At 39.6% G+C, this 57,671-nt stretch carries 43 protein-coding genes and 1 tRNA gene (2 of these 44 only partly in view); 8 read left to right on the top strand and 36 right to left on the bottom strand.

Translation table 11 applies throughout. From position 1 onward, the window contains the following. The 4 genes from BLS35_RS11315 to BLS35_RS11300 form a co-directional block, all read right to left on the bottom strand. On the bottom strand, positions 1-1,279 hold the 5' portion of the coding sequence (locus BLS35_RS11315) for a sialate O-acetylesterase (RefSeq protein WP_090780931.1). 131 nt of this gene lie to the left of the window's left edge; only the first 1,279 of its 1,410 coding nucleotides appear in the window; it begins with the start codon at positions 1,277-1,279; its stop codon lies beyond the left edge, outside the window. A gap of 147 nt (positions 1,280-1,426) precedes the next feature. Then, positions 1,427-1,966, bottom strand: a complete 540-nt coding sequence (locus tag BLS35_RS11310; RefSeq protein WP_165973240.1) for a YfiT family bacillithiol transferase — start codon at positions 1,964-1,966, stop codon at positions 1,427-1,429. Positions 1,967-2,030: 64 nt separating this feature from the next. After that, positions 2,031-2,654, bottom strand: a complete 624-nt coding sequence (locus tag BLS35_RS11305) for a GyrI-like domain-containing protein (RefSeq protein WP_090780929.1) — start codon at positions 2,652-2,654, stop codon at positions 2,031-2,033. Positions 2,655-2,811: 157 nt separating this feature from the next. After that, positions 2,812-3,600, bottom strand: coding sequence for a CHAD domain-containing protein (locus tag BLS35_RS11300; protein WP_165973241.1), 789 nt, complete (start codon positions 3,598-3,600; stop codon positions 2,812-2,814). Positions 3,601-3,739: 139 nt separating this feature from the next. Here BLS35_RS11300 and BLS35_RS11295 point away from each other — a divergent pair, with 139 nt between their 5' ends. Beyond that, the gene (locus BLS35_RS11295) at positions 3,740-4,870 is read left to right on the top strand and encodes a DEAD/DEAH box helicase (protein ID WP_090780925.1); all 1,131 of its coding nucleotides are present in this window, start codon (positions 3,740-3,742) and stop codon (positions 4,868-4,870) included. Between the two features lie 8 nt (positions 4,871-4,878). Here BLS35_RS11295 and BLS35_RS11290 read toward each other — a convergent pair whose 3' ends face one another. Beyond that, complete coding sequence (locus tag BLS35_RS11290) at positions 4,879-5,400, bottom strand: GNAT family N-acetyltransferase (protein WP_090780923.1); 522 nt, start codon at positions 5,398-5,400, stop codon at positions 4,879-4,881. A 255-nt stretch (positions 5,401-5,655) separates the two neighbouring features. On the opposite strand from BLS35_RS11290, the gene BLS35_RS11285 reads away from it, so the two are divergent. The 3 genes from BLS35_RS11285 (at position 5,656) to BLS35_RS11275 (ending at position 8,376) form a co-directional block, all read left to right on the top strand. After that, a complete protein-coding gene (locus tag BLS35_RS11285) occupies positions 5,656-6,738 on the top strand; it encodes a fatty acid desaturase (protein ID WP_090780921.1) in 1,083 nt (360 codons plus the stop codon). Positions 6,739-6,841: 103 nt separating this feature from the next. Then, a tRNA-Ser gene (locus tag BLS35_RS11280) sits at positions 6,842-6,928 on the top strand. A 131-nt stretch (positions 6,929-7,059) separates the two neighbouring features. After that, positions 7,060-8,376 (top strand): sensor histidine kinase, encoded by a 1,317-nt coding sequence (locus tag BLS35_RS11275; protein WP_090780919.1) that lies wholly within the window; start codon positions 7,060-7,062, stop codon positions 8,374-8,376. A gap of 42 nt (positions 8,377-8,418) precedes the next feature. On the opposite strand, the gene BLS35_RS11270 is transcribed toward BLS35_RS11275, so the two are convergent. From BLS35_RS11270 to BLS35_RS11165, 22 genes are all read right to left on the bottom strand, one after another. Continuing rightward, positions 8,419-8,982: a sigma-70 family RNA polymerase sigma factor gene (locus tag BLS35_RS11270; protein ID WP_090780917.1), complete on the bottom strand. Its 564-nt coding sequence runs from the start codon at positions 8,980-8,982 to the stop codon at positions 8,419-8,421. A gap of 303 nt (positions 8,983-9,285) precedes the next feature. Next, positions 9,286-11,307: a RagB/SusD family nutrient uptake outer membrane protein gene (locus BLS35_RS11265; RefSeq protein WP_090780916.1), complete on the bottom strand. Its 2,022-nt coding sequence runs from the start codon at positions 11,305-11,307 to the stop codon at positions 9,286-9,288. Positions 11,308-11,323: 16 nt separating this feature from the next. Then, positions 11,324-14,608, bottom strand: a complete 3,285-nt coding sequence (locus tag BLS35_RS11260; protein ID WP_090780914.1) for a SusC/RagA family TonB-linked outer membrane protein — start codon at positions 14,606-14,608, stop codon at positions 11,324-11,326. A gap of 85 nt (positions 14,609-14,693) precedes the next feature. Further along, the gene (locus tag BLS35_RS11255) at positions 14,694-15,464 is read right to left on the bottom strand and encodes a GntR family transcriptional regulator (protein ID WP_090780911.1); all 771 of its coding nucleotides are present in this window, start codon (positions 15,462-15,464) and stop codon (positions 14,694-14,696) included. A gap of 43 nt (positions 15,465-15,507) precedes the next feature. Continuing rightward, the gene (locus tag BLS35_RS11250) at positions 15,508-16,215 is read right to left on the bottom strand and encodes an SGNH/GDSL hydrolase family protein (RefSeq protein WP_090780909.1); all 708 of its coding nucleotides are present in this window, start codon (positions 16,213-16,215) and stop codon (positions 15,508-15,510) included. Between the two features lie 16 nt (positions 16,216-16,231). Beyond that, entirely contained in the window at positions 16,232-18,775 is a 2,544-nt protein-coding gene (locus tag BLS35_RS11245) for a hypothetical protein (RefSeq protein ID WP_090780907.1), read from the bottom strand. Further along, complete coding sequence (locus tag BLS35_RS11240) at positions 18,775-20,277, bottom strand: L-fucose/L-arabinose isomerase family protein (protein ID WP_090780905.1); 1,503 nt, start codon at positions 20,275-20,277, stop codon at positions 18,775-18,777. Before BLS35_RS11240 ends, BLS35_RS11245 begins: the two co-directional genes overlap by 1 nt. Before the next feature lie 31 nt (positions 20,278-20,308). Next, on the bottom strand, positions 20,309-21,535 hold the full coding sequence (locus BLS35_RS11235) for an MFS transporter (RefSeq protein ID WP_090780903.1): 1,227 nt from the start codon (positions 21,533-21,535) through the stop codon (positions 20,309-20,311). Beyond that, complete coding sequence (locus BLS35_RS11230; protein WP_090780900.1) at positions 21,525-23,780, bottom strand: GH92 family glycosyl hydrolase; 2,256 nt, start codon at positions 23,778-23,780, stop codon at positions 21,525-21,527. Before BLS35_RS11230 ends, BLS35_RS11235 begins: the two co-directional genes overlap by 11 nt. A gap of 58 nt (positions 23,781-23,838) precedes the next feature. Next, positions 23,839-26,442, bottom strand: a complete 2,604-nt coding sequence (locus BLS35_RS11225) for a T9SS type A sorting domain-containing protein (protein WP_090780898.1) — start codon at positions 26,440-26,442, stop codon at positions 23,839-23,841. A 4-nt stretch (positions 26,443-26,446) separates the two neighbouring features. Continuing rightward, positions 26,447-27,190, bottom strand: coding sequence for a hypothetical protein (locus BLS35_RS11220; protein WP_132225948.1), 744 nt, complete (start codon positions 27,188-27,190; stop codon positions 26,447-26,449). Between the two features lie 10 nt (positions 27,191-27,200). After that, positions 27,201-29,186, bottom strand: coding sequence for a sialate O-acetylesterase (locus BLS35_RS11215; protein WP_165973242.1), 1,986 nt, complete (start codon positions 29,184-29,186; stop codon positions 27,201-27,203). Positions 29,187-29,206: 20 nt separating this feature from the next. Further along, entirely contained in the window at positions 29,207-30,751 is a 1,545-nt protein-coding gene (locus BLS35_RS11210) for a glycosyl hydrolase family 28 protein (RefSeq protein WP_090780891.1), read from the bottom strand. 37 nt (positions 30,752-30,788) lie between these two features. Next, positions 30,789-32,642, bottom strand: coding sequence for a glycoside hydrolase family 127 protein (locus BLS35_RS11205; protein WP_165973243.1), 1,854 nt, complete (start codon positions 32,640-32,642; stop codon positions 30,789-30,791). A gap of 76 nt (positions 32,643-32,718) precedes the next feature. Further along, positions 32,719-35,424: an alpha-L-rhamnosidase gene (locus tag BLS35_RS11200; protein WP_090780885.1), complete on the bottom strand. Its 2,706-nt coding sequence runs from the start codon at positions 35,422-35,424 to the stop codon at positions 32,719-32,721. 30 nt (positions 35,425-35,454) lie between these two features. Then, positions 35,455-37,086 carry an FAD-dependent oxidoreductase gene (locus tag BLS35_RS11195; RefSeq protein ID WP_254778830.1) on the bottom strand — a complete coding sequence of 544 codons (1,632 nt, stop codon included), beginning with the start codon at positions 37,084-37,086 and terminating at the stop codon, positions 35,455-35,457. A gap of 48 nt (positions 37,087-37,134) precedes the next feature. Further along, a complete protein-coding gene (locus BLS35_RS11190) occupies positions 37,135-38,922 on the bottom strand; it encodes a RagB/SusD family nutrient uptake outer membrane protein (protein ID WP_090780883.1) in 1,788 nt (595 codons plus the stop codon). Positions 38,923-38,936: 14 nt separating this feature from the next. Next, a complete protein-coding gene (locus BLS35_RS11185) occupies positions 38,937-42,533 on the bottom strand; it encodes a SusC/RagA family TonB-linked outer membrane protein (protein WP_090780881.1) in 3,597 nt (1,198 codons plus the stop codon). Positions 42,534-42,655: 122 nt separating this feature from the next. Then, positions 42,656-43,786: a FecR family protein gene (locus tag BLS35_RS11180; RefSeq protein WP_165973244.1), complete on the bottom strand. Its 1,131-nt coding sequence runs from the start codon at positions 43,784-43,786 to the stop codon at positions 42,656-42,658. Positions 43,787-43,862: 76 nt separating this feature from the next. Continuing rightward, the gene (locus tag BLS35_RS11175) at positions 43,863-44,450 is read right to left on the bottom strand and encodes an RNA polymerase sigma factor (protein WP_090780877.1); all 588 of its coding nucleotides are present in this window, start codon (positions 44,448-44,450) and stop codon (positions 43,863-43,865) included. A gap of 144 nt (positions 44,451-44,594) precedes the next feature. Beyond that, positions 44,595-45,980 (bottom strand): right-handed parallel beta-helix repeat-containing protein, encoded by a 1,386-nt coding sequence (locus tag BLS35_RS11170; protein WP_090780875.1) that lies wholly within the window; start codon positions 45,978-45,980, stop codon positions 44,595-44,597. Between the two features lie 12 nt (positions 45,981-45,992). After that, positions 45,993-46,478 (bottom strand): hypothetical protein, encoded by a 486-nt coding sequence (locus BLS35_RS11165; protein WP_090780873.1) that lies wholly within the window; start codon positions 46,476-46,478, stop codon positions 45,993-45,995. Between the two features lie 571 nt (positions 46,479-47,049). On the opposite strand from BLS35_RS11165, the gene BLS35_RS11160 reads away from it, so the two are divergent. Then, a complete protein-coding gene (locus BLS35_RS11160) occupies positions 47,050-47,241 on the top strand; it encodes a cold-shock protein (protein ID WP_090780871.1) in 192 nt (63 codons plus the stop codon). Between the two features lie 83 nt (positions 47,242-47,324). Here BLS35_RS11160 and BLS35_RS11155 read toward each other — a convergent pair whose 3' ends face one another. Both BLS35_RS11155 and BLS35_RS11150 read right to left on the bottom strand, forming a co-directional pair. Beyond that, positions 47,325-48,740, bottom strand: coding sequence for an aminotransferase-like domain-containing protein (locus BLS35_RS11155; RefSeq protein WP_090780869.1), 1,416 nt, complete (start codon positions 48,738-48,740; stop codon positions 47,325-47,327). A gap of 1 nt (position 48,741) precedes the next feature. Beyond that, on the bottom strand, positions 48,742-49,116 hold the full coding sequence (locus tag BLS35_RS11150; RefSeq protein ID WP_090780867.1) for a hypothetical protein: 375 nt from the start codon (positions 49,114-49,116) through the stop codon (positions 48,742-48,744). Between the two features lie 273 nt (positions 49,117-49,389). Here BLS35_RS11150 and BLS35_RS28165 point away from each other — a divergent pair, with 273 nt between their 5' ends. Then, a complete protein-coding gene (locus tag BLS35_RS28165) occupies positions 49,390-49,569 on the top strand; it encodes a CatA-like O-acetyltransferase (RefSeq protein ID WP_090780865.1) in 180 nt (59 codons plus the stop codon). A 50-nt stretch (positions 49,570-49,619) separates the two neighbouring features. On the opposite strand, the gene BLS35_RS11140 is transcribed toward BLS35_RS28165, so the two are convergent. The 3 genes from BLS35_RS11140 to BLS35_RS27770 all read right to left on the bottom strand — a co-directional run bounded on the left by BLS35_RS11140 (position 49,620) and on the right by BLS35_RS27770 (position 50,813). Beyond that, positions 49,620-49,997: a GreA/GreB family elongation factor gene (locus BLS35_RS11140; RefSeq protein WP_090780864.1), complete on the bottom strand. Its 378-nt coding sequence runs from the start codon at positions 49,995-49,997 to the stop codon at positions 49,620-49,622. 73 nt (positions 49,998-50,070) lie between these two features. Beyond that, on the bottom strand, positions 50,071-50,556 hold the full coding sequence (locus BLS35_RS11135) for a hypothetical protein (RefSeq protein ID WP_090780862.1): 486 nt from the start codon (positions 50,554-50,556) through the stop codon (positions 50,071-50,073). A 107-nt stretch (positions 50,557-50,663) separates the two neighbouring features. Further along, entirely contained in the window at positions 50,664-50,813 is a 150-nt protein-coding gene (locus tag BLS35_RS27770) for a hypothetical protein (protein WP_165973245.1), read from the bottom strand. 258 nt (positions 50,814-51,071) lie between these two features. Between BLS35_RS27770 and BLS35_RS11130 the strand changes: the two genes are divergently transcribed. Next, complete coding sequence (locus BLS35_RS11130; protein WP_090780861.1) at positions 51,072-51,659, top strand: DUF4142 domain-containing protein; 588 nt, start codon at positions 51,072-51,074, stop codon at positions 51,657-51,659. Here the strand turns inward: BLS35_RS11130 and ligD are convergent. Next, positions 51,651-54,152: a DNA ligase D gene (gene ligD / locus BLS35_RS11125; protein ID WP_090780859.1), complete on the bottom strand. Its 2,502-nt coding sequence runs from the start codon at positions 54,150-54,152 to the stop codon at positions 51,651-51,653. The two genes, BLS35_RS11130 and ligD, sit on opposite strands and share 9 nt — an antisense overlap. Positions 54,153-54,171: 19 nt before the next feature. Continuing rightward, on the bottom strand, positions 54,172-54,936 hold the full coding sequence (locus tag BLS35_RS11120) for a non-homologous end joining protein Ku (protein WP_090780856.1): 765 nt from the start codon (positions 54,934-54,936) through the stop codon (positions 54,172-54,174). A 118-nt stretch (positions 54,937-55,054) separates the two neighbouring features. On the opposite strand from BLS35_RS11120, the gene BLS35_RS11115 reads away from it, so the two are divergent. Then, on the top strand, positions 55,055-55,750 hold the full coding sequence (locus BLS35_RS11115; protein ID WP_090780854.1) for a YdcF family protein: 696 nt from the start codon (positions 55,055-55,057) through the stop codon (positions 55,748-55,750). A gap of 31 nt (positions 55,751-55,781) precedes the next feature. On the opposite strand, the gene BLS35_RS11110 is transcribed toward BLS35_RS11115, so the two are convergent. Then, a complete protein-coding gene (locus BLS35_RS11110) occupies positions 55,782-57,320 on the bottom strand; it encodes a glycoside hydrolase family 28 protein (RefSeq protein WP_165973246.1) in 1,539 nt (512 codons plus the stop codon). Positions 57,321-57,379: 59 nt separating this feature from the next. Further along, positions 57,380-57,671: the end of a RagB/SusD family nutrient uptake outer membrane protein gene (locus BLS35_RS11105; protein WP_090780849.1), read on the bottom strand. The gene runs 1,412 nt beyond the window's last position; only the last 292 of its 1,704 coding nucleotides appear in the window; its start codon lies beyond the right edge, outside the window; its stop codon occupies positions 57,380-57,382.

Genomic DNA, 57,671 nt, shown 5'->3' with positions numbered 1-57,671 from the left:
CCTGCTTACTTGAAACCACAATTCCATTTCCTTTTATTTTGACTGATGCAGGGTAAAATACCTGATCGGCACCTGCAATAAAGATCTCTTTAGCGGCATTGCCTTTAATCTGTAAACCCGTTTCCGCGTTGTAAAAATCAATTGTAGCAGTGCTTCCATTTATTCTAATAGATTTAAATAGCGGATTTTTATAGGATGCATCCTTATTTAACCCATATGTTTCGGCTATTGCCAGATTTGCCAGGCGTATGCCTACATCACTTTTATTGACGGGATGAATATTTAAAGTATCATTTACTAAATCAGAAACCACAACCATTCCCGTATTTTTTGTAGCTAAATTTCTGATCTGAGCTTCCCTTAATAAAGCACCTATATTGCTACTACCATATTTATATGGAGCTATTTGCACATAATAGAATGGGAAGTCTTTATTCCATGCCTTGCGCCATGAATCGATCATGGTATTGATCAACTCAGTATAAGTTGATGCGGTTTCAGTGTTACTTTCTCCCTGATACCAGATTGTACCTGCGATCTGGTAATTTACCAGCGGCGCAATCATCGCATTGTAAGCATATCCCGGAGTAACAGGCCAGCTTGCTTTAGGTTTATTTTTTAGGGCTGCTTCTTTTAATACAGGCTCATCTTCTACCCTACTTTCAGGAGTCCAGGCTTCGGCAGGTGTACCACCCCAATTGCTACTAATTAATCCAACAGGTACATCCAGCGCCCGACTAAGGTTTTTACCGAAGTAATAGCCTACTGCACTAAATGCCTTTAGATTATTGCTATCACAAACGGCCCAACTGCCATCAACATTATCCTGAGGTGTTTTTGATGTGGTTTTAGGAACATGGAATAACCTGATTTTTAGGTTACTCAGGTCTTTAAATTCGTCTCTAATACTGGTAACACCATTGTTAAAACTCCATTCCATATTCGACTGTCCACTACATACCCACACTTCTCCGATTAAAATATTATCTAGTACAATTGTATTCTGCCCTTGTAAGGTTATGGTATAAGGACCGCCAGCCTGTGGTGTTTGAATATTGACTTGCCAGTTTGCATTGCCATCTGCTTTTGCATCCACCGTTTTATTATCCCAGGAAGTCTTAATCTTTATCTTTTCACCTGGTGATGCCCAGCCCCATACTCTAGTATTCGATTTCTGCTGCAATACCATATTGCTACCAACAATATTTGGAAGTCTAATTTTTGCCTGTAGAGCGGAACTTAGAATTGAAAGTATGAGGAAGAGAAGCTGTTTTTTCATCTGTACAAGATAATTCTTTTAGATAATTTTCTTCCCACCTTTTAAAATAAAAAGTTGCGAACCTATAATGACACTATTTCTTCCATGGTGAGCCCAGTAGTTGTAGAGATGAAATTAAAGGTAGCATATTTCAGGAATGTCCGCTAATCACCAACCCATTCTCTTACGCAATGAAATGATCTGTTCGGCATGATGCGCACCATGCCAGCTGTATTGATTGGTCATTTGCCAAATCGGCATGTATTCTTTATTTCCCGGATGATAATAGGTTCTTGTCCAATCCTCGTCTTTTAAATTATCCAGCAACGTAGCCCATCTGCTATGCAATGCGTGCAACAAAGTAATGGATACATTGACTGGGACAATTTTTACATCCGGCAGTTCGGCCCAAAGATTTTCATCGTACGGACTAACCATCGGCTTCTCTTCTGTCAGTGCTAGCTTTAATCGGATGTAAGCATTCATGTGACTATCTGCAACATGATGCACCACCTGTATAATGCTCCAACCACCCGGACGGTAGGATGTATTTAACTGTGCTTCATCTAGATTTTCAATGCAATAATCGAACAACATCGGTGCCGATCTAATGCCACCAATCCAGGAGCCAATATTATTCGGACTATACTGAACCGCAGGTACAAAACGGCCATTCGGATACATTAAGTCTTCCATTGAATTTTCCATGGGTTGAAAATAACAAAAAAACGCCGGCTTAATGGCAATGAGATCATTTCAGTTTATTTAGATTTCAGCAACAGGGTTCTCGAAGTATAGTTTTCAATTTCTCGGGTGCAGTCCTATTCAAGTCAGACAGATAAATTTCGTGGTGCAGACCATTTCGTTTAAGGTCTTTAGCCTCCATAAATTGCTTCATTTTCTCCAACGTAACAGGTTCCTGATCAAAGGGGCCAACATGCAACATTTGTACAACTGTTCCTTCATTCATTAAATAACCTTCAACATCCTCAACATATTGAAGCGCTTTTTTTTGAATCACAGTTTCAATAGCCTGGTTTATCTGGCTCTGATTTACATAGTCCGGCAAACGAATCATCATTCTATAGTTCCATTCACTTCTTGGCACCTTTAATGGAGCCTCAGACATTCCGTATTCTCCAAATTCTTTTTCATCAAAACTCCATAAACCTTCCAGTTTGGCAACAACAAAATCCTTCCCCATTGCCTTACATGCAAATTTTAGGGTGTAAGCAGTTGCATAAAGCGCTGAGATCTTTTCAGCGAACATTGTTCCTGAAGGATCTCCCTTTCCCGTAATTGATAAAAAAAATGCCTCTTCGATTGTTACCAACTCAGGTTTCTCCTTTGCGGAATAATAGGTCTTGTACTTTTTTGTTAAATCAAGCTTTTCCATTTTTTTTATTTTACTCAAAACAAACCATAGCCACTGACAACCCTATGTCAGTGACAAATCAATATTATTTTTTTTTGAGGGAACACAATATACTTTCCCAATTAACGTCTTTATATGTGAGAGCGTTAATTTAGATGAGCGGAAATAGTTGGATTGACTATTTCCGCTTTTTTTTGACCCCAGTGCCAATGTCCCTTAATGAGGTAGGAAGCAAATTGTCTTTAACTAGAACCAGCCCCTTAGCCTTTTTACTTCTCCAGCTTTTTTTAATTCCCTTCATAACGCCCCTATCACGCGCTGATAACTTACCTGCCAAGGCAGTGCTTAATAAGTTTATACCAACCACACAATCCAGATAATCATTCAAAATATCACTGAACTGATTTAATTCAGCAATATTCGCTTTACCAGCAATAGGAAAATAGTTTTGAAGGGGGATGTGAAATATTTTCAAGCTATACGATACATCTTTCAAGTGTTTTTTTAATGCATGCAGCTGAGTATCCTGAACCTTTGTTCCAATCAATCGGTCGATAGCCCCCGACTTTTGATGGATAAATCTATCTATTCTTTTTTTTGATAGCCGATCAGGGGCACGCTTTGTCATATGCTTAAGTATCCGATGAAATCGAAACTGCTTCAAAGCAATAAGTAGAATACTTTTTGCCTCGGCTATTTGCCGTAATACCTGGTATGTATAGCCATCTTTTTTCTTATAAAAAGGAATGATGTGATCGTAATATATTTGCAAATCACGAACGCTACCTGAATACTGATAAATCTTCTTTAATTTTGAAGGTACTTTCAACTTCTTTTTAGCTGAAGATCCCAATCTAACCAAACGTACAAAAGCTCTTAGTTTCTTGAATTGAATCCGTAACTGGTGTATAACCTCTTTATCCCCACTATACATAATGAGGATAGCATATTTTTCAATACACTTCATTCTTTTTTCAATGAACCTTTTTATCCGCTTTCTTTTCATCCCAATAACAGTATTCCTTAACAAGACAAACAAAGGGATAAATAGTTTCTTGACATAAGCGAACATTTTTTGCTTAATTTTACCGCAAATACTTAACAACATGCCTTTTTCGTCCTTAGGTTTATCACCTGCTTTATTAAAAGCACTGACAAATCAGAATTTCACCATACCTACCCCTATTCAAAAAGCAGCTATACCAGCTATACTAGATAAAAAAGACGTCTTAGGTATTGCTAAAACTGGGTCTGGGAAAACTGCTGGTTATGTTTTGCCGCTTTTAATGAATTTACAGCAAACTGCAGGTGTAAAAAATCGCCATGCCAATGCATTGGTTTTAGTACCTACACGAGAACTGGCGGAACAGGTAAAAAATGTATTCCAAACTTTTAGCAAAGCACTGCCTCAGCCCATCAAAACACTAGCAGTATACGGTGGTGTTTCCATTAACCCGCAAATGATGGCTATGCAAGGTGTAAATGTGCTTGTTGCTACACCAGGAAGGTTATTGGAATTAATAGAGTCTAACGCAGTACATTTATCTACCATCGAAACATTGGTTTTAGATGAAGCTGATAAAATGCTTAATCTAGGCTTTAAAGAAGAGCTGAACAAAATTCTTGCGTTGTTACCTAAAAAGCGTCAAAATCTACTATTCTCTGCCACTTTGAGTCCTGATATTGAAAACATTAACCAAATCTTGCTTCATGATCCGGTAGTGATTAAAATAGAAGCTGGGGAAGATACACTAGACACGATAAATCAGCTCGCCTATATTGTTTCGGATGAAAAGAAAGGCCCTTTCTTGCGCTATCTGATCAATCACCATGAGATGAAACAAGTACTGGTATTTACTTCTTCTACTCACCAGGCTGATGCTGTGGTGAACAAGCTTCGCAAAAATAACATTGATGCCAAAGCCATTCACAGTAAGAAAAGTCAGGGTTCCAGAACTGAATCTTTATATCTTTTTAAATCAGGCAAGCTTAGGGTATTGGTGGCCACAGATTTAATGGCAAGAGGAATTGACATTAACTTCCTTCCTTTTGTGATTAACTACGAATTACCACGATCACCTAAAGATTATGTACACCGGATTGGTAGAACTGGTCGTGCAGAAAACGCAGGCGACGCAATTTCATTAGTTAGCCAAAATGAATTACATCATTTCGAGGTTATTCAAAAAAAGATGGGCAAGCAGGTGAAAATGATTGACAGTGAAACCATGAAATAGCAGAGAGTTTACCGCGAAATCCAATCTGGTTTAGTAAGCTGATAGATATAATTTAATTTGACAGGTGAAACTTCTTGTTCAGCAATCTTTTTGGCGCCAAGTTTTGCTACAGCCTTTTGGGAACGTAAATTTTGACTTCCTACATGAAAAATAACGGCGTCTAGATATCCAAAGGCATGAGTGATCATTAGCTTTTTTAAGGCGGAGTTATACATTCCACCCCAAAATGCTCTGCCAATAAAGGTGAAACCAATAGCAACCTGCGCTTCCTCTAAATCATAATACCTCGAACTTCCAATAACCTCACCAGTCTCTTTGGACAATATCAGATAAGCACCTTGGGACGCTAATGCTCCCTCAAAGAAGCTTTCGAACACATCCCGACGATAGCGGTCACTGTTGGGATGTTGCTCCCAAATTAATGGATCTGAAGCAACTTGATATAAAGATTCAAAATGCTCCGCCTTTAACGGTATGATCTGGATAAGCTCATCTGCTAATTCCCGCTGTTTATCAAACCTGTTATTCATGCTTCTTTTATGTTAAGATAACTGATTAAATAGCTTTTTTTTTAATTAGATATTGCACAATTTCATGATTTTATCCCTGATAAAAAACAATTAATTTACGAAAAATATGGATTCAAGAATTTTCAGCAGTAAAGGCAATTGTATACTGAAGCAATTTCGGGCAAATAGGGTTTAAACGACGAATTACAAATTTTACTGGTAAATAATCATATTTATGTCAAATTTGGATTGTATCTTTCAGCAAAATTTTAATTCATGGCCTATTTGGATAGAGTACTTGATCCGCCATCTTATGGTTGGATCAATAGTGAGGGAACGCTGAGTAAGCCATCTCCAAAACAACTTTTTAAAGAATTCTTTAAGCGATTAAATGTATTCCGATGTAAGAAAAACTGGTTGCCGTTTTTTAGCTGGGTAAGGGTGTTAATTCTAATCCCCTTATTTTTATTATTCCTGTTTAAGTTTTTCAGTCTAACACTCCTGCTTGTCTTCTTTGTTTATAGCATGATTTTAATGGGAACACACGGAACGATATGGCACCACCGTTATTGTACGCATCAGGCCTACACTTTTAAGAATAAGTTCTGGAAATTTATTACCCAGAATCTAACCATCAGTATGATCCCTGAGGAAATCTACGTGGTTTCACACCATGTGCATCATGCCAAGTCAGATCAACCAGGCGACCCATACAATGCTTCTGGTGGCTTCTTGTATTGCTTCTTAGCAGATGCAAATCATCAACCTATAGCAAAAGATCTTTCTGAAAAAGATTATAACAGTACGGTTAAATTGATGCGTCATACTGGAGTACATGCAAATACTTTTACTGAATACCTTAAATGGGGCTCTGTAACCAACCCTATGGTAGCGATTGCTCTATGTTTACTGAACTGGGCTTTCTGGTACCTCATCTTCTTCCTAATTGGCGGACATGCCATGGCTTGTACCGTATTTGGTGCTGCAGCTTTTTGGGCCGTTGGTGTACGTACTTTCAATTATGAAGGTCATGGAAAAGGTGAAGACAAAAGAAGAGAAGGAACAGACTTCAATACAAATGATATGTCTATCAACCAGCTATGGCCTGGTATTGTTGCGGGCGAATGGCACAACAACCATCACTTGTATCCAAAAAGTGCCAGAACTGGATTTTTAACACATCAGGTTGACCTTGCATGGTATTACATTTGGTCGGGAAAAAAAATGGGAATGATTACCTCCTATCATGATTCAAAACAAGAGTTTCATCTCCGTTTTGCGGAACCGTATCAAGAAAACAAGCTAAAAGATGCCCGTCAACAGCCTATAAAGTCTGGGGTATTGGAAAGAAATCAATAGAAATCCGGCCTACAAAACAATTATTCTCTCTGAGAATCAGTACAGATATGGTTAATTTCAAATCAAAATTTGCAGAACCATTATAGATTTGTACTTTTGCGCCGGAGAGTTGGCAGAGTGGTCGATTGCGGCAGTCTTGAAAACTGTTGACTTGTCAAAGGGTCCGCGGGTTCGAATCCCCCACTCTCCGCTAAGGTATCAAAACCTACAAAAAAAGCCTGAGATCTTTCGATTTCAGGCTTTTTTGTTTTGCGAAGATTACCATACTTCTACATCCATTTTCCTGTACACAATTCCCGATCGCCAATTTATTTTCTATATTTGAACTTAGCGCCACTGAAATTGAAGTTCCCTAACCAGATAAAAAAACATTGGTCTGCATTAATTGGAGATGAATTGCGTTATTCCATAGAATCCCGCATTTTTAACTCCGTCAGTATTTTTGCAACTATTGTAGCATCCATAAATGCCATCATAAATTTTGCGCTTGGCTTAGATTTATACGGCTATCTAATGTTCCCTTTAATTGCCGTTTTGTTATTTGGCTATTATTTGTCGCGATATAAGGGTAAATTAAACATCGCTATTGGAATATTTGCCATCACGTTTAACCTACTTTGCGGAGGAACTTATTTTGCGGCAGATGGATCCAATGGGGTTAACCTCTTTACCTTTATCGTCATCATCTTCATCCTCAGTATAGTAACTCCAAAAAAACAATTCTGGATATGGATACCATTAAACATCATTTTCCTGGCCATCCTTTTAACCATAGAATATTTGCATCCTGAAATGGTAAAAACAATTTATGTTGATAAGCAACATAAGCTTATAGATACCGCACAAACATTTTTTGAAGTGGTCATTCTAATGTCCATCATTACCATTTATATTAAAAAAAACTACAATCGGGAGAAAGAACTGGCAAAAAAACGCCTCATTGCTTTAGAAAACAGCAACCAAACCAAAAACAAATTATTTTCAATTGTTGCCCATGACCTCAATTCGCCACTATCATCTATAGAGAGCCACCTTTCTCTGCTGAATGAAATCGATATCAGCGGTGAAGAAAAAATGGAAATCGAAAAGCAACTGCTATCCTCTACCAGGCAAACCTCCGAAATGCTTCAGAATATATTGTCATGGGCCAAAGATCAAATGGACGAAATTAAGGTAAATCTAAGTTCAATATCTATTTATGAGACCTTAAAACATACGGTCAGCTTGCAAAAAAGCATAGCACAGGAGAAGGATATCAACCTAATTTTTTTGGCAGATGAGAACCTTAAGGTAATTGCAGATCCTGATATGTTGCAGCTCATTGTCAGGAATTTATTAAATAATGCCATAAAATTTTCTTTACCAGGTGGAACAGTGATACTCAGCACATCTAGTCTGAATGGCCAATGCATCCTATCCATAAAGGATGATGGCATTGGCATTTCGGAGGATCAACTGCCATTCATATTTTCTCTAAAGAGTAATGCTACTTATGGAACCAATAAAGAAAAAGGTGTTGGCTTAGGATTAAAACTAACTAAAACCTATGTTGAACTACAGAATGGAAAAATCTGGCTTGAAAGCGAATTGAATAAAGGAACCAATTTCTTTATCAGTTTAGATTTAGCTACAAAGTAGATTGTTAGCATCTTAACGCACTAAGTAAAAAAAGACAAAAATTTAAGCATACAATACGTTCATCACATAGGATTTGGATCCTACAAGCTCCTCTCTTAAAGCTTTATTGGCCAATCTGAGATGTGTTTTAACGGAGTTTATGGTAATTCCCATTTCTACAGCAGCATCCTTATATTTCTTTTTCTCCAGATAAACCAACTTACATACATTTAATCTTTGGACAGAAAGGTTTCTGAGCAACTGATACACTGAGCGCTCCGATTCACGGTGCTCAAGCTGATCATTATAAACCAGATCATCACAGCCTAACTTATACTGTTCAATCTGGTACTGCCTTCTCTTTTTTTTATTTAATACCACAAGGCATTTATGATACAAGCAGGTTTTAAGGTAAGCACCTAAATTTGAATTGATTTTATCAGCCAGTTTTTTATCCATTATTTCTATAAACAGATCCTGAACCTGGTCTTCAGCTTCCATACTATCCTTAAGGAGCATACAGGCCTGAGATCTGAGTGTATGATAATACTTCTGAAACAAATGCTCGTATGCATTTTTATTACCGTCTTTTAACAGCAATAAGATTAAGTCGTCATTTATTCTCATATCATTTGGCTTATCAAGTAAACATTGCCGCCGGATTTTACAACTCAAAGATTCAATATGAACGCAACTTTAACGTTTTAAAACAATCTTAACGCACTAAGTTGATTTTAACATTAAAAAAGACCGTACATTTTGGTGTATGATCCTGCTACATACTGTATTAAGTTCTATAAAAACTAGACTAGCGACATCGTTTACGGGGTTTATATTCGGTTACAATTACAATACTATAATACAAATTTTATTTCTAAGTGCATAATTTTTCAATCAAATTATGCACTTAGAATTCTTTCTCAAAAAACACTAATAACCGTAATCCTGCTTTAACTTAGGATTGGCATCAATCACTGCTCTCGGCAAAGGCAAAAGCTCACCATGGTTAGGGCGATAAAGTTCCGCTACATTCGTAACATACAATGCGGAAAGGGCTGCGATCCAGCTTACAGAAGTATAACCAGTTAACGCAGCAGCCGGAGCAGGCTCGTACATAGAGTTTTGCCAGATTAGTGTTGGGGAAGTGTTTCTGTAAAACCTCACCTGAGGCAGATTTTGATATGGGGCTTGTTTATTCAGCATCTTGGTAAGATTCGCTCTCGTTTCTGTGATTTTCTGATCCAAAAGGTTCCATCTGATTAGATCATACTTGCGAATCCCTTCTCCCCCGAATTCAAACCACCTTTCATTTACGATCGCATTAAAGAAGGCATCCTTATCGGCGGTCTGTTGTGGCGTTAGATTCGCTTCAGCTTTATTTGTCAAAATTGTAGCGGTAGCCGTGGCTAAGGTTCCATTTCCTCCAGTAAAAGAAATAACCGGAGCTGCTGTATAATTGTCACCAGCGCTGATGACGGTGATTTTTACAACTTTCCCTCCAGAGACACTGGCCACAGCAGCAGCCCCAGTTCCTGTCCCGGTAATCGTTACCGCCGGGATAGCTGTGTAGCCGGTCCCGCCATTCACTACATTTATAGTTTTGATCCCCCTAGCCCAGGCTCTCTGACGAACGCTATTCACAGCGCTAATGGCATCGGTCCCTGGCCCTGAATTAATTTCATTATCTGCCTCAGCAAACATGAGTAATACATCCGTGTAACGGATTATCGGCCAGTTTACACCATAATAAGAAGCTGTAGACTTCAAATCCACTACAGGATTCGAAATCCAGTCTCTTCTGAATTTACCAGAAGCCGCAGCCGGCAATACCGCCCCAAGTTTATTGTTACTTGGGTTAATGGTATAATCGGCGATGGTTACGGGCATTCTTGAGTCCAGCACATCAAAGGAGTAATAGTAAGTTGGCAAAACCCTTACCCCGCCCCCGCCTGCATTGGCACCAACGTTAGGCCCGTCAGAATTACCTAACCTTCCATCTGTTGTGTTCAGGCCTCCCGCCAGTGCAACTTCAAAAATTACTTCTCCGTTAGTTTCTATTTTATGTGCATCTATATTATCCTTAAAAACAGCTTCAAAGCTTGGGTTAAGCGCATGTTGTTTCGAATCAATGATGTCCTTACATTCGTCCCTCGCTATTTTATAATATTCGAGGTAATCGGCCCTCCGTTCCATTATACCTGAATTCCTTCTTAGCGAATAGCCTCCACAAAATAGTGCAATCTTCGCACGGATAGCCTTTACTGCTCCTTTAGTGATCCGCTCATCTATAGCAATCCCCGATTCCTTCCTCCATGGGACCAGCTCTTCTGCAATTTTAAGATCGTCTAGTATCCGGTTATAGATACTGTCACGATCTGTCTTTGTTTTAAATAGGTCTGTCTGATCTGCCGAAGGTTCAAATTGTGCTGGAACATCTCCCCAAACTCTGATGAGTTCAAAATAAAACTGTGCTCTTAAAGTCAGGACTTCACCGTGTAATCGCTTTAATGATCTGATGTCAGCGGCCGTACCATTGGTATACAGGTCCATTTTCGGAATGTTCTTAATGCAGATATTAGCGCTTTCAATGCCGCTAAAAAGCTGGTTAAATGGTCTTTCCAACTGAATATTTTCTGGTGCTGCATTATACCTGGCAATTGCTTTAGCTCCGTTATCTCCACCACCTGATGAAGTATTCCCGAAGGCAAGGAAATCATCCGCATCAACTGGATAAATTAAGGATAATCGGGAGCCATAGGCAGATTCTCCTGTAAGTCTTCCATAAACGCCCATTACCGCACTGGTAGCCGTAGTTACCGTACTGAAGGTATAAGCTTCATCAAAAAATGATTGTGGTTCAATATCCAGGTAGCGTTTACATGATGGTAGAATCAATACAGATGCAACCATTAGCATAAGCACAATTGAACGGGTGTAGTATTGTAATTTCATAATGCTATGAATTTAATTAAAGTGTAAGGTTAAGTCCGAATATGTAAGCTTTGCTTCTAGGATAAGCTGAGTAATCTACCCCTCTTGTAACCGGCGAATTTCTTATCGCATTCACTTCAGGATCATATCCACTATAATTCGTAATGACTGCAATATTATTTACCGTACCGTATAGTCTTAAAGATTTTACTTTTATTTTAGCCAGTAAGCCCGGTGAAAAAGTATAACCTAAAGTAATGTTATTGATGCGTAAAAATGATCCATCTTCTACAGCCCAGGAATGTAAAGTATAAGCTCCCGTGCCCTTTAAAGGTTGCCAGATATTAGCCCCTTTATTAATATCATTCAATATTTCAGGAGCTTCACCTATAGCGACCTGCTTTCCACCAACAGTTGCTGTTGTTTGAACAAGGTTACCAAGATTATCAATGGTTTTCCAGCGGTTACTCATAATGGACAGCATATTGTTGTCGGTTACAAATCCATTGGTAAATTCAATCTTATTGGCATTCATAATGTCATTTCCGATCACAAAATTCGCGAATATGCTTAGATCAAATTGCTTATACCTGAACTGTTGGTTAATTCCCCCAGAAAGTTTAGGATTGGCATTGCCTATGATCTTCCTGTCATTCTGGTTTACAACCCCATCGCCATTGATGTCCTTAAATTTGATACTGCCGGGTTGAGAGACCCCCGCAGCATCCAAACCATCCGGGATACCACTTTTAAGTGAATAGATTTTAGTTGCCGGATCATAGTTAAAATCCTCCGTTTTGTAATAACCGTCGGTGACAAAGCCATACATGGCACCCACCGCCTGGCCAACGCTAACCGCGTAATCAGGCTGTCCGGAAATCCCCCAACCCGAACCTTGCAAATATTCTTTTTGATAGGTAGAAAGTGAAAGAATCTTGTTCTCGTTATAAGAGATGTTAAAATTGGTTTTCCAGGTAAAATCTTTCTTACTGAGAATAGCAGCATCCAGTTGAAATTCAATTCCCTTATTTCTCGTTGAACCTACATTTTGCAGTTGGGCGGCATAACCGGAAGTTGAAGGAATTGGAACCGGGATTAGCAGGTCTTTAACATCATTTTGGTAAGCATTAAAAGTAAACAACAGTTTATTCTTTAATATTCCCAGATCCAGACCTATGTTTCTTGAAATTGTTTTTTCCCATTTTAAATTAGGATTGGCCAGTTTAGTAACGGTATAACCTGGTTGCATCACCTCATTCAGGCCATATGGGAATAAATTGGTTTGAAATGCGGATAAATAAAGATAATCATCAATCCGATTATTCCCGGCCTGCCCCCAGCTCAGCCTGAGTTTCATATCTGATATAAAATTAATCGGCTTCATGAATTTTTCCTGCGAGATTCTCCAGGCCAGTGATGCTGCAGGAAAATAGCCCCAACGTTTATCAGGCGCAAATTTTGTAGAGCCATCTGTTCTAAGAGAAAACGCAGCTAGATATTTACCCTTGTGGGAATAAGTGGCTCTTGAAAAGAATGACAAAATTTTACTTTCTAAAATCAAAGAGGTTGGAAAACCGGTACGCATGGTACCTAAATTCAATTGACCAAGCGCCTTATCAGCCGTAATACCTGAGGGAAAGCCATTTAACTGTGAATTGTTCTGACGAATATCTGTCTCATAAATCTCCTGTCCCAGTAAAAAAGTGAAGACATTATTTCTGCTAAATAAAGTATTGAATGTCGAATTTGAGAAGTTCAGCACATTTGAAACATTCAATACGCTTTTCTGTGTATTGATTACTCCTGCTACTGGAAGTCCTAAGCCATAAAATATAGATCCCGGAGTATTAATATCGTCAAATGAATCCACCTGAGCACTACTGTAATCATAACCTGCAGTTGTTCGGAAAGATAAATACCTTGTAAAATTATAATTTACATAGCCAGCAAGATTTATTCCCTTACTTCCATTGCTTCTATACTCTGCCTTATTCAATGCAATAGGATTAATGATAAACACACCATTTCCTACTGCATTTGTTTCGTTGTAATAGGCCTGATCAAAGTCTTCAATTCCAAGATTCACATTGGTGATAAAAGGTTTGTATTTGATAGTCTGCCTTAGTCTTGAGGTTTGTGTTTGTCCGGCGGCACTGGTACCAGCTCCCATAACCTCTTGCGAAATAAACCTTACGGTAGCGCCAGTTTTGAATTTATTGCTTGCAACGTGGTCAAATTTCAAGTTGGCTATATTCCGGTCAAAATCAGAGTTTAACATAATACCGTCCTGTATATTTTTGGTAAGGCTTATGTTAAAAGTCGTTGACTTGCTGCCACCTGAGATGCCAAAATTATGAGTTTGCATTAAAGCATTTCTACCAAACATTTCCTGTTCCCAATCTATCGCCGGGGTATTTTTGTAAACCGCAAGTGTATCGAAATAAGATCCATATTTCCTGGCAAAGCTAGTTTCTGCATTCACATTTCCTCTGCTTCGCTCGTACTGGTATTCTACAAAATCATATGGGCTCATTACCCCTAATTTATTCGACAACTTATTTATGCCCATAAAGCTGTTCACACTAACCACGGTTTTCCCCTCCTTTCCACCTTTGGTGGTTACAACAATGACTCCGTTTGCTCCTCTTGCGCCATAAATGGCTGTCGCTGCAGCATCTTTCAAAACATCAACAGATGCAATATCCTGAGGAGAAATCCCTGTCAAACCACTTTCTACCTGCATGCCATCAATAACATATAAAGGCGCATTATCCTGTGTAATGGACCCTCCTCCACGGATAATAATATTGGTTTCCGATCCTGGGGCACCTTCTGATGAGGTAACCTGTACTCCGGCCAAGCGACCAGCAAGCGCATCTGCCGCTGAAGAAATAGGAATATCCTTTAAATCATTTGCACTGATAGAAGAAACAGCTCCGGTAAGATCCCTACGTGTGACGGTTCCATAACCTACCACTACTATTTCATCCAGGACACTGGTTGATGCTTTCATTTGTATCTTTAATTCTCTCTGGGTGGTCACAGATACTTCTTGAGTCTGAAAGCCAACATAGGAAAACACAAGAATGAGGGCGTTACGATCTGCAATTTGTAAAGAGAAATTTCCATTCCCATCAGTCTGGGTTCTTTTCTGGGTACCCTTTACAACAACACCTACGCCAGGCATCGGGCCCCCTTTATCATCTGTCACTTTCCCTTTGATTATTTCCTGTTGCATAAAACTTGCCCGAACAGGTAGGTTAGTCAGCAAAGCAAGAACAATAAGCGAAAGCGAATACCAGCTACATTTTTTTTGATTCATACGAAATTAGATATTTGGTTGTCTTCACATATATAGATGTCGTTTCGCAGAAAAAAGGGTGAAGCAAAAAAAAATAAGCTGGCGCTTATTTTTTTAAATTAAAAGTAGGACTTACATCGTACTCGGGGCTCGCTACAATGGCGAATTTGTATTTATCACCTCGATAAAAAGATCTTTCAATTTCAACGACTTTTTCAGCATCGCAAAGCACGGCACTATCCAGTATAAAAACTGGGATTTGCTTGTCTACCTCAAAATTATTCTGTGCAGATGAGGCTTCGAGAATATCTACACCCAGTGTTTGTTTAATATCAGATATCTTTAGGTTATACTCCTCTTCGTATGTTTTGAAATAAGAAATCTCTGTAGAAAGTCTATCTATTCTCGGACATAATTTCAATGAAACATACCTGGTTTCGTCTTTCATCAGAATATCGTCTGCATAGCGTAACTGACGAATCTTTAACACAGGTCCGTCAATAATGTAGTGCTTACCTGCAATTTCGGAAGAGATTCCTTCATTTAAGATCGTTTTTTCAATGATGATATTTTTGGGTGTGAATCCTTCCGCTTTTATGCCCTCATTAAAACCACGTCTTGTAGAATTGATAGAGCCTAATGTACGTACTAGCTGGTGTTCTACAGTTCGGTTTAGCACAAATGTACCCTTACCCTTTATCCGCCTGGCATATCCTTTAGACTCTATTTCCAGCAAACACTTTCTCGCTGTAGTATTACTTATTTTATAATCATTGATCAACTCATTTTCAGAAGGCACCTTATCTCCGGGTAGCAATTCTCCATCTTTAATTTTCTCAATAATCTCTTCACTAATGGTGATAAACTTAGGTTTCATAAGGTAAAATTTCTTAAAATTAGTGATTTTTCGTTAGTATGTGTTACCTGAACCATTTCACCAGTTCTCCGCTGATCAGTTGATGGCCTTTCAGATTGGGGTGGTTTACTTGCGACATATATTCGGCCAGGTTTCCTTTTTTTTGTATGGCTTGAAACAAGCTAAACGGATCTGCCAAACCTACATGGTATTTTTGGGCCAATGCCCTAATTTGATCGGCGTGTGCGGATAGGCTTTTGCTATCCTTCGCAAAAATATCAACTCTTGTATCGGGCGAGGGAGTTAACAGGACTACTTTAACATGTGCTTCCAGGGCTTTTTGAATCATTTTCTCCCAGGCTTCCTTTGTTTTTTCAAGTCCCGCAGCCCTGTCATTCAGTGCGTAATCAATAAACAGGACATCTGGCTTATGTGGCAGCACATCCTGAGTAAAGCGGCTCTCCCCCTTTATTGCATTTTCTCCACCAATTGAAGTGGTAATCACATTGATCACTGCATAAGGATACAATGCTTTCAATTGTTGCAATAGTAGGTAAGGATAAGATGATAATGTATGTACCTCATGATTAGACCAATAACCTGAAGGCACCGAATGTCCGTGAAAGACGAGGTTAATGGTTCTGTTTTTCGGCCATTGCTTATTCAGTTCAGTTTTTATATCACTAAGGTAAGCTGAGGAATCAGCGAGCTGGGCGATACAGATCTGAATTGTCGAAACCAGTATTAATATGGATATACTTATTTTTTTCATATGATTTTCTCAGATTTTACCAGGCCAGTACCAGTGTTCCAGTTACATTCTTTAACAGGTAACTGTTTCCAAATTCTTCTTCAGCTTGCTGAACCTCTATTTTCCCACCCCGCCATGGATAAGCTGAACCCGGGGTAGCTTTTAATTTATCTTTCGTGATGCCGTCATCGGGGAACACCCTGATCACAGCGTTTTTCAATCCTTTGATCTCTATTCTCCTGCTTACGGTGGCATCTCCTGGATATGTTTCCTTTACAGATACAATCCCTTCCTCTTGTTCTACAAACACCCGGCATTCTTTATGCCATGCGGTTGGTAAATTATAGGTACTAAAGCCTTTTTCTAGCTTCGTTTCGAAGCCTGTAAGTAAAGGGGCACCTTGTGGAAATTTGAATACCTGTTTAGCCGTTGTACCGGGTACATATCCAGAAAAGTAAAAGCCATTATTGCTTCTTGAAAGCGTAAGCACTGGACTTTTTATCGCTGGACTTTCTTTTTCCAACAGGAAATAATAACCGAACTCCTGTAAGGCATATCGAAGATATAAAGGACCTGTGGCCCATAAAGAAGGGCTATCTGGTGTAAGTAATTTTTCATTTTTAGCACTGCTAGAACTTGTACCACGAACATAAACCAACTTTCCGCCATTCCATTCGGGTCTCGCTCTACTCCACAAAACCGCTCTCTGCTCCTCCCCTTGTTTTGCAGTCATCAACACATGTGTCGTTTTTTCACTTTTATCTTTTACCAGGGTACGTATACCACCGGCGGAAAACAGCGCTTGATGGAGCATTTTTTTCGGATATGGCTGTTCTAGCTGATCGCCTTGCAAATCCGTTTGTATTTGAAACTCACCCTCTAGTGGCGAAATATTTTTAAGATTAAGCAAGTCCAGGAACTTTTCGCTAGCATGATCCGCAGGACCATATATCATTACCTTACCCCCATTTTCGACAAACCTAATCAACTCCTTTTCCAAAACAGAGCCTGCATCCGGAACAACTGTAAGCAGCACAGACTCCTTAAAATAACCTGGTTTGCTTTTCATTAAACGGTTAAAGGATCTGGTTGAAATCACTGTATTCAAGGGAAATCCGTTGTTAATAGCCTGTCGAATAAACCAATCCCCGAAATACACTTCCTTTAACCTGTCTTTTTGCTTATAAGTCCAGTCGTGGTACTCATCAAATGGATATACCCATACAAATGGGCCTGCCACAGTTGGTGCATCGTACCTCGCTTTAAGAATATGCGGAATCACTTCATCAGGAACCTGTGCGGGTATGTTCCCGAAAGAGTTATCTATGGAAAGGAAATTAAGTTGTGTAGGTAAAGTTACTCCACCGTTTGAATCAATCCGACTAACTGCCATGGGCATATAAATGTCGTGGGGTTCACCGCCATACCTGTCAAACCAGGGACTGTTTACCCACCAGGGATCATGGGTATAATATCGAAACAAATACCTATTATCTGGCAATTCGGAAATTCTCGACATGTACCCGACCAGTTCCATACCAAAATCGCCATCTAGTGCTGCCCATGGAGAGTTAGGTGGCGGCAGCAGGTTAAAGCCCCCCTTATAAATTCCCCTGAGGTCTACACCGTCCCTAGCCAGGTCGGTACCCGTTGAAAGATTTGTCCCCCTGGTCTGCACTTGAAATCGAGGGCATTCCATGCGAAATATTTTCCAGAATTCCAGATTCTTAGCTTGTACCTCAGCCAGTTTCCCCGCATCAAATTCTTTCCCGTCAAATATTGCTCCTTTAGATGACCAGGCTTCCATTCCGAAGCCAAAACCATTGCTCAGCCACAGATAATCAAAGCCCATATCTTTTAAAAAATGGTAGCTCTGCCGACCGAAAAATCTACCGAAAGGCGTATTTGCAGGAATACCTTTAGGAAAGCCCGCGTAGGAGTCCTTGTCTGCATTTAATACTGAATAACAATTGACAAAAGATTTAGTCCCCATCGCATTGCCAAGCAATATTTCAGGGTGTTTTTTGTATTTAAAATCAGAGCGGGCAAATTCAGGCCCAGGATCAAACGTAGACCCCACCTTAATTGGCTTACCTGTTACCTGAGCACCCACTTCTTTTAACGTGTGAATGATTAATCTAAGGTCATTACAAGTAAAGTCGGGCGGGTTCTCCATATAAAGATAAGCTCGCTCATGTAAGGAGAGCTCCTTAGGACCAGAACCCACCGCGTGTTTTGTATTTGGATTACCGATGTACTTAGCCCATTCTAAGGGTTGATTTTGTTTTCCCTTGTAGTTTAGTATTTCGGAACCGTCGGAAGTCCAGAGCATAATACAGACTGTATCTGCATGCCTCAATAAAGACGACCATTGTGTGAACATTTCCCTGGCCACGCTTTTGATATAAGCCTTATCATTCTTCTTAAATGGCTTTAAGGATGTTTCAAGCGTAATATTTTGGAACGACTTGCCCTTTAGGGTATTGGCAGGAATAGGCGAGCCCTTATGTTTTATGCTGTAACAGCTATACATAAGGGAGCCTGTTATGGCAAGGAGAAAATAGCCGACTAATCTATTCATTAAACAATTACTGTTTCTATATTCAAATATTCTCCAATCTTCTTAATCGTTTCGGCATGATGGCCAACTCCCAATGCAAAATGATGAGTAGGTCCTTCTTTTACCCATTTCTTAAGGAAGGTACGTACATCTGGTTTAAAAAAGCCTCTTGTATTTGTATTTCCTGTAGGTGGAATAGGTCCTTCAACCGATTCTCCCTCAGCAATTACAAATTTAAACTTCCCTTCGTAAGTCGACGTAATGGAAAGCATGGTAATTGGGCCTTCTTTAATTTTAAATTCAACACCAGCACCAAAACCGGGTTTACCATGATACTTTTTTAAACTGCGTAACACTGGTTTTCCTTGTGCAATGGTGATGTTATGTGGACCATCGTGTCCAACTAAAATAAAGTTCTCACTAAAATCTACCGGATGGAACTCGGCAAAGCTGCCTCCTATACCCAAGCGGTCCATGATGAACATGGCAATGCAACATTTAAGATCTGATTCTCCGCACATCGGAAATCCCGCGCCAGTTAGCAATGAATTACCCACAATTAAATTGGTCATCACCTGTCTGGTTGTACTGTTATCCTCGCCTTCGTAATAATAAGCCAGTCCATCCAGTTTTTTGGTCTCCACAAATTTCTCCAGTGCTACTGATACACGAGCGGCCACCTCGAGGTCTGCGTCTTTTAATTTCTCCGAAATAGGATCCGATACGGGATCGGGTGTATCAAAAAAGTCAAGTATCCGCTTTTTCTCCAGTTCTACGTCGGCCACAGCTGTTTCTTCATACTTACTTACAATTTCATTGGCTTCACATTGTACAATGTGCAAACCAAAATGGGCAGTAAGCATTGTTGCATCTGAGTGCATGTCGAGCATAGCCTCTATAGGATGACCTATGTGACCAATTCGCGCTGTTTTCAAATCATGTAATACCCTTGCAATATTGCAATATTTAGCAATTTCTAGTTCTGATTCCGGATCATTATGCAGTGTACCGATAATCATATCCGGCACCTTTTTCCCCATCCTTACGGCTACACCTGCAAATTCCGGCAATGCACATATATCATCATTATATAGCTGCAAATGTGTAGAAGCGTTGTTATAATCTAGTGCGCTGTCTGGTTGTAGAGCTACCAGCACCACAGGCACATCTATGTTCTTAATGATCACACCAAAGGTGCTTGAAGTAGCATAGGTAAGCATATCGCAAAAGATCAGATCTAAATTGGCCGCCTTTAGTTTGGGCAAAAGTTCATAAGCACCACTTACCTCATCTACCATACCAAAGTCAATCACTTCTACTTTATTCTTCTGCACTTTTTCTATCAGCACCTCCTGTTTTGCCATGATCTGCTCATAAAGCCCCTCAAACTGGCTCCAGTATTTCACATAACCAACTCCAAAAACGCCGATTTTGGGTACGGTCTCTACACGACGTTTAATTACAGGAAGTAGCTTGTTCTTTTTATCCGGCTCCGTAAGCAAGGTTTCATTTAATTCACTCATAGGTTTAAGTTTAATATCTTGTTATTAGTTTTTAATGGCTTAGCGCCAGTTCTTCTTTAAGCGGACTTATTTTGGGTATAAATTTTAAAAGGATTAAAAACGCCAGAGGGTACATCAGGCCACAGATGATCCATAATGGATCGTAGGAATAATGTTGTACAACCAAACCGATCAGGGGATTGATCAGTAAGCCCGAAATTGCTCCCGCTGTGCCTGATAATCCCACCACAGTTGAGGTCCCATTGGTACCAAATACATCCGATATAGCCGTAATGTAATTAGTGATCCAGAAACCATGCGCAAACATCAATAAGCTCATTAAGGTAATAGCAAGTGTAACGGAAGATACACTTTGAACCATAATAGCTGAAAGCGTTAATGTAGCTGCAATTCCCATCACTATTTTACGTGCCCTGTTAATCGAAATACCATTTTTAGTAAGCCTGTCGGATATCCAACCACCTAAAATATTGGATATGCCGAGGGCTAAAAATGGAATCCATAACAACTTTCCAATCTCATCAAAGGAAACATTTCGTTGCTCGTTGAGATATTTTGGAATCCAAAACATGATGAAATAAAAAACAGGGTCAAGTAAAAATCGGATCAGTAAAAACACCAACGCTGTTTTATTACTCAGTATTTTCAGGAAGGAGATGGCCTTTTCTTTCTTAACCGGAGTAATTTCTGGCGTTCTACTACTTTTCCATGGGATAATTACCCAACAGATTACCCATAAGATACCCACTACTCCTGGTATGATGAAGCTCCATCGCCAACCAAAAGAATTGGAGATGAGAATGGTTAACGGAGGGGCCAGCACCGCACCTATTGCTGACCCGCCTATGGCTATACCGTTAGCAAACGCGCGTTCCTTCTTTTCAAACAATTCACTTACAGTTTTAGCTGCTGCCGGGAAGCAGCCACCCTCGCCTACCCCGAGCAGAAACCTGAAGATCAGTAATTGATAAAAGCTATCAATTACTCCATGAAGTGCACTGGCTACCGACCAGATCAAGACCGAAAAACCAAGCCCTATTTTACCACCAAACAGTTCCGTTAACCTACCACCTATTGTAAACATAAGCGCATAGCTGATCAGAAAACTGGTATTGATCATCCCATACTGAACATCATCAAGGTTAAATTCTTTCTGAATTTTTATGATCGTAATGGAAAGCACTTGCCTATCCAGGAAGTTTAAACCGGTAGCGACAAATACCATTATTAAGATTAACCAGCGGATATTATTTTTCATGAAGTTGTGGTTTATTGGTCATAGTAAACACTAATTCCCCGCCCTCTGCAAGTTCCTGATGACTGATAAAAGGAGTAGCTAATACTTTTCCATTAAATCTAACAGATTGTACGTATTTATTTTCTTCGGAAAGGTGATTTGCCTTAATTTCCAGTTTACGCAATCTGCTGTCAATATTAAAAGTCATCGTCAGCCTGGGAAACTGAGGAGCCCCAAGCGCATAAATACCAGACCCCGGAGTTACGGGATAAAAGCCCATTACACTAAAAATATACCAAGCCGACATTTGTCCGCAGTCATCATTACCATTTATGCCTTGAGGCTGATTCAAATAGTTTTCCCGGGTATGTTTTCTAACCAGTTCCTGTGTTTTCCAGGGCTGTCCGCAATAATTATACAGATAAGCATAATGATGCCCTGGCTCGTTGTTATGTGCATAATGCCCACCTTCAAAGTTTTGGTCCAGTTTGGCGGCGAATTGCTCGTTTCCTCCCATCATGCTGATCATTCCTGGAATATCCTGCATCACACAGAAAAGATAGGTCCATGGACTTCCTTCTGTAAAGCTAAGTTTTGTATCCCCACCCCAATTACCATTGTATTTTTTCGGCTCCATAAAGCCAGTCTTTTCATTGTACAGATTTTTATAATTTTCTGACCATTTCATCAATTTATTATAATCCTCAGTTTTATGGAGTCCTTTTGCGACCTGGGCTATACAATAATCATCCAGCGCATACTCCAGTGTTCTAGAGACAGATTCTGCAGTCCTATCCGATGGCACATAGCCGAGGGAATGATAATAACTCAAGCCCGTCCGCCCCTCAAAGCCGCTCCATTCTTGTCGGTCGTAGCCCCAGCTTTTTGTATCATGATCTGGCGGCACCATGGCGTTCTTTCTCATTGCCTCATAGGCCAGGTTCACATCATATCCTCTAAAACCTTTTATATAGGCATCCGCAATTACCGCATCAGCATGTGTACCAATCATGATATTGGTTTCGGCAGGGTTAGGCCACATCGGCAGCCATCCCCCCTCCTTGTACATTTGCAGCATCGAGCTGATCATGTCATTTACACGTTCAGGCTGGGTAAAAATGAACAAAGGATGTAGCGCTCTGAAGGTATCCCATAGGGAATAGTCATTGTAAGAAACACCTTTATGTACCTGATCATCAAAAGCACTGTAATATTTACCATACTCAGAAAATTCTCTGGGAAATAACATGGTATGATACATTGCCGTATAAAAAACACTGCGTTGGTCTGCCGTAACTCCGTCAATTCTAATTCGTTCTAGATTTTTCTGCCATTTGTCACGCGTGGTCTTTACCACATGATCAAAATTCCAATCCGGAATTTCCCTACTTAAGTTCTCTCTGGCCTGTTCAAGGCTGATGAATGAAGTAGCAATTTTCACAGTTAAGACTTCATTCTTTTTAGTAGGAAAACTAATGTACGCGCCTATCCTTTTGCCGTAGACTTCGATCTTATTTTTAAGAATAGCGTCCTCTGCCCAAACTCCATAATTTTTGATAGACTTATTAAATTTCAAAACAAAGTACCCCTTAAAATTAGGGAGTTCCGGACCAAGATTATAAGCTGTCCGATCAGGATTATAACCACTGATTTCCTGGTTTAGTGTATCAATATAGATGTATCCTTTGAGTTTAGACCGCTTATTGGATTTATTATGAAAGTCGTCTTCCACCGTATTTACATTAATACCCTGTATAATTAAATGGCTTTCTTTGGCCAGGGGATAAGTAAACTTCATTATCCCACATCTTTCTGTGGCAGCCATTTCAGCCTTGATCAACGCACCTTGCTTATTGTGCATTTTTACCGCATAATAGTAAGCTCTAGCGGTTTCCTCCTTGTGCGAAAATTTCATTTTACGCTGTTCTGGAAGTACAGCAAGCGGGCCAACCTGTGGCATCACAGAAACATACCCGTAATCGCCCATCCAAACTGTAGGTTGATGCGTTCCTATAAAACCATGGATGGTGGTGTCTTCATAAACATATGGCATGGCCTTCATCTTATTCTCACGTGTTTGTGCGGTAAAATTGGTCATCGCGAAGGGAGGCCCAACACTGGGCATCGTTCCTCCTTTACCTTTAGCAGGGGTTCCGATCAATGGATTTACTGCATCAACCTCAGCAACTGCCTTATTTTTTTGCTGAGCCAGGGCACAATTAAAAAGTAAAATAAAAATGAGTAAAGAATTTCTTGTTATGATCATCTTATGATACAGAGGGTATTTAAAAAGTAAAAGGGTGAAGCTGTGTTAAAAATAATTTCTACCTGATGAATTTTAACCTGGCTGCATTAGTATTAGTAGTCAGTATTGCGATATGAATACCCGGTTTTATGTTACTGACTGGCAGGGTAAATTTGTTATTCCCCTTCTCCAACCTGACTTTTGTTGTTATCAAAGCTTTACCGTTAAGATTGTAAATACTCAGATCGGCCTGTTCCGCCTTATCAGAATTCACAGAAACATCAACCAGCAATTGATCAGAAGGTGCATAAACTGACAGTTTAAGAAGATCCTTTTTTTTGGCAACTTTGTCGGTAGTGGCAACAGTAGTTGTAACAGATTTAGAGACTGGTGATACCAATGAAGAAAGCGCTCCTGTTATTACGGGACTTGTGATCAAAATGTTATCCAGATCTATGATTCCTGTTCCTGCTATAAAAGCAAATTTTAAGTCGCTTAATGTTACATCCGTGGCACCATTGCTCAATTTCTCATCGAATATCTTCACGTTACCAACCCATAAATCCCACTTGTCTGCCGCCAGTAATTCATCCGACCCATCCGGAGCAACGTAACTTACTGTTTTCGAAGAATTGTTAATCACCCATGTAAAGGCTTGGGTACCGCTAAATACAGCTGAACTTAATGCGCCGCTAATGTCTCTGAAACTGAACTGTCCTACTGTAGGTGCAAAATTTATACCCAGTCTGGAATGTAGCAAGGCATTATTTTCAAGCGGTGTTCCGGTTAGTGCATTATTACCATCGACAAAGCCTTTACCTACCTGGAATACCGCAACCTGGTTTTGAGTGAGCCCGGCTGTATTTCCAGATACTGTTACCTCTGCTTTGTACTGAATAACTTCGGGCACCGGCGAGAAGTCTGTTGTTCTGGCAAAGTATCCGTAATCTGCAGCTGCAGATCTATTAAACCTGAGTTTATTGCTGTTAATAGATACGATGGTTCCAGTACCAGTAGAATTTACGGACGTAAATTGTCCATTATCCGGAGTTGCGCTAATGTAAGTCGGCAAACTTGAGGAAGAATTAAAGTTCTGGTTAAATATTTCTGAGGACAAATCTGCGTATTCAAAAAAAATCAATGGATCAGCATAATTCCCCCGTTTAAAATAACCACTGTCGGTATGATTTGTCTGGTTTAGTAATGTTCCGTTGATATAAAAATTATTAAATCTGAGGTTCGACTCCTTATTTGTGGCGTCATAGCCATTAAAATAACTACTGAAACTAGGATGTGTGGAAGGTATTTTACCATGAATGTTTTTAAACAAAAAATTCCTGATGTTGATCGGATATTTAATGCCACGGTCAATGCGCAGATCAATGAGCTTTAGCACTTCGGTATCAAAATAAATATCCTGAACCACAAAATTCTCTATTGCTACGTTTGAATTTCCAGAGACATTCCCCATGTAATTGATAAAGCCTGAGTTCTGAGTTTGCGGTAATACCCATTCGGCATGGATCACGTCGCAGTTCTCGATCAGGTTTGTTCCATTGATGTTATGTGGGCGCCAGCCCAATTGTATGATACTGCCACCTCTTAAATGCCAAAATACACATTTGTCTATTTTAAAATTTTTGCTCCCATTGGTTAGAATACCATCGTCGCCAACCCGTACAAAACAATCCGTAACAGTAGCATCAGATCCAGCCAGCGTAATTCCATCATTGTTATACCTGAACCCATGGATCTTTAAATTTTTGGCCAGGGAACTATCGCAAGAGAGCACCACATTAAAAGCCGTTCCGTCTACCAGCGTGATTCCTTCTACACTGTGTTTTTTTCCACCACTGATGACTATTGATTTATACCAGTCGGTAGAAACAGGATCATATGGAGGGGTAACTTTGGGATAATGAAAACCCCAGAGGTCGTTTGAAATAATACCACGACCATTAATTTTCAATGATAACGTTGTTGTTACCCGGTTGGCTCCTATATACCCCCTTACATAAGCTCCGCCACTAATATAAACCTGGCTAACAGTGGCCGGAATCCTCCAGTAGTGGATATTGTAAACGCCTGGACCAAAATATACAATGGTCTTTCCGGCAGGCACAATTAAAGTATCTACAGTACTCACCTTGTATACATTAGCAGCAGTTGAATCTGGTATATCTGAAGCCTCTTCAAGGGGGTCTGCAAAGATCATCAGGGCGTGCTGATTTCCTGCATCGTCATCAAACTCAACAGAAATCTTCCTGGATTGACTGAGGGTAAAAGTAACCTGTTTACCTCCGGTAACCGATGTGGTTGAAACAGTCCCCAGTCCTACTCTGTCGGGCCGAAGCGTAGCTGACCCTGCTGTTGAACCTAGCTTGGTAACCGTTATAGTTGCCGTACCAGAAAACGAAAACGTAGTAAAATGAAAGGTTTTACCTTCCTGTCCCTGCCACTCCCATAATGGCGCTCCCGTACTGGCCCTGCTCACATAAACATAGCTGTCTTTTGTCTCGCTGCCTGAGGTTACAGAAACCTGGTACAAATCTGATTTCTTCTCAAAAGCAGCAGTTGGTTCTGGATAGGTAACCAAAGTTTGACCATAGCTAGCACCACCTATTAGGATAAAGGAAAATGTTAAGCAAACGAATAGCTTCGTTAAAATAAATAAGGATTTCATAACGTTAATTTGAAAGGTCTGTAAGCTCGATATTATCAAGATCTATAATCCCAGCGCCTTTTGTAAAAGAAAACTTAAAGTTCTTTAACAATTGATCGGGACCGGTAGCTCCTTTTTTACTTAGTGCCAACGTGTTGTTTATCCATAGGTCAAACCGATCTGCTGCAAGATTCTGAACCTGGCCATTAGGGCCTGTATAATCCATCGGTGCTGCCGAATTGTTAATCACCCAGGTAATGGTTTTTGTTCCGTTTACAACAACAGATTCTTGCTTTGCCCCAATATGTCTAATGGAGAAATCACCTTCTTTTGTACCGAAACTAATTCCTATTAGAGAATGAACAGCCGCCTGGTTCTCGTATGGAGTTCCCGAAAGCGAATTATTTTCATTCACAAAACCACTCCCAAACTGTAGGGCTGCAGCGGCTTCCATCGCTGTATTTTTTGAAACGCTAACGTCAAATTTCAGTGCTAATTTTTGTGGAATAGGAGAAAACTCAACTGTTCTGGCCAAAGAACCGAAATCGGCATTACCTGTCCGGTCGAACCTAAGTTTACCCTGCTCAATGCTAATCTTAACTCCAGGGCCAGAACTAGTAATCGCTGTAAACTGCCCCTTATCAGGTTTATTTTTAACATAATCCTTGATTTTTGAAGACGCATCAAAATTCTGAGATAGTTGTTGTGCAAGTGCTGTGTGACTGAACAGTATTACAGCACAGACAAAAAGTAATTTTTTCTTCATCATATTTGGTTTTTTATTTGATTTTTAACGTGTCCGTTCTGAATGGGACTGCGGGAAGTCCCTCTTTGTTGTAGAAGTTGATCTTCCCCGGGTTGTCTTCAAAGGCGTACCTTACATATAAAGGTTCTTTGACCTGATCAGAAAACACGATGACCCGGTCTCCTTCAATGCTGGCATTCGCTCGGTAAAATTGATAGTCCTTACCCGCCACACAAAAAGCGTTTAACCCGGCGGTGCCGTCTTTATTGATCAGGCCGGTGCCGACATTCGTATAACGAATGGTCAAACGATCGTGTATGCGTGTTACAGATTTAACCTCCGGACCGGAAACAGTGAGATCATCCTCTCCATAAGCGATTTTTCTGGCCAAGAGGGCTAATCTTTTACCAACATCCTGTTTATTTCTAGGATGAATATCAATTGCGTCTCCGATATCATTGATAACTACTGTACCTGCATTTTTCAGTCCTTGCCCTACTTTTGTCTGAGCCTCCTGCACAATTGTCCATGCTGAAGGTTCGGGATTACTTTTCACCGGATTAAAGTTTGCGAGCTGAACAATCAGGAAGGGTAGTTTTGGAGCATTGAATGAAGTACGCCAGTCCACAATAAGATTACTCAGCATTTTCTCGTAGTCATAGCACACAGAATTTTTAGCATTATCCTCTCCCTGGTACCAAAGTACTCCCTTTACTCCGTAGTTAAAAAACGGGGCGATAACAGCATTGTAAACCAAGGTAGGATACTGATGTTCAAAATACTCCAGTGGCATCAAGGGGCCTAAAACTCCCGGATTTTCATAAGTTTTGCCTTGTTTAAAAAGCCATGTACCTTCCAACGAAATATTTTGCTGAGGTGCTGTGTTGATGATCAACTTCGGTTTATAAACCGGCTGAAAACCAGTACTTCCATTTTCATTGTAAGAGCATACCAGTATTTCGTTGCCCCCCTTTTTTAGCATTGCTTTTGGTATTTTATAATTTGCATTGTACCAGATGGAAAACTGTCGACCAACAAACTGCCCGTTTATAAAGACCACACATGACATTTTAATTCGCCCCAGATCGACATTAACATCCTGTTCAGGTAATTCATTCAGCACAAACTCCTTCTTATACCAACTGACGCCATTTTTCACTTTTAGCCCCTGCTGTTCCAGGTATCCTGGAACAGCTACATTGAGCCAATCGCCCGTATCAAAAAATGCAGGATCTCTCGAAAGCTTCAGATCTTGTGAGATATAATCCGTAAGCGCATAAAATTTCAATGCCCATTTATGGTTGTCCAATTTATATTTCTGTTTCAAATCATTTATAAATGTTGGGGTAATCGCTTCAATACGCTCTTTGTATTCAGGAAAATCCTTTAATGCTGCCGGGCTCATAAATGTTTGTATAGGCGAGCCACCCCAGGAGGCATTGATTATCCCAATAGGAACCTTGTTTTTCACATACAACTCTTTTGCAAAGCAAAATGCGACTGCAGAAAGCGCCTGAATTGTAGCCGGACTGCATGGTACCCAAGTGCTTTTTACGACATCCTTTTGTGGGACTTCTGCACCCACTCTATTTGCATCCAACTGCCTGATTGAAGAATAATCGGCATCCTCCTTTTCCTTAGCAAAATTATTTATCGCACTCATCCTAAAATTCATATTGCTTTGCCCACTACAAAACCATACATCTCCAAATAACACATCTTTTAAAATAATGCTGCTTTGTACCGACACGATTTTAATATCGTAAGGACCACCTGCCTTTGTTGCTGGTAGGTTTACCGACCAGGTGCCATCTTCCTTTACAGGGGCTGTATAAGTCACATTGTTAAAAGTAACTCTGGTAATAGATCCTGCATTGGCCCAGCCCCAGATCTTAACTGGCTGTGCCCTTTGCAAGACCATATGATCAGAAAAATATCCCGGAATTCTGAGTTGAGCATGTACAGAAACAGAAAATAACAACGGCAAAAAAAAGACCACTAGTTTTATAAAGAACCTCATATTTATATGGTGTAATGACATTATTTTTGGATATTTTCAGAATTGGTAATCTTGTATACTGGGGCTTTATGATCTACAGTAAGCACATTTTGAAACCTAATGTCTTTACAATAGTTTAGTGACACTGCAGCATTTAAGGGAAGCACCACATTTTTAAAGGTTACATTGCTGGTGTAATGCTTAACATCAGCAAAACCATCTACAGATATGGGGGTACCGTTCGCTTTGGCTTTTGACATGTTCATATTACTGAACACCAGGTTTCTGAAATGTGGAAGAGCGGGTGCTGACTCTCCGTCGCTGTTATAGGCCACAGTGGTTTCAATTTTTATCCGCAGCAGGTCGCAATCACTTACATATACATTCTCCACGTAGCCACCCCGATCCTTTCTGGACTTGATTTGTATCCCTTCTTTCAGGTTACCTACTTCACAATCCCGAATGGAAACATTTTTAACGCCGCCAGACATCTCGCTTCCTATGGCCAGGCCAAATCCCTTAACAAACTTACAATCGGAAATATGGACATTGACCGTAGGTCGCGCAACAATATTTCCTTCCGGATTTTTACCGGACTTGATCGCGATACAATCATCTGCTGTAGAAAAGGTACTGTTAAAAATATAACTATCTGTAGATGAATCTGGATCTATACCATCACCATTACGCGCTGTGCTTTTAATATCCAGGTCGTGGCAGGTCACATTGTTGGAATAGATGTAATGGAGTGTCCAGCAATGCGAATCCTGGAGGGTAAGTCCCTGAACATTCACATTTTTAGCGTTCATAATGCAAATCAATCTCCCTCGGCTTCTTATTCCATTTGCCTCAATCATGGCGTCGCCCAATTTAGAACTTCCCCCTGTAATTTTTCCTTCGCCACGGATAGCAATATTTTCTATGTTATAAACCGGATTTCTATCCAGTCTACCGGCATTGATTAGACTGGCGTAAGTATCCAGTTCCCAGCCTTCAAACCTATTTTTAACCATTGGCAAATAATCACTAAGGGCCGTACTGGCTTTAAGTTCGCCTCCGTTATCAATTAAAAGGGTCATATTACTTTTTAAAAAGATTGCACCAATTATAAATTGTCCTTTGGGTACCAATACCGTTCCTCCGCTATTGCAGGCGTCAATTGCCTTTTGAACAGCTCTTGTATCTAAATCTGTATCATCTGCCCTAGCACCATAATCCAGTATATTATAAACCTTACTTACCTGCCTGGTATTGATAGTAAGCTGGTTTGTAGTTTTAGATCTGGTTCCCTTTACATCAACTGAACTGATGGAAAACCTATATTTTGTGTTGGGTCTTAATCCTGTTGCCGTATAATTGGTTTTAATCGAATGAGCTATTTTTTTGCCATTCAGGTATATCTCATACTTTTGTATACGATTATAATTTAAGGGTTTATCCCATAACAAAGTAACCGATGTTGAAGTGCTTGAATTGGGTGGAGAAATCAGGTTCCTAGGACTTTCAACAGGCACAGCAGCTCGGATAGAAGTGTGAGAAACCAAAAGCGTTATTAATATTAAAAATGATCGTTTATTAAATTTCATAAAAGGTTATTTAAAATTAGAATTCTTGGGTAGCTTATTACTTTTCACGGGGGTCCAGTAGGTAGGGAAACCAAACCATGTATCCAGAGTCCCGATTCCAGGTATTTCCGGAAGAAGCATAATCGGTTAAATTGAGTTCGGTAAGCTGACCTCCAGTACGAAAAGGAAGTTTAGCTAAAAAATAAATGTCTGGATCTGCACTTTCAACCAGCCTGCAGTTGATCTGTTGTAATTTATCCATAACAGGTTCATAGTACTGACAATTTTGCCCTGAATTCAATCGCTGATCTGCCGCCAAAATTAAAGGGCCATATTGAATAGCAAAGTGTCTTTTATTTTCATCAGTAAGTATTTTTCCTTTTAAATCCAGTTTAACTACCACCTTATCACCCTTACTCCATTTCCGCTTTATTTCAAGGTATGAACCAGGCTTAATGCTATTTAATATATCGCCGTTTACGGTTATGCTGGTTTGATCAGACCATGCAGGAATTCTGATCTTTAAATTAAAAACTGCTTTTTTAGAGGGATCTACATAAATGACGACTTCATTCGACTTAGGAAAAAAGGATTCCTGAGTAATTGAAACATCTAGATTTTCCAATTTTATCTTCGCTTTAATGTTGCCAAAAAGGTTAACAACAGGACCATATTTATCCATCATAATGGCCATTTTGGGTATTACCATCATTCCTCTCGGACCACTGGCAATACAACAATTTAAAGGCATACCACATTGCATTTCGCCTAAGTGCCGATGCCCATTAAGCTCACTATATTTACTCCATGATTTCCCATCGGGAGTCATTGAACCTAACAAAGCATTGTAAAAAGCTTTCTCAATTTCATCTGCATATTCAGGCTTTCCGGTTAATTGTAGCATGCGATTACAAAGTTTAATCCAGGTTGCTGTAACACAGGTTTCCATCATGTTTTTAGCGGGTATACATTGTTTATCTTTTCCACCATACCAGCACTCCAGGCTACTCCCAGATCCGGTGATCATAATTTCGGTATCTATGATATCCTTTACGGCCTTTTCAACTGCAGCTTTATATTCTTCCTTCTTTGTTACTTTATAAAGTTCAATGAGACCTTCGTAACAAGACATCATCTCATAGGCTTTCTGGCCATTTTCGGGACTAAACCAATTCTTTGGCTTAGGGAAACGTTCTGCAACATGAGTTCCATTAATGCTTTTAGAGATCAGTTTAGCTCCATCCGCCTGCTCCCAACCTGCTACTATAGCTTCTGCAAATTTTAAATACCTGGCATCCTTTGTATAATTATACAACAACACAATAGGCTCCAGTACCGAGGAGGCAGCCATTCCTCTAAAATTCCCAAACTTGCTGATGTTGCGATCCGCAATTTCTTTAATTAAGTGATCGGCCAGCATCTTTGCGCTGCCCAGTACTTTTTTATCCTTCGAAATTTCATAATAGGAAAGCAATCCCAATAGACAATACTTTCTGCCCCAGATATCCCATTCTTTCAAACGGGCCTCCTGTTTATAATTACCGATGTATCCATCCTTTGTTTGAGTAGCCATCAGCCCTTCTACTGCCTGTTTTAATTTCGCCAATATCAGCGGGTCATTAGTATACCGATAAGCATCGCAAGCAGCAGTAAACCATTTCCCCCAGAATTCCGACTGCCAGTACCTGGTTTCAATTCGGGTTTTAAAAGGCGCGACCAGTATGGACACGTCCATTGTTTTTATGCTGTTAGCTATACAAGCATCTATTTTTTCACCTACATAACCCTTAATCTTTTCATCACCCAGTACCAGAGGCCGAAATTTGGTTGCACCTGAAATCCATAAAGAATCATTGGAATGAGCAGGGAGCAGGAATAAGAAAAAGATACAGGTAAACAGAAAAAACTTCATATTAAAAAAATAACCATTAAGATATTTACATACTTTAAACATAGATCGATTCCGAAAAAAAAAAGGGTGAATGTTTCTAATAACTATTAAGTTCTATATTATATTTTCCAGCTTTAAACTGGTACTTCGAAAGATTAGCTGCAGTTCCACCGTACTTTATAAAACGGGAATCAAGCTGTTCTTTACCGTCTTCAAAAAGCTTTCTGTTTGTTAAAGGCAGGTAAACAGTAGCTTCTGTATTAGCAGGAATGATCAATCTAAATTTAATCCTGCCCCTCGATTTTCTCCAATTGGATACAACTGTTCCATTTACCGTCTGGACACTGGAATTGCTATAGCTTAAATCTTCCGGAAAGTGCGGACGTATAATGATGTTCCTGAAGCCGGGATTGCCAGGATCAACATTAATTCCGGCAACAGATTTAAAAAACCAGGCTACCACTTCGCCAAACATTACATGATTTCGAGACAGGGTATCCAAACCCCAGCTCTCTTGGAAGGTAGTTTCACCATTCACCATCCAATACCCCCACGAGGGTTTAGTTTTCTGGGAAGCTATATGATAGGCTGTTTCTCCATGTCCGTTCTCAGAAAGTGCATTCAGCAAATATTTACTTCCTAATAATCCTACATCTAAATGATTATTGTTTGCTGCTATCGATTTCACAAGAGTTTCGGCTACGCCTGATATAAATGTTTCGGGTACAATATTATGATATAAAGCAATGCTTAGAGCAGTTTGGCTACCATTAGCATAGGTAAAATTCACAGGATCAAAAAACTGCTTATTTATCGCAGTTTTGATACGATCAGCTAATTCAGAATAATACTTTTCATCGGCTTTGTTTCCTACAATCCTTGCAAATTGAGCTACTAAATAGCTGTCAATATAATAATAGCATGACGAGGTTAGCTGTATTGGTGTCTTTGTTTTATAGGCCACCCAATCACCCAAACCAAAACTCAACAGACTACGGTTAGACCGGGACGAAAGATAATTGAGATATGACTTACAGTTTTCGTAATGTTTTTTTATCAGCGAATCGTCTCCATAATGGTTGTAAACGTACCATGGAATTAAAATCTGAGCGCTTTCCCAGGCTGGCCCCCCCATACTATATCCCCATCCTGAAGTTGGAACAATACTCGGCAACTCACCATTAGGACGCTGTGCATCTGCAAAATCATTCAGCCATTTTTCATACAATAGTATCCCATCAAAATTATATAGCCCTAATTCGGCTGCAATATGGCCATCGCCGGTCCACCCGTTTTTTTCGCGTTGCGGGCAATCTGTTGGAATACCATGCAAATTCGTAACATAAGACCTTATACCTGCCTCATAAATCTTATTGAGCAGCGGATTAGAACATAAGAAATTGCCCGTTTTAGTTACATTAGTATGGATCGATAATGCGGTTAAATTACATTTATTTAGGGCCATTGGCCTGTCAACTGTAACTTCTACATACCTATAGCCATGATAGGTAAACCGTTGCGTAAAGATTTCCTGTCCCCTTCCCTTTAAAATATAAATATCTGTCTGCGCTGTTTCTGATGGGTCTTCAAAACGATAATGTCTACCTATTTCATAATTATCCAGATAACCTGTTGCCGATAACTTTTCCCCATGTTTTAAGGACACGACCGTCCCTGCTTCTCCCTTAATAACTAATCGGCTTAAGCCTGCCAAATTTTGGCCAAAATCGAACAGATAAGTACTGTCATTTAGTTTTCTCACCTTTTGAGCTATGATTTCTTTTTGGATGGTTATTGGCGGCATCAATTGTGCTTTTAATTTCCCGCTATGTGGACGAACCGCAGTAGCATTTCGCCAGTTCGTTTCCTGATACGCAATGGTGTTCCAACCCAAAAGTTCTAGTCTTGCATCATAATATTCCCCGCTATAAATGTTATTAAAAATGATGGGGCCTGCATGAGTTTTCCATGTTTTATCTGAACTGATAATGGTTGACCGGCCATCTTCATATTCTATATATAAATTCAATATAAACTTTGGTCGTTCCCGCCAGGAAACTTTATCAAATCCCCAAACGGCTTTTGATTGTTCATTAAACCATCCATTTCCAAGTACAACACCCATTACGTTCTCCGCTTGTTTTAATTTTTTTGTAACGTCGTAAGTAACATAATATGCCGTCTTATTATACTGAGTATAGCCCGGGTCCAATAAATGATTTCCTATTTTTTTACCATTTAGGCTCATTTCATAATAACCGAGTCCGCAGATATAAGCTCTGGCCCTTTTAATGGCACCAGAAGAATTGAACACTTTGCGGAAATATGGAGCCGGTTTATAAGCTATGTCGTTGCCATCATTTATCCATACGCCCTTCCAAGCCTGCAATTCCAATAACCCCATCTCCCAGCTTGAAATTTTAGAGGGGACAGATTGCTGATTATTCATGTCCCAAACTAATACACGCCAGTAATATTTTGTTCTTGGCTGAAGTGCCTTTCCTGAAAACAAAACATTGTTAGTTTGATCTGAGTTTACCCTACCTGAATCCCATAAATCGGCAATGCCTAATGCTAGATTCAGGGAATCTACAGATACCTGAATTTGATAGGCTTTTTGAACAGCACCTTTTCTACTGTCAGCAATAATCCAGGATAACCTTGGACGCTGCATATCTAACCCTATTGGATTATTCAGATATTCGCATTTTAAAACAGTTGCCTTACAAATCGGAGCACTAAAAACTTCAAAATTTATACCGATTGAAAATAAAGCAAACAAATACCATATGATTTTCTTCATGTTATTAAAAAGAGAAGATGAAATTGATTGTTACTTCTTAGTAAAGGTTAGAATTTGATGCCTGGACGCTAAGCGCGCTTTTAATTTTTCAACGTTTATGTCTTGTACAGCCACATTAGCCTCCAACGCTAAAGCAGCAGCAATACCAGCACTTTCGCCCAATACGATCCAGGTTGGTTCAACCCGAAGTGAAGAAAACGCGACATGAGAAGACGAAAGACAAACGGGAACCAACAAATTTGTACATTCTGCTTTTTTAGGGACAATGGCCCCATAAGGAATTTGATATGGAATCCCTCGGCGGGCAATTCTTGTTTTATCCGGAAAAATGGTCCCCTCATTTATAAATCCACCATCCGGAGTAGCAATTCGCTGACAATCGTGAGAATCTATTGGGAAAGATCCAACTCCAATGGCGTCAATTTTCTCTGTTTTTTCAAGTACGTCCGTCTGGGTTAAAAAATAGGTCCCAACCATACGCCTGGCCTCTCTTACATATAACACTGGTGGAAAATGTCCATTATTTACAAATTCGTCCCTTGCATATCCCAATCTTTTCATTCGGTTCCGGACATGTTCCGGAACGCCGCTATCTGTGGTTAAAAAGTAGAAGAGACCTTTTGTATAGCTTTCGTGGTCATTCCAAATCATTTTTCTGCGCTTCGGCCCGGCGCCCGGGTAATCCCAGTTTTCTCCTACCAGGCCTATTGAAAGCTGGCCGCTGATGCTATTATTTCCATCCAGTTTATTTCCGGGAATTGGATAAAGGTCAAATGGGATCCCGTTTTTAGGAAACTCCTTATAAAACCTGCGGAACAACTCATAGCGTGCGGGGTTATAATCCTTTGGCCTGTCGAAAGGCACCCTGTTAACTGAATCTTCTGTAAAACAGAACCGAAAACTATAGGTCATTATCCTGTGATCTCCCTCACCTTCCGGCGTAACGATTGTACCTGAAATTAATGGAAGGGGCTTGCGATGCTTATCCAGGGATGGCACCATCACGGGCTTTTTTGGATAGGCCGCACCTCCCAGGCTCTCGCCCAATTCCGCCGAACTCTCCCGGCCAATACGATAGGTTACTTTAGCCGCAGCCATTAAATCACCTTCATAACTGGCATCAATAAACACTTTGCCTGAAATTTTTACACCGGAATGCATCTGAATCATGTAGATTGTGCTATTTTTTACTTCAGCGAAGTTTAATGATTCCTTTAGCAGGATTCTCACGTTAGCCTCTTTCAGCATCGCCTGAAATACCTTTTCGGCGACATGAGGTTCATAAGTCCACACTTTGGTGTCTTTTTCGGCCACTTTATAACCCAGTTTCACACCCCGTTCCTGGTATAGTTTTTCTATACGCTGGTGAAATTCTTCAAATAAACCTCCCAAGGTTTCACGATACATCTGATTAGAATCGCTAAAGCTTAATCCTCCGCTCATCATACCACCGACAATCGGCAATGGTTCTATCAATACCACAGATTTATTTTCGCGTGCCGCCGCCACCGCAGCAGCAATTCCAGACGGAGTTCCTCCATAAACAACAACATCATATGCATTGATTTCCGGCGATAAACTAACACCATTCGGCCGTGTAAAAGCACTAGCTGTCAGGGCTATGAATACCATAGCCAATCCAAAATATATTTTTTGTTTCATTACAATCTTTTTTAAAATAATTGAACTTGTGAGCGTCGCCAACCAGCTTTAATAACCATAGTCCTGTTTAAGGTTAGTATTGGTGTTTATCGCTGCCTGGGGCAAAGGCAATAATTCAGCATGATTAGGTCTGTAAGAATCAGCTATATTGGTGATAAATGCTTGTGTAATACTCGTTGTCCAGTTTACCCTTGTATAGCCTGTAGGAATACCTGTTGTTGGCGCGGGTGCATACATTGAATTGAACCAGATCATCGTCGGCGAATTGTTCTTGTAATACCTTACCTGTGGCAGATTTTGGTAAGGGGCTTGCCTATTCATCATTTTTGTCAGGTTGATTTTGGTTTCAGCAATTTTATCGCCAAGTAGATTCCATCTGATCAGGTCATATTTACGGATGCCCTCTCCTCCAAACTCCAGCCATCTTTCATTTACAATAGCATTAAAGAACTCGTCTTTCCCTGTTGGCGTAGCGCCTATCTGAGCCTCGTTGCCCCTAAAACCTCTCTTACGTACCTGTTCAAACGCAGTTACCGCCGCTACCGTCGCCCCGTTATTGATTTCATTTTCTGTTTCGGCAAACATTAACAGTACATCGGAATAACGGATAACGGGCCAGTTTATCCCTGAAAATAACGTTTGTGTCTTAAGATCGATTGCGGGATTTGAAACCCAGTCCCGTCTGAACTTACCCGCAAATAAAACAACAATAGCAGAAGTTGATTGAGGGAACCTATTGTTGCTGGTATTCACAGAATAATCAGTCACAGTCACATCTTTCCTCGTATCGAGGGTATTAAAAGCGTAGTAATAAGTTGGCAGTATTTTAAACGCTCCGTTTGTGCTGACCCCCACTTGCGGTCCGGTATCTGTTAAACGACTGTCTGTTGCAGATAAGCTACCAGCTAATGCGACTTCAAACAAGATCTCACCGCTCGGGTCAATAAGATGGGCATCTAAGTAATTTTTAAATATAGCTTCAAAATTAGGGTTTAGACTATGGTTCGCCGACTCCATTATATCCCTGCATTCGTCCCTTGCTATTTTGTAATATTCCAGGTAATCAGACCGACGCTCCATTAGATTAGAATTTCTTCTTAAAGAATAGCCTCCGCAAAACAATGCGATCTTTGCCCTGATGGCTTTAACTCCACCTTTAGTAATCCGTTCATCTACAGCTACCCCGGCCTCCTTTCTCCAGGGCACCAGTTCAGCAGCTAATTTAAGGTCGTCCAGGATACGGTTATAGATTAAATCGCGATCTGTTTTAGGCAGAAAAAGATCTGGCTGATCAATGGAGGGCTCAAATTGTACTGATACATCGCCCCAGTTTCTGATCAATTCGAAGTAAAACTGGGCTCTTAGGGTAAGGACTTCACCGTATAATCTCCGTAAGGCTTTTTTATCTGCCTCGGAACCACTATTGTAGGCTTCCATTTTAGGGATGTTCTTTATACAGATATTGGCTCCTTCTATACCACCATACAACTGATTATAAGGTTTTTCCAGCTGGGCATTCTCGGCGGTCGCATTGTATCTTGCTATGGCTTTCGGACCGTTATCACCTCCACCCGCTGAAGTATTTGAATACCCTACACATTCATCCTGATCAACAGTATACATGATCGACAAGCGGGAGCCATAGGCTTGTTCACCTGCCAGATGTCCATACACTCCGATTAACGCATTGGTTGCAGTTGTAACACTGCTGAATACATATGCCTCATCAAAAGAAGAATGCGGTTTAACATCCAAAAATCTTTTACAGGATATGGTTATGATTAAAATGAGGCACAGATATAAATTCTTACGCCCTGTATTATATTTTAATTTCATAGTCAAAGAATAATTTATAATGTCAGATTAATTCCAAACAAGTAAGCTTTATTGCGCGGATAAGCGGAATAATCCACACCTTGTGTAACGGGGGTGGTTCTTATCACATTCACTTCAGGATCATAACCACTATAACTGGTGAATACTGCGATGTTATTTAATGTTCCATATACCCGCAGGCTTTTAACCTTCACTTTTGACAACAGTTTTGAGGAAAAAGTATAGCCTAAAGTGATGTTGTTGATCCTTAAAAAGGAACCATCCTCTATAGCCCATGAGTGCAGTGTATATGCTCCACTGCCCTTTACAGGCTGCCAGATTTTAGCACCTCCATTTATCGCTGACAGAACTTCAGGTGATTCCCCGATAGCTACGACCTTACCACCTACAGTTGTGGTAGACTGGATTAAATTTCCCTGTCCATCCACAGTAAGCCAGCGGTCGCTCATAACAGAAAGCATATTGTTGTTCCTTAAGTAGCCGTTAGAAAACTCGATCTTGTTGGCATTCATGATCTTATTTCCGTAAACAAAGTTCATAAATACGCTCAGGTCAAAATTTCCGTATTTAAACTGTTGGTTTAAGCCTCCACTAAATTTAGGTGTAGCATTACCAATAATTGTCCTGTCGTTTTTTGAATCTACCACACCATCGCCATCCAGATCTTTAAATTTTATAGTCCCCGGTTGCGGAATCCCCGCTACGCTGACATTGGTAGGAACGCCCTCTTTCAGCGCATAAATTTTGGTATCCAGATCATAATTAAAATCGTCCAGCTGATAAAACCCATCCGTTACAAAACCATACATAGCGCCAACAGGTTTGCCCACCTTCACGATATAATCTTCGAGCTGACCTGAAATCCCCCATCCTGAGTTTTGGTAATAATAGTCCTGATAGGTAGACAATGCTTTAATGATATTTCTGTTAAAGGAGATGTTGAAACTGCTTTTCCAGGTAAAATCTCTTTGACTCATCAGATTTCCGGACAGCTGCAGTTCAATCCCCCTGTTGCGTGTAGCACCGGCATTCTGTAATTGTTTAGCATAACCGGAACTTCCCGGAATTGGGATCGGGATGAGCAGGTCCTTTACATCGTTCTGATATGCATCAACTGTGAGCTGCAAACGATTACGGAACAAGCCCAAATCCAAACCGATATTTTTTGAGATGGTCCGTTCCCACTTTAATTTTGAGTTGGACAACTGTGTGACAGCATAGCCTGGAACAAGCTGGTCATTTAAGCCGTATGGGAAGGCCGTACTTACAAATGACTGCATATAAAGAAAGTCATCAATCCGGTTATTACCTGACTGCCCATAACTCAGTCGTAACTTCATGTCCGATAGAAAATCATAGTTCTTCATAAAATTCTCCTGGGATACACGCCAGGCAACCGATCCGGAAGGGAAATAAGCCCACCTGTTGTCTTCAGCAAATTTTGAAGAGCCATCGGCCCTTAGCGTAAAGGAGGCCAAATATTTTGCTTTATAGGAGTAATTACCTCTGGTAAAAAAAGAGAATAAGCGACTGGTAACGTTCAGGGAAGTGGGATAACCCGACATTGTTTTTCCAAGGTTCAACTGTCCGAAAGCTTTTTCTGATGTGATGCCTACCGGAAATTCACGTAGCCTGTTGTAGTTTTGTCGTATTGACAGGTCATAAATTTCCTGGCCCAATAAAAAACTAATTGCGTTGTTTTTGTTGAAGCCAGCTTTCTTAAAACCGGAGTTTGAGAAATTCAGTACATTGGATACGTTAACCGTGCGTTTATTGGTATTGATTACGGCAACCATCGGCAATCCTAAACCGCTGCTAAATGAGGTCGGTGTATTAACGTCATCAAATTTATCTATTTGTCCGATGTTGTTATCAAAACCCGCAGTTGTAGTTAAAACAAGGGAAGGAAGAAATTTATAGGTTACAAATCCTCCTAAATTAAAATTTGTAATACCCATTTTCTGATATTCGGCTTTATTTAAAGCAATGGGGTTAATCAGATATACGCCATTACCGAGGGCATTTGTTTCATTAAAATAAGCCTGGTCAAAATCATCAATCCCCAGTGTCTGGTTGGGTATAAACGGCTTATACCTGATGGTCTGGCGCAATCTGGCTGTTAAGGTAGTACCACCAGAACTCGTTCCGCTTCCCAGGATCTCCTGGTCAGAGGCCCTAAGCGTAAACCCGGTACTCAGCCTATCATTTGCTTTATGGTCGAATTTAACATTGGCTACATTTCTATCAAAAGAGGAATTGAGCATAATCCCTTCCTGAACATTTCTAGTTAAACTGATATTGAATTTTGTAGCGGCGCTCCCGCCTGTTAAACCCAGGTTATGGGTCTGCATCAGTGCTGTACGGCCAAACATTTCCTGCTGCCAATCTATACCTTTTTTATTGTGGTAAACTGATAGCGTATCCCAGGTTGTTCCATAATTATTTGCAAAACTCAACTCCTCTCCATCATTCCCCCGGCTTCGCTCATATTGGTAGCGCACAAAGTCATAGGGGCTCTGGACCCCCAGGTTTTTGGTAAGCTTGTTCAAACCTACGTTTGCATTATAATTAACAGCAGTTTTCATGATATTCCCTCCTTTAGTAGTCACAACAATAACCCCGTTTGCTCCCCTTGCGCCGTAAATAGCTGTAGACGAAGCATCTTTTAACACATCAATAGATTGAATATCTTGTGGGGATATACCGGAAAGACCGCTCTCGACCTGTATCCCATCAATTACATACAGCGGCGAATTGTCCTGTGTAATAGAGCCCCCACCTCGTATTATAATAGTGGTTTCTGCACCGGGGGCACCTTCAGATGAAGTAATTTGTACTCCGGCCAACCTCCCGGCCAGCGCATCCGCAGCTGAAGATACAGGAATATCTTTCAGATCATTTGCACTTATAGAAGAGACAGCCCCAGTAAGGTCCCTCCGATTTATAGTGCCATACCCTACAACAACAATTTCATCCAGTGCTGCTGCTGCCGACTTCATCTTTACCAGCAGATCATTTTGTTTATTTACAACGACTTCCTGGCTTTGAAAGCCCACATGGGTAAATACCAGGAATTTGCTTCCCTCAGGTACATAAATGGAAAATTCTCCTTTTTCATTACTATAAGTCCCCGTATTGCTTCCGATTACTTTAATGCTTACCCCCTGCAATGCAGCCCCTTTATCATCGGTAATCCTACCTTTAACCGGCAATTGTTGTTGGCTTGCTTTTGGTATTTCCTGATTTGTTTTCTTCGTTATGACAACAGTACGGTTTTTGGCATTAATATAGAAAGTAATCAGTTGGTCCTGAAAGCATTGGTCTAAAACTTCCTTTAAACTTTGACTTTTTATGGCTACGGTTATGGGCTTTATCAACTTTAATACATCGGTATTACACAGAAAATCAAAGCCGGTCTGTTTGCGTAGATGATCAATAACCTCTTCTGCTGTTGCTCTTTTTACACTGAGGGTGATTAGCTGTGCATGTGCAGCTTTAACCTGTAAAAACGTAAGAAACAGCAAAATAAAGATTTGTTTCGTCCCGGGTCTGAATGGTGGTAAGACACGGATATAGATGCTGCAAGTTAATGCAGTAAAAATTTTATACATTTGGCCGTTAGGTTTAATTAATATTTGGTTATCAACAACTGGTTAGTTTGCCTGGCTCAGCTTATAAAGCTGAAGACCGGGGGCGCTGCAAACGCTCCTGGTTCTTTTGCAACTGTAAATAATTATTTCATTACAATCACCCTCCTTCCATACAATTTAAAATGAACTGTTTGCGTAAGTTCAAGGGTACTCAACAAATCTGCAATATTTTTAGAACGTGAATAAGTCCCCCAAAAAGTAATTTTCCGGACATCGTCCTTAAATTCAACATCTATATCGTACCATCTCGAAATCTTTTTCATAATATCTCCAAGTGTCTCATTATCAAATTTAAAATATCCATTTTTCCAGGCAACAGCATTTTCTACGTTAACATCCTTAATCGTCATCATTGCTGTACGCGCCAAATTCGAAGCGGATTGTCCTGGTTTTAAAATCACTGAATTGTCGTTTTTGGTAATCCTGACCGATCCTTCTAATAGCGTTGTAGTAATGAGCTTATCGTCCTGATAGGCCATCACGTTAAAATGCGTACCCAGAACCTTTACTGTCTGGTCTCCGGATTTGACTATAAACGGCCGGCTTGTATCTTTGGCTATCTCAAAATAAGCCTCACCGATAATACTTACGCTTCTCTCAGCCCCTACAAAAGATGCCGGATAAGTAATTGAGGAAGCTGAATTTAACCAGACATCAGAACCATCGGATAGTGTTAAATGATAATAACCTCCTCTGGGTGTCGACATGGTATTGTATACTATTTTTTTATCCGCAGCTGCCATTTCCTCCTTATAGGCGACGCTACCATTATCCAGTTTTACAATTTGATTACCGCCTTGTTTGGTAAGTGTACCATTGGGCTGATCTTCCAATGTAATTGTAGAACCGTCGGCAAGTGTAAGTATAGCTTTCTGCCTGGCAGGTTCAATATTTGTAGCTGCAATTTCTTTTTTCCTAGAATTGTCAATGGTAGTTTTTCCAGAATACCAGATTAAAGCAACTGTTACTAATAGTATGGATGCCGCAGCGGCAATCCTCGGTAACGTAAAAATAGGACGTCGTTTAGGTTTAATATTTTCCCTTGTTGAATTCCATATCTCAGTTTTTATCTTTCCGAAATTTATTTCATCTGCCGGCAACCCTCGCTTAGCTGATTCCTGCTGATAAAAATTTTCCAGCATTTGCTTCTCTTGGGCTGTACAGGTGCCGTTCAGGTACTTTTCAATTAATTCGTTCGCTGAAATTTTATCCATCTTTTGGTTCTTCATTATAAAGACACCTCCCAGAGGGCATGGTAGTAGAAAAAAAATTTTTTTTTTTGAGGGGGGATTATTTTAACAACCCAGACAAGACTACAATTAATCCAATTGTATTATCAAGCTTCATTCTAATGATCTTCAGTGCATTATTAATCTGCTTCTTAACCGTTTTGTCCGATATGTTTAATTTTGAGGCAATCTCTTTGTGGGAAAGATCCTGCTTACGACTTAATTCAAATATCTCACGCATCTTTGGCGGCAGGTTCTGGATTTCTACTTCCAATGCTAGTGAAAGCTCGTTTTCAGATATATACTCCAATACCGAATGTTGATGTGTATCGATATATAATGTAAGTGCCTCTTGAAAAGTATTCCGAGTTTTCTGTTGACGAATATGGTTCAAAACTTTATTCCGGACCATTACATATAAATATCCTGAAAGACTTGACTGTAATTCAAACTCAGCTACCCTGGTCCACAATGAACTGAACAATTCCTGAACGAGGTCCTTTGCGTCATCCTCATCTTCAAGCATTTTTAAAGCATGGAGATATAGCTTATCCCAATATCTATTAAATATTTCAGTAAACGCAACCTGATCCCCTAGCTTAAGGAGTCTAACAAGATCTATATCAGTTAACGAAGTATACAAAGGCACACATTTGGTTAAGTAAATATATATAAAATATTTACTAGTAATTGCTCCTTCATGATTGTTTTAACTATAGGGCGGGCCAAAGGCAATCTGCCGCTAAAAAGGATGAAGAGGTCGTTAGCCGTTCTAACAACCTCTTCCCTTCAATTACACCGCCAAAGTTGAAGCCATAAGTTGCCAGTCGCCAGTAATTGAATCATCCTGTTTTATGGCGGCGACCGCCCCACTTGTCAAATTTGGTAACGACACTGTAAATCCTGTCTTTGCCGCGGGATATATTGTGTTTAACAGTGATTTTGAAACTGATCCTGTAACCACAATATTTACGACTACAGTATTATAACTACTCCTGCTTATTTCTATCCAGGCAGTACCGTTCCATACCAGGGTTAAAATTGAATTCGTGGTGCTGATATACGTTGGAGTAATAATGCCGATATTCCCTACCAGACGGTTCACAATACAATTAGGGATGGTGAACACAATATTGATTATCCTTCCGTAATATACCCCCGTCACAGTATTGATACGATTAATGGTAACCGCTGCTCCGGCAATTTTAAAAAAGTCACCATTCGCCGGTAATTTGGCTTCATTAGAAGCATTCACTGTAACTACATCTGCCGCTATAGCCAGACCATTTATATAAATATTGTTGAGTCCATTATCTACAATTTTACCATTTTCGCCGGCAATCGTATTAGTCGCCGCACTATTCGTAATTAACACCCCCTGAGTAGGCTGTGTACCCTTAAACAGGTTATCTTCAATCCTGTTCCTCACTGTTAATGCATTTACCAGTACAATACCCGCATCTAGCGCTATACCATCATTATTGACTGTATTGTTCACAACGACACAATCCTGCGCATTCTCTAAAAGAATACTTTTAGTAACAGTGCTTGTACCTTGAGGTATGTAAGAAGAATTTGAAATAACATTCTCAGCTATAATTACATTCTTTGATGGAGAAGAAGGTGTATCACGGGAACCCACAATCATAATTGCGGGGATGGTAATTCTGTTCAGGCTGTTACCTATAACTGTACAATTATGCATATAACCATATATTCCGTAATAACAGTCTGAAACGGTGTTACCGATATAACTGGAGCTTTTAGCCGTCGGTACCGGTTGTCCACTTAAATGTGTTGAGCCTATTCCAAACCTGGTATTACTTATGGTGTTTCCCTGGATCGTACAATCGGATCCGTACCTTAACAGTATGCCCCATCCTGTTTTATTATGGATAGCATTGTTCACAATCGTGATGTTTGTAGAATATTCGGCCAGGTTATCGGTTATATAGCCCCATACCACAATCCCGTCGGATGTTCCATTCTCGATACGGTTAGATGAAATCACCGTATTTTCGCAATCCGTCCATAAAGTAAATGCAGAATCAGTGTCGTAGATATAGTTATTAGTAAAAATTAAACCCGGGGAGCTATGGGTGCTAACGGCCAGATAGGCATTATTTTGAAAGGTAACAGAAGAGACTTCGCATTGTGTTGAACTAAAAAAACGCAACAAGGCAACCCCATATTACGGGGCGCCAGGAACAACTCCCTTATTACCATCTAGGGTAATATCTCTGATGGTAACATTAGTACAATCTGTAAATGCTAAAAGTGTATCCGGGACTACCGCTGTAGAGTCTGATTTTAAAGTTCCCTGCCCGGAAATTGTCAGATTGGATATTCCCGTCAGGTTCTTGGCGTAGTAAACACCTTCAGGGATCCATAGCGTTTTGTATGCGCAAACATTAATCGCCGTTTGAATAATGATGCTTTCATTCCCTGATCCGGTAACACCAAACCATTTCAGATCTATAATCCCCTCATCAATTCTTTTGTAAACATTTCCGGAAGTATCTTTTAAAATAGTCCCGGTATTATCGGCGGAAGTGGTGTCCAGCGGATCGAAAAGCCAGAAACCCTCCTTTTCAATATCAGAAACATAATACCGGTCAGTAGCCAGCGGACTTGTCATGCTTCTTATGCCCGCAATTGTAGTTTGAATTATCGCCATTGATTCTATTTTAAGTTATTCAATAACAACAAGATAAAAATCAGGAGAAAAAAGGGTGAATGACAAAAAGAATCGGCAAAAAGGACTCGATTTTTAAACCAGGGTCATCTACAGGGATATTGAAAAACATAAGACGATCATTCTTCTAAGCAACCAAGGCTCTGCATTAAAGATGGCTATTGCGAACGAAATTCTGACTATACTTTCGAAACCTCGCCTTCAATAATACAATCCTTTTCGTCGCCAGAGATGTTTCAATAAAAATCATTAGATAAGACAATATATAGCCTGAATTAACGTCTTTATACATGAGAGCGTTAATTTAGATGAAGCGGGAGTGGTCGGAGATCATTCCCGCTTTCTTTTTTATGATGCTTATCCTCCAGAACATCGCGAAACGCAATACAAACGTAATTTTAGCATAACAATGTAACAACAAATATTTTAGGCTATTACCTTTTTTATCGTACATTTAAACATCACAATTATGATACAATAGAACCACAAATACAAAACAATCCCATAACAATATTGTTATGGTAATCATAATTACAAATTTAAACTAAACAAAATGCCTCAAGGAACAGTAAAATTTTTTAATGAATCAAAAGGTTTTGGCTTTATCGTACCTGATAATGGTGAGCCTGAAATCTTCGTACATGTAACAGGAATTGTTGATCAAATTAGAGAAAACGATAAAGTTAGCTATGAAGTAGAAAATGGTAAAAAAGGCTTGAACGCAACACAGGTTAAAAGAGCTTAAGTTAAAAGCAACCTTTATTCCAAAAATCTCCGTAAATCAGACATTTACGGAGATTTTTCTTTATAATTCACAGCCATCTCAGATTAGTATACAGCTTTGATTAGTCTTCCCAACCGTTTTAAGTCAGCCTCTACCTCATTGTTCCACTCCAATCCGTAGTTTAATCGCATACAATTGTTGTATTGATTATATTGGGTGAACATCCTACCAGGTGCAAAACTTATTTTCTGCTTGATGGCTATGTCAAATAATTCGGCAGTATCTACCTTTTTATCCAACTCCAACCATAACATAAAACCGCCTTGTGGCTGTGATATTTTGGTGTTGTAGGGAAAATATTCTTCAATTGCCCTCTGGAATTTGAGGCAACTTGTATAAAGCTTACTTCTCAGGGTACGTAAATGATGGTCATACCTACCATGTTCCAGAAAATCAGCAATCACTTCCTGGTACAAAGAAGGAGTTGAAATGGTCTGCAATAACTTCTGCCTGATAATTTTCTCTTTATATTTCCCTGGCGCTACCCAACCTACCCGATATCCAGGTGCCAAAGTTTTAGATACCGACCCGCACCACAACACAATACCCGCTTCGTCAAAAGCTTTACAAGGTTTAGGTCTTGAAGGGCCAAAGAAAAGGTTCCCATAAAGGTCATCTTCAATCAAAGGAATATCGTATTCAGTCAGCATTCTAACCAGTTCGATCTTGTGCTCGTCTGGCATCAGACATCCTAATGGGTTACTAAAATTACTGATGAAACAACATGCATTTAATTGTGGAAGTACTTTTTTAATCGCCTCTAAATCTACACCAGTTATAGGATGTGTAGGAATTTCTATAGCTTTTAAGCCTAAAGATTTAATGATCTGCACAATACCAAAATAAACCGGACTCTCAATAGCAACGGTATCTCCAGGTTTAGTTACGGCCATGAGACAGTTAAAAATGGCATTCATTGCACCAGAAGTGGTCACAATATCATCTTCAGTAATCTTGCCTTCTAATACCAACGACCATTTGGCAATAGATCTTCTAAGATTAACGCTACCTTGTACCGGCTCATAACTTGCCCAATCATCATTAAGTCTACGTACCACATTGATGACCCCTTTGTTCAGTTTTGCAATTGGAAGCATACTTTTGTCGGGAACACCTAGAGAAAAATGGCTGATGGTTTTATCGTTAAAAGTATTAAATACCTTACTAATCAAATCCTCAGGCTGCTGCTCTTGCGCCGAAGCCTTAAATTTCCCTATTGATGGAAGTGGAAACTTTCTCATGGAGGCTTTACTTACAAAGTATCCAGATTTGGCTCTTGGTTCAATAAGCGATTTACTTTCTAACTCCAGATAAGCTTGCTTAGCCGTATTTATACTTACATTATAGATTTTTTGAACGGTACGGATAGAAGGAAGCTTATCACCAAGCTTTAAAGTTTCGGTCGCGATCTGCTCCTCCATCACTTTTGCAATTTTAAGGTATAAGGATTCCTTTTTCATTTTAATAACAGTTATTTAACCAATCCACTAATCTCTGAATAGCATGCTTTAATTTCGCATGATCTTCCTCAGCATTTTCAAATGTTGAATGTAGCGTTTTTTTTGCTTGCTCCTCTAATGTGCAGCCCATAGATAAGTCCTCAGCTCCTTTAAAATGGGATTTTAAGGTAACTTCGCCCAATTGGTTGACAGCAGCAAAGCCATAACCTACAATTTCATTTCCATTACTGGCAACACTTAAGGGAAGACCAAAATCTGCTGTCAGCTTTGCTGTGTTCTGCTGTGTCAATTGATATAACCTCATTACTGCGCCTAGGTCGGATAGATACACTTTCCTAAATTCGATACCATTAGTTTTATGATTTTGTTCTTTCATAACTTATCGTTTGATTACAAAATTAACCATCAAATACATCTAGATACAGACACAGAAAAGCGATAGTTTTAGGTTACAGATATAAAAATGATTGTATCGTAGGATCGATTCAACTTCTCTACTTTTGTAGCCATCATCAAATTTGACTACTAATGAAAAAAGAATTAGCTATAGCACAGTGGAAGAGAAAAGAGCATTTTGAGTTTTTTAGAAAATTTGAAGAACCATTTCATGGGATCACTACCAAAATAGATTGTACAAAAGCTCACTGAAATGCAAAGGAAACCGTGTTATTCATTTAAGGATAGCGTACCCAAAATTTCTTTTGGTAAGCTCACTGAAATTAATGGAAAGCGAGAAATGAGTGTCTCTATCCATGTTCATCATGCCTTGATGGATGGTTATCATGTGGGAAAATTTATTGAAGCATTTCAGGAATTAATGAACAGATAGTTATAAAAATAGGTATAAAAGAACCGGCAATATTGCCGGTTCTTTTATACCTATTTTAATCTGGATACCTCTTCTATCCTATAAGTTTTTATGCCTTCGGGCATTTCCCAACTCAGCTCGGCTCCCTGGTTATAGCCTACCATTGCCACACCAATGGGTGATAAAATAGAAATCGTTTTGTTTTTATTTTTAGCCTTTGCTGGCGAAACAAGCACATAAGTAAACTCCTCTCCTGTTTCCAATTCTTTTACCCGGACTTTAGTATTCACAGTAACCACGTCGGCCGGAATATCTTTGTTTAAGATTTGCCTTGCATTTCTAAGTTCCAGCACCAGTTTTTCCTGGTTGTAAGTACTTAATTTTCTTCTTCTGATATGATCTTTTAAAAGATCGAATATTCCTGTTGATAATACGATTGATGTAGTCATAATAATAATGATTGATAATGATAAAAAATAAATAATTCGGTTTGCCCCAGTCTCTTATTTAGACTGAGGCGATCTACTCAAAATCCTTAAAATTTAAAGATTCGGCAGGCTCTTCTGATTTATTCAATATCCCATTCATTAATACTTCCCAGTAAAGGGCTTTTTTTTCCAATTTTTTCCTTCTCCATTTGCGATCTCTGAATTTATCGAAGAAGGTGATTGTTAGCGGGGTTTTATCATGATTGTGATAAATAAGCTCCATTTGAGTGCTTAGCTGCTTTTTTATCAACGTACAATTGTGCACCTCACTTAACTCAACAATCCGGATGATATTGTTTCTCAAGTCAATGTACAGCGCCTTATTCTTGATCATATCAAAACCTAAAGTCTTGTCCTGAAAATGATCTGTAATGGAAAGCTGCATTCTATTACTTGCAGCAATTTGTTTGGCAAATTCATGCAAACCCAGTTTATTTTTCTCTTTCCATATCCTGTACGTTCTAATCAGGACAATTGAAAGTAAAATGAAAGTAAGTGAAAATATAATTTGATCAGACATATTTAATAATTAAATGCCGGAACAGCAGCTTAAACCTGCTTTACCAGAAAAGACAATTGAAAGAGTAATTAAAGAAAGGACCCCAGACCTATTAAAAAGGTTGGGGCTTATTTAACAAAGTCCTTGCTACTTTTAAGAAATGAATCGCCCAATGAAGATTGGATAGATAAAAAACGGATAAACATCGCACTAGCCGTCCGCAATTGTCTTGCAAACTGCTCATTAGAAGCTCTGTTTAACTGTTTATATGAATTCATTAGGAACGAATGTAGCCCAATTCAGCATCATATAAAAATATTTAGCGCATAAGTACCAATTATTACAGTATTATGCCAATGTACTTAATATTTTATTCAGCGCTACTTAGGTTTGGGTAAATCAGCAGGAAAAGAGAGTAGGAAATTGGTATATTGGTTTCCAAAAGCTAATATTAACCATTGGAATTATAGTATATTACAAAAACATTTTTAACTATTAAGTGTTTTAAAAAAACCTAACACTTAATAGCTTACCTTATGAAAACAAGAAAAATACTAGCTGTAGTGAGCCTCTGTTTTTTAGGACTACAAGCTTGCCAAAGCCCTGAAAAAAGAGTGAAAACCGATCAATCTGAGACCGCCAAAACTCAGGCACCTGATGAAGCCATTATACCGGATACTTTAGGTCTAAACAGAGGAGCTAGCTTAACCATTTTTATGAATGAAGCTGCCCTGGATGGCATGATGGAAATAGAGCTAGGAAAACTAGCAGCCCAAAAAGCTACAAACATACATGTTGTGAGATTTGCAAAGCGGATGGTTAAAGATCACACAAAAATTGCTGATCGACTAAAAGTGTTGGCTGACAGTAAGAAAATAGCTTTACCAACTGTACTCCCAAAAGAAGATCAGGATCATATTGCCGAACTGCAGAAGATGCCGGTAAATGAATTCGAAAAACACTACATGGGAATGATGGTAAAAGGCCATGTGAAAGCGCTTGAGCTTTTTAAATCTGCAACAACATCTGGAGACTCGCCCCTTCAGAATTTTGCCATCCCATCATTACGCACAATTGAACAACATTATACTTTGGCCATGGACATCAACAAGCACTTAAAATAACTTTAAAGCCTTTTTAAGATCATTTTTGACATGATTCAGGTCTTTCCAAATATCGCCTTTGTCTTTTAATCGATCGGGCATATTAAAAATATGAAAATCCTGAATCTTTAAACCTACTTTAACCTCATCCCAATGAATTGGGGCAGATACCGTTGCTCCCGGTTTTGGTCTAACCGAATAAGGTGCAGCGATAGTCTGCCCTTTACTATTTTGCATAAAATCAAGGTAGATACGACCTTTACGTTTAGAAGGGCTTCGTTCCAGGCTTGTCGTATTTGGGTGTATTTCAAAAATAAGCTGCCCCAAATAACGAATGAAATCCCTCGTAATGTCATAATCATAGTTCCCCACAAGTGGAATAAATATATGTAGGCCCTTGGAACCCGACGTTTTAATAAATGAATTGATTTTCCGTTCATCCAACAACGATTTAGCGGTTAAGGCAACCGCAATCACTTCATTAAACTCGATATCATGGGGATCCAGGTCAAGTACGGCAAATAATGGCGCGTCAGGCTTTTTATAAGTACTTAACCAAGGATTGATCTCGATACAGCCAAGATTTGCCATCCACAGTAAAGTTGCTTCATCATTGCAGATCAGATAATCAATATCCTTATCGTTGCTATCCGAGTGCATCGGAGCATATTTAATCCAGGATGGGATTTTATCCGTATCCAAATCTTTCTGAAAGAAACCAGGCTCAGTAATACCATTCGGATGCCTGTTAAGGGACAAGGGTTTATCTTTTAAATATGGCAAAATGTACGTTGCAACCTGTTTATAATAATTAATCAATTCACCCTTACTGATTTTTTCCTTTGGCCAGTACAACTTATTTAGGTTAGTTAATTTTACTTTCTTACTGCCAAACTGTTCTTCTTTTTCGACAACCATTTCACTTTTCTTTTTATAAGGTTTCAAATCTTCTTCTGCTTCCTCAGGTACAACATCCTGGGCTCCTTTATCTGGGCGCAAACCTCTAAAAACAGGATGCCGCAGGTGCCGATCTGCTGTCCATTCGGAGTAAGTGACTTCACAAACCAGCACCGGCTTAACCCAGGTGAAGCTACGCTCTTTATGTACTTCTTCTTCAACTGGTTTTTGAGAGATGATCAGGGGCTCCACCTGTTCATATATTTCCTTTAAACTTTTTTCATTGTACCCTGACCCGCAATTGCCGATATAGGTAAGTACATTTCCTTCATAAATCGCCAAGGCCAGTGCACCAAAATAGGCTCTTCCGCCCTCCGGTTTCGAATAACCAATGATAATGGCCTCTTGGGTAAGTTGAAATTTAAACTTTAACCAGGAGTCCGTTCTTTTATTACTTAAATAATGGCTCTGACCATTTTTTGCAATTACACCTTCCCAACCTAGCTTTTCGGCTTCTTTAAACAGGGCTTCTCCATTACCTGATTGATGTTCATTATAGATGATTAGCGAATCGTCCAATCCTTGAATAATTTTACTTAACAGCTCCTTACGTTTAATGAGCTCCATGCTTCTGATATCATGACCATTTAAGGATAATAGATCAAATACATAGAACCTAAGTCGAATATTCTTTTTTTTATGATCGTAATCCTGTAACAGCTGAAAACTGGTTTTACCTATTTTGTCCAAAACCACAAGCTCGCCATCTATAACTGCTTCTAAACCCAAGGCCTTTAATGCATTCACAATTGAAGGATAAGTAGCACTAAAATCAATTCCATTTCTTGAGATCAGCTTAGCTGCACCTTTTGCACCGACGTAAGCCATTGCCCGGTATCCATCCAACTTTCGTTCGTAAATCCAATCAGGATCGTCAAATATATGGGCAGATAACTTAGCAAGCATCGGCTGAAAAACCTCATCGTCTTCCTTTTCTGAAGTATCTTCAAGCTCAGTGTGACTAGTTGACTTTCCCTTTTTAACTGACTTAGTCTGCTTCTTAAAATCAACTCCAAGTTTTTTTATTGTAGCCGGTACAAGATCTTCGCAATTAAACTTTCCTTTAACTGCATACTTATCATTGTGCTTAATCAACAGCCAGGCATTTTGCTCTGAATTTTTAAAGCGTACCAATGCAAATTCACCCTTCAGAATTTTACCATTGAGTCGAAACTTAAGGTCGCCCTGATTTAACCCTTTCTTCAAGTCTTTTTCCGTTCCCTTATCAAGTGCGGAGTAAGTGCCTTTATCAAAAATCGTAACTATGCCACCTCCGTAATTTCCAGCGGGTATTTCACCTTCAAAATCTTTATAATCATAGGGATGATCTTCCACCATCATAGCCAATCGTTTATCTCCTGGATTTAATGAAGGTCCTTTAGGCACTGCCCAACTTTTCAATACGCCATCCATTTCCAATCTAAAATCATAGTGTAAGCTAGAAGCATGATGGCGTTGCACAACGAAGCTCAGTTTTTTCCCTCTAGCCTTACCAGCGGCAGGTTCTTTGGTTTTACTGAAATCTCTTTTCTGTTTATATTTTTCTAAAGACATCATTAAAATATTAAGGTATCGATCAGGCTCTTTTATTTAAGCTTTCCATCAATTGATCGTATAAATCTTCGCTAACAGCTTTTTTAGGTTTAATCTTTTTAACCGTCGCCCGCTTACCTTTGGCCTTCGCATTAATGATCTTTAGCAATTCTTTTGAATAATCATTTTTAAACGATTCGATATTGAAAGGGGAAGTATATTGTTTAATTAAAGCCAGGCCAACTTCTAACTCTTTGGGGCTGATGGTAACTGCTTCTTTTAACTCCAACTCTTTTGTGTCACGGATTTCTTCCTGAAACCGAATCTTAGTGATCACAATAATCCCATTCATAGGGTGTATGACACAAAGGTTCTCACTATTTCTTAATACAAATCGGGCAACACCGGCCATTTTAGATTTCATTAGGGCCTTAAGCAATAAAACATATGCTCTTTTCCCTTGAGATTCTGGTTGCGTATAGTACGATGTCTCGTAATAAACCGGGTTAATTTCTGAGATGTTTACAAAATTCTCAATTTCTATAAGCTTGGTTTTCTCAGGCTTTACTTCTTCAAAATCATGATCGTCGAGCACGATATAACGATCTTTTAAAAAGTATCCTTTTACAATATGCTCATAAGCCACCTCCTTGTGGGTTTTCTCATTCACCCTTTTGAATCTTATATTGGCATGATCCCGCTCGTCCAACATATCCAAATCAAGGCTGCTACTGTGTACTCCTGAGTATAACTTAACAGGAATATTAACCAGGCCAAAGCCTATCGAACCGTTCCATATTGATCTCATTTCTGTAGAGTTTAATGTAAAAACAAACCGTTATGAAAAAGGTTCCAAAAAAATATTCAGCCCTTGTTGTAGCGAATCGACCACGACTAACGTTTATAATATACAATTACCCAATTATATGTCAGAAGAATTACAGCGGGAAATTCAAAAAGTTCCGGCAAGCCCAGATATGGATGCTGAGTTAATTTCAGCACTAACAACACTCTGTTTTCAGGAAGAAAGTTTAGTTGCATCTGACCTTCTTTTTGTATTTGGTTCGAATGTTCAGCATCGCGAAATCGCTGATATTATCTCCTACATGCTAAATGAAGGATTCGTAAATCAGGTTTTAATCACAGGCGGAATTGCAAACTACAGTGGCTCATTTTACAAAAAAAAGGCAGAATCAGAACTCATCAAGTCGTATATTCCTCTTGAAAAATATGCTGATAAAAAGATCTATATAGAAAACAAGTCTAAAAATATCATTGAGAATATCGTTGAAGCCAGAAAGATAATTTCATTTGCAAACATCAGGAGCATCACTTTTTTGTCGCACTCTTATGCCTCTACAAGAGCGGCATTATCCTTAAAAAGGTTTTTCCCAACTGTAGAATTGCATTGTATTCCTTTGCCCTTAACTACAGATATCTCCAAGTATCCAGTCAGCAAACAGATGTGGCCTAAAACATTGTATGGCCGTGATTTGATATGGGGAGAATATTTAAGATTGTTAACTTATGGGGAAAGAGGCGATTTCCCTATTGATGAGATCCGCAATGAGTTGGATCATGTTAAACAACTGTCTGAAAAAAAATCATTATCTGTAGCCTAACCATTTTAGCAGCCAGGCTACAAATAATGTATTAATTAGTTATACCGGTAATTTTATTGTCCTTTACACTAATTGCCTTACTGTTTCCTTCAACAAGCACAAACTTCTTTGCGGCAACTTTACCTGTCACATCTTTAACCACTGCATTCTGTACATTTTCGAATCTGATGATAGATTCTGCACCCGTGGTTTCTGGTAATTTCCAATCAGAGACTTCAACACCTATGCCATCCTCACATACCAATGCTGGTCTTAAATCATTACTAGCTAAATTGAATTTTACGTTTTTAAGCTTCAATCCTTTTACATGCCTTGCCCAAATCCCGTAAGCTGGTACGCGAGGCCCAAAGGTTTTAACCTCCGGATATTGATCTATTGCCTCTGGTACGGCCTGACGTGCATGTTCTGCCAATCCACCACCTGCCAAACTAATCTCGATGTTCTCCAAGGTTAAACCCGTAATGTAATGTCCGGGTACACCTGTTATTAATATCCCTGTTGGTGGCATCAGTTGTGCATTTGCCGAAGCGTTTGCTTTAACATTTCTAATCACTACGTTTTCAAATGTTCCAGTTGGTTGTTGGCTCTCGGTGTTTTTACGAAATACGCTCAACCTGGAACCTAAACGGAAAAGCATAGGCGTTCTTACATCTTCCATAGTAATGTCGGAAATCTCCACATTCCTCAAATTTGCCCCATCAACGGTAAGCAATTTTATTCCCCCATTTTTGGTTTCATAAATATGGCATTTCGAAATCTTGATATTTTCGAAAGCAGCCATAGACTCGGTCCCTATTTTAATGCCAGCCTGACTGCTTTTAAGGCGCAATCCGCTCACAACTATGTTTCTGCAAGGCATCATACTAGATGTGGTCTTAAATACCAAAGCATCATCCCCACTTACCACGTCGCAATCTTTAATAATTACATCCTGGCAACCATCAATACCAATTCCATCATTATGCGCTACGCCCACACTCTGGATTTTCACATTCTCAATGTGAAGGTTTTTACTCTGGAAGTAATGTGAAGTCCAGGCTCCGGCATACTTTAAGGTTACGTCTTTAACTGTTACACCCTCACAACGAACAATACGCACTAAAAATGGCCTCATTCCCCAGCGCTGTCCTTCCGGTCGCGTATCCGTCAGGATGTGTTTAGCCTTTATGGCCGAACCTTGCCCGTCAATGGTTCCATCACCCTCAAGTCCGATATTCTTTGCATCAACGGCCACTAAAAGTGCCCAGCCGACATCAATACCTAAGCCTTCTGTAAAAGGATCTAAGTTTTTGTAATCTTTCAGATCAACGCTACCCAATAGGACAGCATTTTTTTCAAAATGGATGGTACAATTGTCCTTTAATACAATAGTCCCAGAAAGAAATTTCCCTTCAGGAAAGATCACTTTGCCCCCACCTGATTGATGACATTCATCAATAGCTTTTTGTATGGCTGTTGTGTTTAAGGTCATGCCGTCTCCAACCGCTCCGTATTTGAGGATGTTGAAATCAGCAGCTTTTACAAAATTTGTAAAAGCTGCAAGCATTAATAAACTAACCAGTAATTTCATTTTAATTGTTTGGATCATTATCTATCTAAAGTATTTCTTTAGCCTTTTATTATCAAACCTTAAAACCAGCCAAGATTTTGAGGGTATTTAGGGCCCGTGGTTACAGCGTCAATTTGTTTTTGAGGTATTGGTCTCAAAACGTGAAAGGGCTTAATATTTGCTCCTGCTTCTGCGTTGTACAATTTCACCCTTTCTAAAAGCTTACCTGTTCTTACTAAATCCAACCAGCGTATATTTTCCCCGCATAATTCACGGGTTCTTTCATCTAAAATAAAATCAAGAGAAGGAATTGAAGTTACATTCATCACAGCTGGATTTGGATTTGGGTAAGCAGCCCTTCTTCTAACAATG

The sequence above is a fragment of the Pedobacter sp. ok626 genome (genome assembly GCF_900100435.1).
Classification (GTDB): Bacteria; Bacteroidota; Bacteroidia; order Sphingobacteriales; family Sphingobacteriaceae; genus Pedobacter.
Note: the sequence above shows the minus strand (reverse complement) of the source record. Positions and strands in the feature narration are given on the sequence as shown.

Excerpts from the sequence above, each read along its gene's own strand:
- BLS35_RS11255 (WP_090780911.1), bottom strand. The coding sequence starts at position 15,464 with ATGAAACCTAAGTTTATCACCATTAGTGAAGAGATTATTGAGAAAATT.
- BLS35_RS11180 (WP_165973244.1), bottom strand. The coding sequence starts at position 43,786 with ATGGATAAAATTTCAGCGAACGAATTAATTGAAAAGTACCTGAACGGC.
- BLS35_RS11195 (WP_254778830.1), bottom strand. The coding sequence starts at position 37,086 with ATGAAACAAAAAATATATTTTGGATTGGCTATGGTATTCATAGCCCTG.
- BLS35_RS11165 (WP_090780873.1), bottom strand. The coding sequence starts at position 46,478 with ATGGCGATAATTCAAACTACAATTGCGGGCATAAGAAGCATGACAAGT.
- BLS35_RS11305 (WP_090780929.1), bottom strand. The coding sequence starts at position 2,654 with ATGGAAAAGCTTGATTTAACAAAAAAGTACAAGACCTATTATTCCGCA.
- BLS35_RS11215 (WP_165973242.1), bottom strand. The coding sequence starts at position 29,186 with ATGAGGTTCTTTATAAAACTAGTGGTCTTTTTTTTGCCGTTGTTATTT.
- BLS35_RS11150 (WP_090780867.1), bottom strand. The coding sequence starts at position 49,116 with ATGAAAGAACAAAATCATAAAACTAATGGTATCGAATTTAGGAAAGTG.
- BLS35_RS11220 (WP_132225948.1), bottom strand. The coding sequence starts at position 27,190 with ATGATGAAGAAAAAATTACTTTTTGTCTGTGCTGTAATACTGTTCAGT.
- BLS35_RS11130 (WP_090780861.1), top strand. The coding sequence starts at position 51,072 with ATGAAAACAAGAAAAATACTAGCTGTAGTGAGCCTCTGTTTTTTAGGA.
- BLS35_RS11295 (WP_090780925.1), top strand. The coding sequence starts at position 3,740 with ATGCCTTTTTCGTCCTTAGGTTTATCACCTGCTTTATTAAAAGCACTG.
- BLS35_RS11285 (WP_090780921.1), top strand. The coding sequence starts at position 5,656 with ATGGCCTATTTGGATAGAGTACTTGATCCGCCATCTTATGGTTGGATC.
- BLS35_RS11110 (WP_165973246.1), bottom strand. The coding sequence starts at position 57,320 with ATGAAATTACTGGTTAGTTTATTAATGCTTGCAGCTTTTACAAATTTT.
- BLS35_RS11235 (WP_090780903.1), bottom strand. The coding sequence starts at position 21,535 with ATGAAAAATAATATCCGCTGGTTAATCTTAATAATGGTATTTGTCGCT.
- BLS35_RS27770 (WP_165973245.1), bottom strand. The coding sequence starts at position 50,813 with ATGAATTCATATAAACAGTTAAACAGAGCTTCTAATGAGCAGTTTGCA.
- BLS35_RS11140 (WP_090780864.1), bottom strand. The coding sequence starts at position 49,997 with ATGACTACATCAATCGTATTATCAACAGGAATATTCGATCTTTTAAAA.
- BLS35_RS11115 (WP_090780854.1), top strand. The coding sequence starts at position 55,055 with ATGTCAGAAGAATTACAGCGGGAAATTCAAAAAGTTCCGGCAAGCCCA.
- BLS35_RS11160 (WP_090780871.1), top strand. The coding sequence starts at position 47,050 with ATGCCTCAAGGAACAGTAAAATTTTTTAATGAATCAAAAGGTTTTGGC.
- BLS35_RS11245 (WP_090780907.1), bottom strand. The coding sequence starts at position 18,775 with ATGAATAGATTAGTCGGCTATTTTCTCCTTGCCATAACAGGCTCCCTT.
- BLS35_RS11200 (WP_090780885.1), bottom strand. The coding sequence starts at position 35,424 with ATGAAGAAAATCATATGGTATTTGTTTGCTTTATTTTCAATCGGTATA.
- BLS35_RS28165 (WP_090780865.1), top strand. The coding sequence starts at position 49,390 with ATGCAAAGGAAACCGTGTTATTCATTTAAGGATAGCGTACCCAAAATT.
- BLS35_RS11225 (WP_090780898.1), bottom strand. The coding sequence starts at position 26,442 with ATGAAATCCTTATTTATTTTAACGAAGCTATTCGTTTGCTTAACATTT.
- BLS35_RS11250 (WP_090780909.1), bottom strand. The coding sequence starts at position 16,215 with ATGAAAAAAATAAGTATATCCATATTAATACTGGTTTCGACAATTCAG.
- BLS35_RS11240 (WP_090780905.1), bottom strand. The coding sequence starts at position 20,277 with ATGAGTGAATTAAATGAAACCTTGCTTACGGAGCCGGATAAAAAGAAC.
- BLS35_RS11135 (WP_090780862.1), bottom strand. The coding sequence starts at position 50,556 with ATGTCTGATCAAATTATATTTTCACTTACTTTCATTTTACTTTCAATT.
- BLS35_RS11310 (WP_165973240.1), bottom strand. The coding sequence starts at position 1,966 with ATGGAAAATTCAATGGAAGACTTAATGTATCCGAATGGCCGTTTTGTA.
- BLS35_RS11120 (WP_090780856.1), bottom strand. The coding sequence starts at position 54,936 with ATGAGATCAATATGGAACGGTTCGATAGGCTTTGGCCTGGTTAATATT.
- BLS35_RS11265 (WP_090780916.1), bottom strand. The coding sequence starts at position 11,307 with ATGAAATTACAATACTACACCCGTTCAATTGTGCTTATGCTAATGGTT.
- BLS35_RS11205 (WP_165973243.1), bottom strand. The coding sequence starts at position 32,642 with ATGAAGTTTTTTCTGTTTACCTGTATCTTTTTCTTATTCCTGCTCCCT.
- BLS35_RS11210 (WP_090780891.1), bottom strand. The coding sequence starts at position 30,751 with ATGAAATTTAATAAACGATCATTTTTAATATTAATAACGCTTTTGGTT.
- BLS35_RS11155 (WP_090780869.1), bottom strand. The coding sequence starts at position 48,740 with ATGAAAAAGGAATCCTTATACCTTAAAATTGCAAAAGTGATGGAGGAG.
- BLS35_RS11230 (WP_090780900.1), bottom strand. The coding sequence starts at position 23,780 with ATGATCATAACAAGAAATTCTTTACTCATTTTTATTTTACTTTTTAAT.
- BLS35_RS11260 (WP_090780914.1), bottom strand. The coding sequence starts at position 14,608 with ATGAATCAAAAAAAATGTAGCTGGTATTCGCTTTCGCTTATTGTTCTT.
- BLS35_RS11270 (WP_090780917.1), bottom strand. The coding sequence starts at position 8,982 with ATGAGAATAAATGACGACTTAATCTTATTGCTGTTAAAAGACGGTAAT.
- BLS35_RS11300 (WP_165973241.1), bottom strand. The coding sequence starts at position 3,600 with ATGAAGTGTATTGAAAAATATGCTATCCTCATTATGTATAGTGGGGAT.
- BLS35_RS11290 (WP_090780923.1), bottom strand. The coding sequence starts at position 5,400 with ATGAATAACAGGTTTGATAAACAGCGGGAATTAGCAGATGAGCTTATC.
- BLS35_RS11190 (WP_090780883.1), bottom strand. The coding sequence starts at position 38,922 with ATGAAATTAAAATATAATACAGGGCGTAAGAATTTATATCTGTGCCTC.
- BLS35_RS11185 (WP_090780881.1), bottom strand. The coding sequence starts at position 42,533 with ATGTATAAAATTTTTACTGCATTAACTTGCAGCATCTATATCCGTGTC.
- ligD (WP_090780859.1), bottom strand. The coding sequence starts at position 54,152 with ATGATGTCTTTAGAAAAATATAAACAGAAAAGAGATTTCAGTAAAACC.